Annotated in this window: 51 protein-coding genes, 3 tRNA genes and 1 pseudogene (1 of these 55 running past the window's edge); 33 read left to right on the top strand and 22 right to left on the bottom strand. The window is 71.3% G+C overall.

Annotated elements, in window-relative coordinates; genetic code table 11:
- The 3 genes from ACFHWU_RS14465 to ACFHWU_RS14475 form a co-directional block, all read right to left on the bottom strand.
- The coding region (locus tag ACFHWU_RS14465) for an ATP-binding protein (RefSeq protein ID WP_416590789.1) at positions 1–1,816 on the bottom strand (1,816 nt) is incomplete at its 3' end.
- Between the two features lie 2 nt (positions 1,817–1,818).
- Entirely contained in the window at positions 1,819–2,208 is a 390-nt protein-coding gene (locus tag ACFHWU_RS14470; protein WP_282226531.1) for a hypothetical protein, read from the bottom strand.
- A 214-nt stretch (positions 2,209–2,422) separates the two neighbouring features.
- Positions 2,423–2,662: a winged helix-turn-helix domain-containing protein gene (locus ACFHWU_RS14475; protein ID WP_416590790.1), complete on the bottom strand. Its 240-nt coding sequence runs from the start codon at positions 2,660–2,662 to the stop codon at positions 2,423–2,425.
- A gap of 430 nt (positions 2,663–3,092) precedes the next feature.
- Between ACFHWU_RS14475 and ACFHWU_RS14480 the strand changes: the two genes are divergently transcribed.
- From ACFHWU_RS14480 to ACFHWU_RS14510, 7 genes are all read left to right on the top strand, one after another.
- Positions 3,093–3,986, top strand: a complete 894-nt coding sequence (locus ACFHWU_RS14480) for an ABC transporter substrate-binding protein (RefSeq protein WP_416590791.1) — start codon at positions 3,093–3,095, stop codon at positions 3,984–3,986.
- Positions 3,983–4,792, top strand: a complete 810-nt coding sequence (locus ACFHWU_RS14485) for an ABC transporter permease (RefSeq protein ID WP_416590792.1) — start codon at positions 3,983–3,985, stop codon at positions 4,790–4,792. Before ACFHWU_RS14480 ends, ACFHWU_RS14485 begins: the two co-directional genes overlap by 4 nt.
- Positions 4,793–4,868: 76 nt before the next feature.
- On the top strand, positions 4,869–5,681 hold the full coding sequence (locus ACFHWU_RS14490) for a class I SAM-dependent methyltransferase (RefSeq protein WP_416590793.1): 813 nt from the start codon (positions 4,869–4,871) through the stop codon (positions 5,679–5,681).
- Positions 5,682–5,750: 69 nt separating this feature from the next.
- A complete protein-coding gene (locus tag ACFHWU_RS14495) occupies positions 5,751–5,930 on the top strand; it encodes a hypothetical protein (protein WP_416555659.1) in 180 nt (59 codons plus the stop codon).
- Between the two features lie 16 nt (positions 5,931–5,946).
- Positions 5,947–6,147, top strand: a complete 201-nt coding sequence (locus tag ACFHWU_RS14500) for a hypothetical protein (RefSeq protein ID WP_416555661.1) — start codon at positions 5,947–5,949, stop codon at positions 6,145–6,147.
- Positions 6,104–6,358 (top strand): hypothetical protein, encoded by a 255-nt coding sequence (locus ACFHWU_RS14505; RefSeq protein WP_416568384.1) that lies wholly within the window; start codon positions 6,104–6,106, stop codon positions 6,356–6,358. The genes ACFHWU_RS14500 and ACFHWU_RS14505 overlap by 44 nt, the downstream gene beginning before the upstream one ends.
- The gene (locus tag ACFHWU_RS14510; RefSeq protein ID WP_416555665.1) at positions 6,355–7,218 is read left to right on the top strand and encodes a hypothetical protein; all 864 of its coding nucleotides are present in this window, start codon (positions 6,355–6,357) and stop codon (positions 7,216–7,218) included. The genes ACFHWU_RS14505 and ACFHWU_RS14510 overlap by 4 nt, the downstream gene beginning before the upstream one ends.
- 285 nt (positions 7,219–7,503) lie before the next feature.
- On the opposite strand, the gene ACFHWU_RS14515 is transcribed toward ACFHWU_RS14510, so the two are convergent.
- From ACFHWU_RS14515 to ACFHWU_RS14525, 3 genes are all read right to left on the bottom strand, one after another.
- A tRNA-Val gene (locus ACFHWU_RS14515) sits at positions 7,504–7,578 on the bottom strand.
- A gap of 11 nt (positions 7,579–7,589) precedes the next feature.
- A tRNA-Cys gene (locus tag ACFHWU_RS14520) sits at positions 7,590–7,660 on the bottom strand.
- 35 nt (positions 7,661–7,695) lie between these two features.
- Positions 7,696–7,768: transfer RNA gene (locus tag ACFHWU_RS14525), tRNA-Gly, on the bottom strand.
- A gap of 254 nt (positions 7,769–8,022) precedes the next feature.
- Here ACFHWU_RS14525 and ACFHWU_RS14530 point away from each other — a divergent pair.
- From ACFHWU_RS14530 to ACFHWU_RS14555, 6 genes are all read left to right on the top strand, one after another.
- Positions 8,023–8,625: a TetR/AcrR family transcriptional regulator gene (locus ACFHWU_RS14530; protein ID WP_278168229.1), complete on the top strand. Its 603-nt coding sequence runs from the start codon at positions 8,023–8,025 to the stop codon at positions 8,623–8,625.
- Positions 8,626–8,827: 202 nt separating this feature from the next.
- Positions 8,828–9,871 carry a LacI family DNA-binding transcriptional regulator gene (locus tag ACFHWU_RS14535; protein WP_416568385.1) on the top strand — a complete coding sequence of 348 codons (1,044 nt, stop codon included), beginning with the start codon at positions 8,828–8,830 and terminating at the stop codon, positions 9,869–9,871.
- 50 nt (positions 9,872–9,921) lie between these two features.
- The gene (locus tag ACFHWU_RS14540) at positions 9,922–10,395 is read left to right on the top strand and encodes an L-rhamnose mutarotase (protein WP_416568386.1); all 474 of its coding nucleotides are present in this window, start codon (positions 9,922–9,924) and stop codon (positions 10,393–10,395) included.
- Positions 10,392–11,552 (top strand): L-rhamnose isomerase, encoded by a 1,161-nt coding sequence (gene rhaI / locus ACFHWU_RS14545; RefSeq protein WP_416568387.1) that lies wholly within the window; start codon positions 10,392–10,394, stop codon positions 11,550–11,552. The genes ACFHWU_RS14540 and rhaI overlap by 4 nt, the downstream gene beginning before the upstream one ends.
- Before the next feature lies 1 nt (position 11,553).
- Positions 11,554–13,653, top strand: a complete 2,100-nt coding sequence (locus tag ACFHWU_RS14550) for a bifunctional aldolase/short-chain dehydrogenase (protein WP_416590794.1) — start codon at positions 11,554–11,556, stop codon at positions 13,651–13,653.
- On the top strand, positions 13,650–15,131 hold the full coding sequence (locus tag ACFHWU_RS14555; RefSeq protein ID WP_416555675.1) for a rhamnulokinase: 1,482 nt from the start codon (positions 13,650–13,652) through the stop codon (positions 15,129–15,131). The genes ACFHWU_RS14550 and ACFHWU_RS14555 overlap by 4 nt, the downstream gene beginning before the upstream one ends.
- Here ACFHWU_RS14555 and ACFHWU_RS14560 read toward each other — a convergent pair.
- On the bottom strand, positions 15,054–16,088 hold the full coding sequence (locus ACFHWU_RS14560) for a hypothetical protein (RefSeq protein ID WP_416555677.1): 1,035 nt from the start codon (positions 16,086–16,088) through the stop codon (positions 15,054–15,056). The genes ACFHWU_RS14555 and ACFHWU_RS14560 overlap by 78 nt on opposite strands.
- A 95-nt stretch (positions 16,089–16,183) precedes the next feature.
- Between ACFHWU_RS14560 and ACFHWU_RS14565 the strand changes: the two genes are divergently transcribed.
- Together ACFHWU_RS14565 and ACFHWU_RS14570 are read left to right on the top strand one after the other, a co-directional pair.
- Positions 16,184–16,879, top strand: a complete 696-nt coding sequence (locus ACFHWU_RS14565) for a class I SAM-dependent methyltransferase (RefSeq protein ID WP_416590795.1) — start codon at positions 16,184–16,186, stop codon at positions 16,877–16,879.
- 4 nt (positions 16,880–16,883) lie between these two features.
- On the top strand, positions 16,884–18,062 hold the full coding sequence (locus ACFHWU_RS14570; protein WP_416590796.1) for a cytochrome P450: 1,179 nt from the start codon (positions 16,884–16,886) through the stop codon (positions 18,060–18,062).
- 50 nt (positions 18,063–18,112) lie between these two features.
- On the opposite strand, the gene bioD is transcribed toward ACFHWU_RS14570, so the two are convergent.
- Entirely contained in the window at positions 18,113–18,817 is a 705-nt protein-coding gene (bioD, locus tag ACFHWU_RS14575) for a dethiobiotin synthase (RefSeq protein WP_416555759.1), read from the bottom strand.
- A 17-nt stretch (positions 18,818–18,834) separates the two neighbouring features.
- Positions 18,835–19,974: an 8-amino-7-oxononanoate synthase gene (locus tag ACFHWU_RS14580; RefSeq protein ID WP_416555683.1), complete on the bottom strand. Its 1,140-nt coding sequence runs from the start codon at positions 19,972–19,974 to the stop codon at positions 18,835–18,837.
- A gap of 41 nt (positions 19,975–20,015) precedes the next feature.
- Here ACFHWU_RS14580 and bioB point away from each other — a divergent pair, with 41 nt between their 5' ends.
- Both bioB and ACFHWU_RS14590 read left to right on the top strand, forming a co-directional pair.
- The gene (gene bioB, locus ACFHWU_RS14585) at positions 20,016–21,011 is read left to right on the top strand and encodes a biotin synthase BioB (protein ID WP_416590797.1); all 996 of its coding nucleotides are present in this window, start codon (positions 20,016–20,018) and stop codon (positions 21,009–21,011) included.
- Positions 20,998–21,210, top strand: a complete 213-nt coding sequence (locus ACFHWU_RS14590; protein ID WP_416555760.1) for a hypothetical protein — start codon at positions 20,998–21,000, stop codon at positions 21,208–21,210. Before bioB ends, ACFHWU_RS14590 begins: the two co-directional genes overlap by 14 nt.
- 55 nt (positions 21,211–21,265) lie before the next feature.
- Here the strand turns inward: ACFHWU_RS14590 and ACFHWU_RS14595 are convergent, their stop codons facing one another.
- Positions 21,266–25,456 (bottom strand): NACHT and WD repeat domain-containing protein, encoded by a 4,191-nt coding sequence (locus ACFHWU_RS14595; protein WP_416590798.1) that lies wholly within the window; start codon positions 25,454–25,456, stop codon positions 21,266–21,268.
- 249 nt (positions 25,457–25,705) lie between these two features.
- Here ACFHWU_RS14595 and ACFHWU_RS14600 point away from each other — a divergent pair, with 249 nt between their 5' ends.
- Positions 25,706–26,893, top strand: coding sequence for a S8 family peptidase (locus tag ACFHWU_RS14600; RefSeq protein WP_416568391.1), 1,188 nt, complete (start codon positions 25,706–25,708; stop codon positions 26,891–26,893).
- A 239-nt stretch (positions 26,894–27,132) separates the two neighbouring features.
- Positions 27,133–27,192 (top strand): annotated as a pseudogene (locus tag ACFHWU_RS14605) (hypothetical protein); the annotation flags it as partial.
- Between the two features lie 420 nt (positions 27,193–27,612).
- On the opposite strand, the gene ACFHWU_RS14610 reads toward ACFHWU_RS14605, so the two are convergent.
- The 11 genes from ACFHWU_RS14610 to ACFHWU_RS14660 form a co-directional block, all read right to left on the bottom strand.
- Positions 27,613–28,248, bottom strand: coding sequence for a class I SAM-dependent methyltransferase family protein (locus ACFHWU_RS14610; RefSeq protein WP_416555691.1), 636 nt, complete (start codon positions 28,246–28,248; stop codon positions 27,613–27,615).
- Between the two features lie 19 nt (positions 28,249–28,267).
- A complete protein-coding gene (locus ACFHWU_RS14615) occupies positions 28,268–28,777 on the bottom strand; it encodes a low temperature requirement protein A (RefSeq protein WP_416590799.1) in 510 nt (169 codons plus the stop codon).
- 115 nt (positions 28,778–28,892) lie between these two features.
- Positions 28,893–31,253: a glycoside hydrolase family 9 protein gene (locus tag ACFHWU_RS14620; protein ID WP_416590820.1), complete on the bottom strand. Its 2,361-nt coding sequence runs from the start codon at positions 31,251–31,253 to the stop codon at positions 28,893–28,895.
- Between the two features lie 499 nt (positions 31,254–31,752).
- Positions 31,753–32,820 (bottom strand): GNAT family N-acetyltransferase, encoded by a 1,068-nt coding sequence (locus ACFHWU_RS14625; RefSeq protein ID WP_416555695.1) that lies wholly within the window; start codon positions 32,818–32,820, stop codon positions 31,753–31,755.
- A gap of 135 nt (positions 32,821–32,955) precedes the next feature.
- Complete coding sequence (locus ACFHWU_RS14630; RefSeq protein ID WP_416590800.1) at positions 32,956–33,801, bottom strand: amino acid-binding protein; 846 nt, start codon at positions 33,799–33,801, stop codon at positions 32,956–32,958.
- Between the two features lie 175 nt (positions 33,802–33,976).
- Positions 33,977–35,023 carry a LacI family DNA-binding transcriptional regulator gene (locus ACFHWU_RS14635; RefSeq protein WP_416555698.1) on the bottom strand — a complete coding sequence of 349 codons (1,047 nt, stop codon included), beginning with the start codon at positions 35,021–35,023 and terminating at the stop codon, positions 33,977–33,979.
- A gap of 86 nt (positions 35,024–35,109) precedes the next feature.
- On the bottom strand, positions 35,110–36,531 hold the full coding sequence (locus ACFHWU_RS14640; protein ID WP_416568393.1) for a GH1 family beta-glucosidase: 1,422 nt from the start codon (positions 36,529–36,531) through the stop codon (positions 35,110–35,112).
- Entirely contained in the window at positions 36,528–37,427 is a 900-nt protein-coding gene (locus tag ACFHWU_RS14645) for a carbohydrate ABC transporter permease (protein WP_278168206.1), read from the bottom strand. Before ACFHWU_RS14645 ends, ACFHWU_RS14640 begins: the two co-directional genes overlap by 4 nt.
- 6 nt (positions 37,428–37,433) lie before the next feature.
- Complete coding sequence (locus tag ACFHWU_RS14650; protein ID WP_416555700.1) at positions 37,434–38,420, bottom strand: carbohydrate ABC transporter permease; 987 nt, start codon at positions 38,418–38,420, stop codon at positions 37,434–37,436.
- A 140-nt stretch (positions 38,421–38,560) separates the two neighbouring features.
- On the bottom strand, positions 38,561–39,862 hold the full coding sequence (locus ACFHWU_RS14655) for an ABC transporter substrate-binding protein (RefSeq protein ID WP_416555701.1): 1,302 nt from the start codon (positions 39,860–39,862) through the stop codon (positions 38,561–38,563).
- A gap of 301 nt (positions 39,863–40,163) precedes the next feature.
- Positions 40,164–40,709: a plasmid pRiA4b ORF-3 family protein gene (locus ACFHWU_RS14660; protein WP_416555702.1), complete on the bottom strand. Its 546-nt coding sequence runs from the start codon at positions 40,707–40,709 to the stop codon at positions 40,164–40,166.
- Between the two features lie 85 nt (positions 40,710–40,794).
- On the opposite strand from ACFHWU_RS14660, the gene ACFHWU_RS14665 reads away from it, so the two are divergent.
- The 11 genes from ACFHWU_RS14665 (at position 40,795) to ACFHWU_RS14715 (ending at position 54,100) form a co-directional block, all read left to right on the top strand.
- Entirely contained in the window at positions 40,795–41,673 is an 879-nt protein-coding gene (locus ACFHWU_RS14665) for a pyrimidine reductase family protein (protein ID WP_416590821.1), read from the top strand.
- Positions 41,674–41,845: 172 nt separating this feature from the next.
- The gene (locus tag ACFHWU_RS14670; protein WP_416555703.1) at positions 41,846–43,591 is read left to right on the top strand and encodes an ATP-binding protein; all 1,746 of its coding nucleotides are present in this window, start codon (positions 41,846–41,848) and stop codon (positions 43,589–43,591) included.
- A 45-nt stretch (positions 43,592–43,636) separates the two neighbouring features.
- Positions 43,637–44,794 carry an exonuclease SbcCD subunit D gene (locus ACFHWU_RS14675; RefSeq protein WP_416555704.1) on the top strand — a complete coding sequence of 386 codons (1,158 nt, stop codon included), beginning with the start codon at positions 43,637–43,639 and terminating at the stop codon, positions 44,792–44,794.
- Positions 44,791–47,280 carry an AAA family ATPase gene (locus ACFHWU_RS14680; RefSeq protein ID WP_416590801.1) on the top strand — a complete coding sequence of 830 codons (2,490 nt, stop codon included), beginning with the start codon at positions 44,791–44,793 and terminating at the stop codon, positions 47,278–47,280. Before ACFHWU_RS14675 ends, ACFHWU_RS14680 begins: the two co-directional genes overlap by 4 nt.
- Complete coding sequence (locus ACFHWU_RS14685; RefSeq protein WP_416590802.1) at positions 47,277–48,299, top strand: hypothetical protein; 1,023 nt, start codon at positions 47,277–47,279, stop codon at positions 48,297–48,299. The genes ACFHWU_RS14680 and ACFHWU_RS14685 overlap by 4 nt, the downstream gene beginning before the upstream one ends.
- A 16-nt stretch (positions 48,300–48,315) precedes the next feature.
- Positions 48,316–49,173: a spermidine synthase gene (locus tag ACFHWU_RS14690; protein ID WP_416555707.1), complete on the top strand. Its 858-nt coding sequence runs from the start codon at positions 48,316–48,318 to the stop codon at positions 49,171–49,173.
- A 78-nt stretch (positions 49,174–49,251) separates the two neighbouring features.
- Positions 49,252–49,947, top strand: a complete 696-nt coding sequence (locus ACFHWU_RS14695) for a sigma-70 family RNA polymerase sigma factor (protein ID WP_282230040.1) — start codon at positions 49,252–49,254, stop codon at positions 49,945–49,947.
- Positions 49,944–50,813, top strand: a complete 870-nt coding sequence (locus ACFHWU_RS14700) for an anti-sigma factor family protein (RefSeq protein WP_416590803.1) — start codon at positions 49,944–49,946, stop codon at positions 50,811–50,813. The genes ACFHWU_RS14695 and ACFHWU_RS14700 overlap by 4 nt, the downstream gene beginning before the upstream one ends.
- A 346-nt stretch (positions 50,814–51,159) precedes the next feature.
- The gene (locus tag ACFHWU_RS14705) at positions 51,160–51,855 is read left to right on the top strand and encodes a hypothetical protein (protein ID WP_416555709.1); all 696 of its coding nucleotides are present in this window, start codon (positions 51,160–51,162) and stop codon (positions 51,853–51,855) included.
- Positions 51,856–52,229: 374 nt separating this feature from the next.
- On the top strand, positions 52,230–53,033 hold the full coding sequence (locus ACFHWU_RS14710; RefSeq protein WP_416555763.1) for a hypothetical protein: 804 nt from the start codon (positions 52,230–52,232) through the stop codon (positions 53,031–53,033).
- A 128-nt stretch (positions 53,034–53,161) separates the two neighbouring features.
- On the top strand, positions 53,162–54,100 hold the full coding sequence (locus ACFHWU_RS14715) for a DNA-3-methyladenine glycosylase family protein (protein ID WP_416590804.1): 939 nt from the start codon (positions 53,162–53,164) through the stop codon (positions 54,098–54,100).
- A 29-nt stretch (positions 54,101–54,129) separates the two neighbouring features.
- Here the strand turns inward: ACFHWU_RS14715 and ACFHWU_RS14720 are convergent, their stop codons facing one another.
- Complete coding sequence (locus tag ACFHWU_RS14720; RefSeq protein WP_416555711.1) at positions 54,130–54,660, bottom strand: DUF1990 family protein; 531 nt, start codon at positions 54,658–54,660, stop codon at positions 54,130–54,132.
- A 142-nt stretch (positions 54,661–54,802) separates the two neighbouring features.
- On the opposite strand from ACFHWU_RS14720, the gene ACFHWU_RS14725 reads away from it, so the two are divergent.
- The 3 genes from ACFHWU_RS14725 to ACFHWU_RS14735 form a co-directional block, all read left to right on the top strand.
- Complete coding sequence (locus ACFHWU_RS14725) at positions 54,803–55,795, top strand: class I SAM-dependent methyltransferase (RefSeq protein WP_416555712.1); 993 nt, start codon at positions 54,803–54,805, stop codon at positions 55,793–55,795.
- Positions 55,796–55,883: 88 nt separating this feature from the next.
- Positions 55,884–56,936 carry an ATP-dependent DNA ligase gene (locus tag ACFHWU_RS14730; protein ID WP_416590822.1) on the top strand — a complete coding sequence of 351 codons (1,053 nt, stop codon included), beginning with the start codon at positions 55,884–55,886 and terminating at the stop codon, positions 56,934–56,936.
- Positions 56,933–57,671, top strand: partial view of an alpha/beta hydrolase gene (locus ACFHWU_RS14735; protein ID WP_416555713.1) — the 5' end (the start) only. 818 nt of this gene lie beyond the right edge of the window; the window shows 739 of its 1,557 coding nt (coding positions 1–739); it begins with the start codon at positions 56,933–56,935; its stop codon lies beyond the right edge, outside the window. The genes ACFHWU_RS14730 and ACFHWU_RS14735 overlap by 4 nt, the downstream gene beginning before the upstream one ends.

Here is a 57,671-nt window from a genome sequence, read left to right on the forward strand (position 1 = left end):
GCACCGATCCGTCGCTGCCGCCGGTGACGATGAGGTGTCGGCCGTCCGGACCGGGCAGCACTGCCACCGCCTCCACCCCATAGGGATGGCCGAGGATACGATGAGTGGTACCTGACCAGATGGCGGTTTGCACATGCCAGGGCCACTCGGGGTAGTCGAGGATGAGGGCGTCAGCCAAACGGGTTGATCGGATCTTGCGAGCCCAGACGTGCAGCCACCATGCGCGTTTCGGATCGGACCAGCCGATCCACTCGCTGGTGGAGGCGCTTTCCAGTGCCGCAGCTGCGGTGATGGCGTGCCGTGTGACCAGGAAGTGCCGGTGCTGCAGGATCTGGCCCGGCGGGCAAGACAGCAGAAATCCAGGGTCGGACATCAACTCGTCGAGCATTCCAGCGGCGGCAGTGTGCGCGGGGAGCCGCAGGCGGGTGTAGTCGTCGATGCCGGACCAGTCGCGCCGTCCAGTGGCCGGGCTCTCGGGTGGGACCAGCCACGTAGTGATCATCCGGTGCGCGGTCTGCCAGGCGGTGTGCAACTCGTCGGTCAGCCCGGCGTCGATCGATTCCACTGTTTCGTTGCCGCTCGCGGCGGCGGCGAACAGGTCGCGCAGGCTTTGGTGGCGGACCCGGTATTGGCGGTGGCGGTCCGAACCGGTGGTCACGTCGAGGAACGCGCGGGCTGGTCCGTCCAGCCATGCCGCCAGGTCGCTGGCGGCGTCCGGCCGGTTGAGCACCATAGCGAGGTCGTTGCGGTCGATCGCGCGGCCGAGGGCGGCGAGCACCGCCAGAGCGGGCAGGTGTAGCGATCGCCAGTCGAGATGGGTAGCCCACCGCTGCTGGATCTGCAGCTCGTAGTAGCCCCGCAGACCGTCCGGCAGGCACGCCACATCGTTCGGCGGGCGCAACCCAGCGCGGACCTCGTCGAGCACGTACCGCAGATAGATCCACACTCCGCGGCAGCGATCGAGTAGCGTCGCGACGAACGTCTCCGTAGGGACCCGGCGCTCGGCCAGCACTGTAGTCAGCGCCGAATCCGGGGTCGGACCGGTGGTCGCGGCGTGCAGGTAGGCAGCCATGTCGGCCAGGTTGTCGGCACCCTCCACCTCGATTTGCGACCAGCCGACCCGCAGCGGATCCCGCAGTGCGACCAGAGGAAGGCCGTACCGGCTGGTCGCCACGATGTACGCCCCTGCTGGCAAGGCGTCCGGTGCTGGCAGCCCGAGTGGAACCCCGGTACCCATGCCCGCCGGATCCGCCTCGGCCTCATCCAATCCATCGACGACCAGCACCAGCGGTCGGCGCTCGGCTGGCGCGAACCGCTCATCACGGGCCGCCACCGCCGCCCGAATAACCTTGGCCAGCCAGTCTGGCCGCTGCGCAGCCGCCGGGAACACGTCTCCCGGGGTGAACCTGTCCGCCAGGTCCCATGCGCCGATCAACTGCGCGGCCAGGCTCTTGCGTGCCTCGATTGGGTTGCGCGCTCCGCCGTCGAGCCGAGTGAAGTGGTGAGCGCATTGCCGCGTCCACACCAGATGCGCCGCCAGCGCGCTCTTGCCGACCCCGGCTTCGCCTCGCACCACGACGTACCCACGGTCGGTGGCGGCGATCCGTTTGTCGATTTGGGTGATCAGGCCGGAGCGGCCTTGAAACCGGGCGAGATCCAGCTGCTCGTACAACGGCGCCGGATCAAAGATCGCGTCATTCAGCCGGTCGAACCGGCCCACCGTGACCTGAACGTACGTCGGTCCGGTATGCACCGTCCCGTTGATGTCCCGGCCAGCGGCGACCGCGCCTGGGGCCAGCTGCCATTTCGGTCCCACCGTTACTGAACCGGTCCCTGCTGTCGCGGCGACCGGGCCCTGCCGCCGGTGGTGTCGATGTCCGCCTGTCCGGTGATGTCCCGTCCCGCGACCACCGCGCCCGGAGCGACCCCGGACTGCGGCATCGGCTCATCACCAGCCGTAGTGGACGGATCGGTCCGGACCCGGCCGCCGAGGTCCCGACCAGCGACCACCGCACCAGCACCGATTCGGCGGTGTGATTCCGACGCTTCTCCGGCCAACCAACCCGCTACCAACGCCCCGACCAGTGTCAACACCCCTGCCGCGAGCCACCACTGCCAGCCGCCCTGCAACCTGTTGATCACCGCGCTGTTCGCGGCGGCGAGCACCACCGCGATGCCTGCGGCCCAGGCAACTCGCCGACCAGACATGCACTCACCTCGTGGTCACCAGAAGCGTCGGACCTGATACCGGGAGTCAGATCGTAGTCGGTGCGAGCAACCTCCGCTGGAGCACCCGACCTGGCCCAGCAGGCACCGAGCGGCCGGAAGGTCGAGTGTCACCGGTCAGCGAAGATGAGCGACGAGCTTTCGCGGCGCGATCCTTGCCGGTGCCGACTACACAACCGCAGGTACCAGTCCCTGGTCAGCCCGGCGCGTTGCTGACGTAGACGCCTCGCCCTTGGTGGCCTTGGAGGATGCCGCGTTCCTGGAGGCGCGCGAGGGCCTGGCGGACGGTCGGTGCCGAGCATTCGTACTGTTCGCCGAGCTCCGCTGTGGATGGGATCTTGTCCCCGGGTTTGAGGTCGCCGGTGGCGATGGCGGTCTCGATGTCGCGCATGATCCGCCGGAAGACCGGCTCTGCGGGCTGGGAGGGGGTCGGCACGGCAGGCTCCTCGCGTAGGTGAAGCCATCGCATCACGCCTGACCTGTGTTGGCAAGTAAGTCAAGTGTCCCGTGTTGACTTGGCTTGCTTAGCAATCTAGGTTTTCGGTCTGGTTGAGGTGTCTCCTCGCGTAGGGGCTGAGCGGGAAACCTCGGCCACGGCCTGCCCTCCTACGCCTGGGCGTCCCCCGTCGTCGAGGACGGGAGGGCAGGCCATCCTGCTCTGCCTGCTGCGGCTTCCTGGCGTCCGCGCCTTTCGTGCACGAGTACACCCCGACATGTATTACTAAGTAAGCGAGGTCTTGATGGTGCGTACGATCACCCGACGCCGGTTACTCGCGGGTGGGGCCGCTGTCGTGGCCGGGGCAGCTGCCTCGGCTTGCGGTCGCCAACCCGTTCCCGGCCCCGCCGCTGTGCAGACGGTCAGAGTGTTGACGGGTGCCGGGTTCCAGGGGCGGGAAGCGCCGCTGCTGGTGGCGCGGGCGCAGGGCTGGTTCCGTGACGAGGGTCTGGCCGTGGAGGTGCTGCCGGGCAAAGGGTCGGGCGAGAACCTGAAGCTGCTGGCGGCCGGGCAGGTCGACGTGGCGACGCTGGACGTGAGTGCCGCGATTATCGAGGCCAGCGCACCCGGTGGCATCCGGGACTTCCGGCTGACATCGGTGCTGCACCAGCGGAACCTGGCGTGCTTTGTGGCGTTGGTGTCGTCGGGCATCCGCACGCCGGCTGACCTGGCGGGCCGGCGGTTGTCGTACCTGCCGGGCGGCATCAACCACGTGCTGTTCCCGACGTACGCGCAGCTGGCCGGCTTCGACCCCTCGAGTGTGCAGTGGGTGAGCAACCCGGTGCCGACCCAGCACGCTGCGCTGCTCACCGAAGGAAAAGTCGACGCCATCAGCCAGTTCGTGCCGGCGGTCGAGTCGGTGCGGTCCGTCGCGAAGCAGAACCTGTCGGTGCTGCCGTTCGCCGACTGGATCGGCGACCTGCACGGCTCGGCGATGGCCGTCTCCACAGCGACCGCGACCAACCGCGCCGACGTAGTCCGCCGATTCAACCGGGCACTGCTACGCGGCCTGGACTACTGCATGAGCCACCCCGACCAGGCCGGCAAGGCGTACGCGTCGCAGCCGGAGACGCAGGGCCAGCAGGCCCAGCTCGCCACCGCCGAACTGACCGCGCTGCGCGGCTACGTCACCCCGGCAGAAGGACGCCTCGGTCACTTCGACGAGGCGAGGGTGGCCCGCAACATCGCGATCCTGCATGGTGCAGGTGCCATACCCGTTGGTCTGGTGCCGTCGGACATCATCGCCCCGGACCTCGTCCCATGAACCGGCCCATGCCGCCGACGCCGAGTCTCGCCTCGGCTGTCACCGCGCGGCTGTGGATGGTAGTCGCGGGAGCCTGCCCGCCGGTTCTCGGTGTGGCCGGGCTGGTCGCCGTCTGGTGGGCCGCCGTCGAGGTGTCCGGCGTAGCCGACTATGTCGTGCCGCCGCCCTTCGCGGTCGCCGCCGTGATCCGCGACCAGCCCGGCTACCTGTTCCACCACGCCGCCGTCACCCTCACCACAGCGATGGCCGGCTACACGCTCGCCGCCGTCACGGCGATCATGCTCGGCACCCTCCTGGCCATGTCCCGGCCACTGGCGCGGGCACTCACCCCGACCCTGCTGGTCCTCAGTGTGCTACCGAAACCCGCCCTGGTGCCGGTGCTGATCATCGCCCTCGGCTTCGGCGCAGGGCCGAAGATCGTCCTGGTCTGGCTGATGTGCTTCCTCCCGATCGCCCTCGCGACAGCCACCGGCCTGACGGCCACCCCGGCGGATCTGGTCGAGCTGGCCCGATCCCTGACCGCCTCCCGCTGGCAGACGTTCGTCAAGGTCCGGCTGCCGGCCGCGCTACCGCACCTGTGCTCCGGGCTGCGGATCGCGTTACCCCTCGCCCTGATCGGCGCCGTCGTATCGGAGTTGTTCGGCGGGCTCACCGGCCTCGGCGTCGTCATCCAGAACGCCGGCACCCGCGCCGACATGGCCTTCGCCGCCATCACGGTCCTCGCCGCCATGAGCACCGCGATGTACGGGCTCCTCACCGCCGCCTGCGCCAGGGCAGCGCCGTGGATCCGCCACACGACCGCCTAACCCCCCGGGCAGGCGCGCATCCGAACCGCCGGGTCCAGGCCATGCCCGGTGACCCTTATGTCTGAAGGAGACAGCTGTGACCACGTCCACCTACCTGTTCGGCGACGCCCCACCTGACACCCGCGACGACAACGCGGTCATGCTCGACGCCCTGGCCGGCATGCTCGACCCGTTCTCCCGGTGGCAGCTGCGCCGGGTCGGAGTCCGCGCCGACGCCCGATGCCTCGTCGTCGCCGTCGGAGCCATCTGCATCGCCGCGACCCTCGCCGAGATGGCCCCGCACGGCGACGTCACCGCCACCGACATCGACCTCACCCCGAGCCGCCGGCACCCCCGCGTCCGGCTGATCCGCCACAACATCGTCACCGACCCGTTGCCCGACGACGGCTACGACCTCATCCACGTCCGGCTCCTCCTGGCACATCTACCAGCAGACCAGCGCACCGCCGTGCTCACCCGACTCGTCGACGCACTCACCCCCGGCGGAATGCTCATCGTCGAGGAGTTCGAACCCACCTGGCGCAGCTCCGTGCTGTCCGCCCCTGACCCCGACGAAGCCGACCGGCTCTTCGCCGCCTACCACCGGGCGTTCGGGGCTGTGCTCACCGGCTCCGGCAACGACCTGACGTGGGGTCGCCGCGCGCACCATGCGATGCGCGCCCTCGGCCTGCACGTCGACACGACCGGCCACACCGGTACGTGGACCGGCGGGCAACCCGGCTGCCTCCTGCCCTACGCCACCGCCGGGGTGATCCGCGACCGGCTCACCGCCGCCGGCATGACCCCCGACGACATCGACGCCTTCCGTCGGCTGCTGCTCCACCCGGACCTAGTGGTCAAAGGCAACCTCGCTCTGTCCCACGTCGGCCGCGCTCCCGCCGGGAGCTGACGTGGCCGCCGAGTACAGCCTCGACACCACCGCCACCGCACCGCCCGCCGATGCGCTGAAGGCGAACCGGTGACTACCCCTGCCGCCGTCGCGGTCGGCATCATCCTGCTCGCCATTGCCATCCTCAACGCCGGTAACAGCGTGGCCTGGGCCTACGCCAAGTACCGGGCCCGCAGGCTCCTCACCGCCGGACTCCTCGTCCTCACCGCCGTCATCATCCTGCACCACCACACCGGCGAACCCGAATGAGCCCTACCCACGCTGCATGCACACAAGCCCCGAAGACGACGCGACCCTCGTCCACGACGGACAGATCGTCCTGCGCCAGCGCGACGGCCACATCGCCATCAACACCGACTGGCCCGGCTGGCACGAAATCCCGACCCTCCACTGGTACCGCGACGGATTCCTTGGACAGAGCCATGCCGACCAGCGCCACCTTCCGCGGCGAAACCCTCAATCGTGAGCAGTTCATCGACCTGCTCACCCGACGCCGCACCAATCCCGTCAGCGTCCGCCTCGGTGAGCATTACCTCGTCGGGGTCGTCAACGTTGCCTACGACCCCGGACACGACGAGATCGTGCTCGAGCTGGACCCCATCGCCCTGTCCGACATCCTCACCATCCTCGCCACCGACCGCGCCCACCTACCCGTACCGAGGACACCCAGCGCATGATCCCCTACCTCCGACTCACCACCGGCCACCGGCGACGCCTCGTCCTCCAGACGCCGATCAGCTCATACCGCCACCCCGACAGCGGGCAGCGAATCGTCGTCGTCGCCACGCACCACTACGCCGAGCCCGCCTACTACCGAGGGCTCCTGCACGACATCGACTGCTACCAACAAGACGGATACGTCGTCCATTACGAGAACGCCCAGTACGAGACACCCGGCGACGAACCCACCCAGGCAGAGCAGGCCGTCCTCGACGACCTCAACGCCCTACGCGACCTCGAAAGCGTCCGGATGGCCCCTCTCGGCTGGGTACGCCAACCCAGCTTGCTCCACCACCCCACCTGGCAGCGAAAAGATCTCACTGACCTTGACGTCATCCGTCAGGCCGGCACCGACGCCATGACCCGCTACCTCACCACCCGACGCGCCCTGTTCGACTGGCCCGACCAGCAGGTCTGGCAACTCAGCCGCGTCTACGCCTTCTTCGCCCTCAGTACCCGCTTGATCGCCTCCTCTGCGGCGAAGAACACCGTTCCCCGACCCCACCACGACCCCCGCATGCGGGCCGTGGCCCAGGTTCTCACCGACACCCGCACCGCCCTCGCCCTCGACGCCGCCGTGACGACCACCGAAGACACCGTCATGATCTGGGGCGCAGCCCACCTCCCCGGCATCCATACCGGGCTCACCGCCGCCGGGCACCACCTCGACGGCGACTCACAATGGCGCACCGTCGGCTACCTTCCCTCGATCGCCGCCTCCGCCCTGCGCTACCTCCTCCGACAACCACCCGCCGTGCACCCGCGCTACCACCACGCCACGCCTGCCGCGCCCCTCGGCCCCGCGTCCACCAAGTGAGTCATCCAGGCCCGAGCCCTGACTCAGGCCGCGTCCAGTCCGGGACCCGAGATCAGCCGTGTTCAAGACCAGTAGCCTGCTGTGGGCGGCGCGGGACCATGTCGATCTCCCGCAAGAGTCGACCGCGCCGCCCACTACCCGAGCAGGACAACGGGTCAACGGAAGCTGTCACTCCCGAAGAGCGGTCCCGCTCCCCCTGTGGACCGACTCCAGGTAAGGGCCGGGACAGCAGTAGGGCCCGTTACCGGATGTCCGGCAACGGGCCCTGTGACGTGCTCGTACAGCTGGTGGGCGATACTGGGTTTGAACCAGTGACCTCTTCCGTGTCAAGGAAGCGCGCTCCCACTGCGCCAATCGCCCTCGTTGTGACGAGGTGGAGACGGGATTTGAACCCGTGTACACGGCTTTGCAGGCCGTTGCCTCGCCTCTCGGCCACTCCACCGAGGTTGCCCCCGACGTGCTGTGGTGGCATCTCCGAGCGGACGACGGGACTCGAACCCGCGACCCTCACCTTGGCAAGGTGATGCGCTACCAACTGCGCTACGTCCGCTTGTCTCTGCCGGCCTCCCGCCCTCGGGCGTTCCTGCCAACGGATGAGAACTTTAGCCCAGCCGTCGCGAGAGTGCCAACTCGGGGGGTGCCCGGGCGCGCCCACGGCACGATACCCGACAAAGTTCTTATATCACCCCGCGAGCCACCTGGCTCCGTGAAATCGATTCGCCTTACCCGATCCCGACCACTTCCTGAGTCAGGAAATTGACTGGTAACTCATCGTATCGATGATAGTGCGTTACCGTGTTCGCCGTGACAAGACGTTCGGCCGAAGTACGCCTTGACTCGCTGCTGCGCACCGCCTGTGAGGTGATCGTGGAGCGTGGCCTGGCCAACACCCGCACCGCAGACGTGGCGGAAGCCGCCGGGGTGAGTCAGGCGCTGGTCTTCTACCATTTCTCCACCAAGGACCGGCTGCTCGCCGAGGCGTTCGCGTACGCCGCCGAGCAGGACCTGGCCCGACTCGACACGGTCGTCCGGTCGTCCGCCGAGCCGCTGGAGAAACTGAAGAAGATCATTCGGCTGTACGCCCCGACCGGCAAGTCCAAGGCGTGGACGCTATGGATCGACGGTTGGTCGGAGTCGCTGCGTACCCCCGCCTTGAACCGGGTGTGCCGCAACCTCGACCTGCGTTGGAAAGAGGCCCTGATCAAGGTAATCGCCACCGGGTGTGCCGACGGCACCTTCCAGTGTCCGGACCCGAAGGGCGCGGCTTGGCGGATCAACGCGCTGATCGACGGTCTGGCGGTGCAGGCCGCGATGCACGACCGGGTGGTTTCCCGCCGGCAGCTCACCGAGTGGATCCGGTTGGCCGTGGCGCGCGAGATCGGCCGCAAGCCGGAGGAGCTGGCCTGATCGTCGCCGCGTCGAAACGGTTCAAACCGCCGCTTGGCCCGCTGGGCGGGCGACTCGGCCTGCTCGGGACCGGTGGTTACGGCAACCGGCGTCCGGCCGACCTGCCACTGTCCGGCGACGACCGGTAGGCGGATAATCGCCCCGGGAGCGGCCCGGACCTACCACCGGTGACCGCGCGCCGCCCACGGAGAAGGAGGCCTGGGTGCCGGGAGCAGGGATCAGCATCCGGGACGTCGCCTCGCGGGCCGGCGTCTCCGTCGGCACGGTGTCGAACGTGCTCAACCGGCCGGACATCGTCGCGGTCGGCACCCGGTCCCGGGTGCTCGCCGCGATCAACGAACTCGGCTTCGTCCCCAACGACGCGGCCCGACAACTACGCCGGGGCCGGGGCCGCACGTTGGGCCTGGTGGTGCTGGACGTGGCCAACCCGTTCTTCACCGACGTGGCCCGGGGCGTCGAGGACGCCACCAGCGGTGCCGGCATGCCGGTGATCTTCTGCAACAGCGACGGCGACGCCGGCAAGGAGAGCGCCTACCTGGACCTTCTGGAGGAGCAGCGGGTGCAGGGGGTGCTGATCACCCCGGTCGACGACGCCAGCGACCGGCTGCTGCGGCTGCGCGATCGCGGCGTACTGGTGATTCTGCTGGACCGGCGGTCCCGCCGGCCGGACCTCTGCTCGGTCTCGGTCGACGACCGGCTCGGCGGCGAGCTGGCCCTGCGTCATCTGATCGACGCCGGGCACCGACGGATCGCGTACGTCGGCGGGCCCGGGCATCTGGAACAGGTCCGGGACCGGTACGCCGGGGCGCTCCGGGCGCTGACCGAGGCCGGACTCGACGAACGGCAGCTGCGCCGGTTCGATACGCCGAGCCTGACGGTGGCCGCCGGGCGGGACGCCGCCGCACGAATGCTCGGTGTGCCCCGCACCTCCCGGGTGACCGCCGTGTTCTGCGCCAACGACCTGCTGGCCCTCGGGGTCCTGCAGGGGCTGACTCGTCAGCAGGTACGGGTACCCGAGGACATCGCGCTGGTCGGCTACGACGACATCGAGTTCGCCGCGGCGGCGGCGGTGCCGCTGTCCTCGGTACGCCAGCCCCGGCAGCGGCTCGGGCAGACCGCGGCGGCTCTGCTGCTGGAGGAGGCGGCCAGCCCGGACTCGCACCGCCACCGCCAGGTGGTCTTCGAGCCGGAGCTGGTGGTCCGCGAGTCCAGTCAGGATACTCGCGGCACCCGATTGGGCGGCTGATCCACGACCTTGACAGCCCGGTTTGGTCGCTCGTATGTTTGGGTCGGCTGTTGAAACGGTTCATCCGGGAGGTGCCGGTGCGGCGGTACTGCTTCGTGCTGCGGGTCCGACCGGATCGACTGGCTGAGTACCGGGCCCGGCACGCGGCCGTCTGGCCGGAGATGCTGCATGCACTGCGCGCCGCCGGCTGGCATGACTACGCACTCTTCCTGCACCCCGACGGCCTGCTGGTCGGCCATGTCCGGGCTGACGATCTGGCCGCCGCGCAGGCGGCGATGGCCCGCACCGAGGTCAACGCCCGGTGGCAGGCCGAGATGGCACCGTTCTTCACCGAACTGGGCGGCCGGCGCCCCGACGAGGGTTTCGTCCTGCTCGAGGAGATCTTCGACCTCGACGAGCAACTCGCCGCGCTCGACGGCCCGCGCCCTGGCGATGCCCGATCGCCGCGGCTGGGCCGGCCGCTGCCAGCCCAGCCGCCACGACCGGCAGAAGACCCGACTTCGTACCAGAAACGAGTGATATGATCCGCCGGATCAAGGACGCGCTCCGGGAACAGCGAATTGAGGTGCCGTCCTGGGCGTACGGCAACTCGGGCACCCGGTTCAAGGTGTTCGGCCAGCCCGGGGTGCCCCGTACCCCCGAGGAGAAGATCGCCGACGCGGCCCAGGTGCACGCGGTCACCGGCATCGCCCCCACGGTCTCACTGCACATCCCGTGGGACCGGGTCGACGACTACGCCCAGCTCGCCCGGCACGCCGCCGACCTGGGGGTACGGATCGGCACCATCAACGCCAACGTCTTCTCCGACGACGACTACCGCCTCGGCAGCGTCACCAATCCCGACCCCCGGATCCGGCGCAAGGCCGTCGCTCACCTGCTCGACTGTGTCGACGTGATGGACGCCACCGGGTCGACCGACCTGAAGCTGTGGTTCGCCGACGGCACCAACTACCCGGGCCAGGACAGTATTCGTGTCCGGCAGGACCGGCTCGCCGAGGCGCTCGACGTCACCTACGCCCGGCTCGGCGAGCATCAGCGGCTGCTGCTGGAGTACAAGCTGTTCGAGCCGGCCTTCTACACCACCGACGTGCCGGACTGGGGCACCGCGTACGCGCACTGCCTGCGACTCGGCGAGCGGGCCCAGGTGGTGATCGACACCGGCCACCACGCCCCGGGCACCAACATCGAGTTCATCGTGGCATTCCTGCTGCGGGCCGGGCGGCTCGGCGCCTTCGACTTCAACTCCCGGTTCTACGCCGACGACGATCTAATGGTCGGCGCCGCCGACCCGTTCCAGCTCTTCCGGATCATGTTCGAGATCGTCTCGGCGGACGCGCTGCGGCCGGCCAGCGGCATCAACTTCATGCTCGACCAGTGCCACAACATCGAGCCGAAGATCCCCGGCCAGATCCGGTCCGTCCTCAACGTCCAGGAGGCCACCGCCAAGGCGCTGCTGGTCGACACGGCGGCACTGGCCGTCGCGCAGTCCACCGGGGACGTGCTGGGCGCCAACGCCGTGCTGATGGACGCCTATCACACCGACGTACGGCCGTTGCTCCGCGAGCTACGCGCCGAGCAGGGGCTGGACCCGGATCCGATGGCCGCCTACGCCCGCAGCGGGTACGCCGAACGGATCGTCGCCGAACGGGCCGACGGCCAGCCGGCCGGTTGGGGGGCCTGACATGGCCGGACAGCCACAGATCGACCGACAGCCACAGACCGCCGGGCATCCCGAGGTCGCCGCGCTGCTGGCCCGCGGCCACCGGCTGGGCGCTGACCGGCGGACCACGAACTACGGTGGCGGCAACATCTCCGTCAAGGCCACCGCCGACGACCCGGTTACCGGCGACCCGGTCGAGCTGATGTGGGTCAAGGGTTCCGGCGGCGACATCGGCACGTTGACCGACGCCGGGCTGGCGGTGCTGCGGGTCGACCGCCTGCACGAGCTGGCCGGACGCTACCTGGGCCGGCGACACGGCAAGCCGGTCGGGCCGCGACGTGAGGACGAGATGGTGCCGGCGCTCGACTACTGCCTGCACGGTCGGGGCGGCGCGGCCCCGTCGATCGACACCGCGATGCACGGCCTGATCGACGCCGCCCACGTCGACCACCTGCACCCGGAGGCCGGGCTGGCCTTCGCCACGGCGGCCGACGGGCCCGAGCTGACCCGGCGCTGCTTCGGCGACCGGGTGCTGTGGGTGCCGTGGCGGCGGCCCGGCTTCCAGTTGGGCGTCGACATCGCCGCACTTGCCCGGGACAATCCGCAGGCGATCGGCGTGATCCTCGGCGGGCACGGGATCACCGCGTGGGGGGCGACCAGCGACGAGTGCGAAGCCCGGTCAATGGAGATCATCTCCAGCATCGACCGGTTCCTGGCCGAACACGGCCGGCCGGAGCCGTTCGGGCCGGTCCGGGACGGGTACGCGGCGCTCGCCGCCGACCAACGGGCCGCCCGCGCCGCCGCGCTCGCCCCGCTGATCCGTGGCCTGGTCAGCACCGACGGCCGGCAGGTCGGCCAGTTCAGCGACGACTCGGTGGTGCTGGACTTCCTGTCCCGTAGGGCGCTCCCCCGGCTGGCCGAGCTCGGTACCTCCTGCCCGGACCACTTCCTCCGGACCCGGGTCCGGCCTCTGCTGCTGGACCTGCCGGCGGACACCCCGCTGGCCGAGGTCCGCGACCGGCTCGGTGAGCTGCACCAGCGGTACCGGGACGCCTACCGGGCCTACTACCAACGGCACGCCGGACCGGACTCGCCGCCGATGCGCGGTGCCGATCCGACGATCGTGCTGGTGCCGGGGGTCGGCATGTTCAGCTACGGGCGGGACGCCGCGACGGCCCGGATCGCCGGCGAGTACTACCGCAACGCGATCGAGGCGATGCGCGGTGCCGAGGCGGTATCGATGTACACGCCAATCGACGAGGCGGAAAAGTTCCGCATCGAATACTGGGCGTTGGAAGAGGCGAAGCTGCGCCGGCTGCCGGCGTCCCGGCCGTTGGCTGGACGGGTCGCGCTGGTCACCGGCGGCGGGTCGGGCATCGGCGCGGCCACCGCCCGCCGGTTGGCCGGCGAGGGCGCCAGCGTGGTCGTCGCCGACCGCGACGGCGCGGCCGCCGCCGAGGTGGCCGGCAGGATCGGCGGGCCGGACCGGGCGGTCGCGGTCACCGTGGATGTCACCGACGCCAATGCGGTCGAGGCGGCACTGGCCCGTGCCGCGCTGGTCTTCGGTGGGGTCGACCTGGTCGTCAACAACGCCGGGTTGTCGCTGTCCCGGCCGCTGCTGGAAACCACCGACGACGACTGGGACCGGCAGCACCGGGTGATGGCACGCGGGTCGTTCCTGGTGTCCCGGGCCGCCGCCCGGATCATGGTCGACCAGGGTATCGGCGGCGATATCATCTACGTGGTCAGCAAGAACTCGGTGTTCGCCGGGCCGGAGAACGTCGCGTACGGCGCGGCAAAGGCGGATCAGGCGCACCAGGTGCGGCTGCTCGCCGCCGAACTGGGCGCACACGGCATCCGGGTGAACGGCGTCAACCCGGATGGCGTGGTCCGTGGCTCGGGGATCTTCGCCGCCGGCTGGGGTGCCCAGCGGGCCGCCATGTACGGCGTACCCGAGGCGGAGCTGGGCGCGTTCTACGCCCGCCGCACGCTGTTGAAGCGTGAGGTGCTGCCGGAGCACGTGGCGAACGCCGTCTTCGTGCTGGCCACCGACGACCTCTCCCACACCACCGGCACCCACCTGCCGGTCGACGCCGGCGTACCCGCTGCCTTCCTCCGGTGACCACCGACCGGGCGGCGGTGGCCGCCGTCGATCTCGGCGCGGCCAGCGGCCGGGTGATGCTCGGCGAGGTCGACCCGGACGGTGTCACGCTGACCGAGGTGCACCGGTTCGACAACGACGCGGTGCAGGTGGCCGGCACCCTGTACTGGGACGTACTGCGGCTGTACTCGCAGACCGTGACCGGGTTGCGGGCAGCGGTGGCCGGCCGGGCCGATCTGATGAGCATCGGCGTCGATTCGTGGGCGGTCGACTACGGGCTGTTGGACAGCGGGGGTGATCTGCTCGCCAACCCGGTGCACTACCGCGACCGGCGCACCGACGGGGTCGCCGACCGGGTGGTCGCCCGGCTCGGTGCCGACCGGCTTTACCGGACCACCGGCGTGCAGCAACTACCGTTCAACACACTGTTCCAGCTGGTCGCGGCCGCCGACACGCCGACGCTGGCGGCCGCCGACCGGCTGCTGATGATCCCCGACCTGCTCGCCTACTGGCTGACCGGGCAGGCCGGCACCGAGGTCACCAACGCCTCCACCACCCAGCTGCTCGACGTGCACACCCGCCGCTGGGCGACAGACGTGATCGCCGACGCCGGCATCCCGCAGCGGCTCTTCGGCCCGCTGCGCCGGCCGGGTGAGCCGGCCGGCGAACTGCGTCGTCAGGTACGGTCCGCGATCGGCGCCGACCGGCCGGTGCCGGTGACCACGGTCGGCTCGCACGACACCGCGTCGGCGGTGGTCGCCGTACCGGCGGTGGACGGATCGTTCGCGTTCATCTCGTGCGGCACCTGGTCGCTGGTCGGGCTCGAACTGGCCGCACCGGTGCTGTCGACGGCCAGCCGGGCGGCGAATTTCAGCAACGAGGCCGGCATCGACGGCACCGTACGGTATCTGCGTAACGTGATGGGTCTCTGGCTGCTGCAGGAATGCCTACGGCACTGGCGGGAGCGGGGCCGGCCGGTGGAGCTGGCGGCGGTACTCACGCAGGCCGCCCGCCAGCCGCCGCTCGCCGCGGTGGTCAACCCGGACGACCCGGTGTTCCTGCCACCCGGTGACATGCCGGCCCGGCTGGCCCGGGCGTGCGCGGACACCGGTCAGCCGGTGCCGGACTCGCCCGCCGCCGTGGTCCGCTGCGTCGTCGACAGCCTCGCCCTCGCCCACCGGTCGGCGGTACGTCAGGCGGCCGAACTCGCCGACCACGAGGTGACCGTGGTGCATCTGGTCGGCGGCGGGGCCCGCAACGAACTGCTCTGCCAGCTCACCGCGGACGCCTGCCGGCTACCGGTGGTCGCCGGCCCGGTCGAGGCGACCGCGCTCGGCAACGTCGTGGTGCAGGCCCGAGCCGCCGGCACCGTCCGGGGCGGGCTCGCCGAGCTGCGGGCGTTGATCCGACGCGGTCGCCGGTTACGAACGTATCTGCCCACGGCGGCCGGCGCCGAAGCCTGGTCGGCGGCGGCCGCCCGGGTCGGTCTGCCGGCCTAAGCCGAAGCGACCTCTCCGGCCGGCCCGACTCGACGGGCTCCAGCCGCCGAACGGGGGTGCCTTGGCACCCACACCGGCACCGGCGACGGCCGGCACCGCGTCGTCGGGGTCGGCGAGGCCGCGCATCAGCCGGGCCCGGACCCGCAGCAGCAAACCGAAGCCGACGAAGACCATCGCGCCACCGGCGATGAACCAGGCGACCGGGATACCGGAGGCATCGCCGGCCGGGATCGCGTCCACCGGCTGCGGTCCGCCACCGCCGACACCGGCCGGTGCGTCGCCGCCCGGCACTTCGGCCCCGGGTTGGCTGTCCACCGGCTCCTCGGCCGGTTCGGACGGCTCGGGATCCGAGCCACCCGGCTCGCCGACCACCGGCAGGGTCGCCGCGGTGTCGGCCAGCAGCTGTGTGTTCTCGTCGTACGCCTCGACGGTGAAGGTCACCTTGCCCTCGGCGTCGTCGGCGAAGCTGAACTGGTACTGCGCGGTGACCGTGCGGTCGGCGCAGAGGATGCCGGGATCGAGCTGCACGTCGGTCAGCCGCGCGTCGTCACCGTCGGTCTGCACGTCGACCGCGAACGCCGTGCCCTGCTCGACCCGGGCAGCCCGGATCTCGTCGAGGCCGACACCGTCCGAGCGCAGCACCAACGACCAGCGGACCTTCTCGCACTCGCCGCCGAGGTTCCGGCTGACCACCACGGTCATCTCGACTGTCCCGGCACCCGCGACCGCCTCGTCCGGCAGCTCGGTGACCTGCGCCCGGTAGCCGGCCTGGGCGAACGCCGGTGTCGCCGCGGTCAGCATCAGTCCGGCCACTGCGGCCAGCCCGACCCCGACCCGGACCGCGATTCGCCCCACCCAGCTCACCACCTTCTCCGGGTTGCCACCCGGCATCCGTACCGTGTCCACTGGCCACAGTACGGCCGTACCGCTGGACCGGACAGGGTCCGTTCTTCTCACCCAGTGCGAACTGAAACGGGTTAATTCACCACCTGTGGTGAACCGGTAACCGCTGGCCGCGACCAGCGCTCGCCGGACCGGCCGGCACAATCCGGATGGTGACCACTGATCTGTCAAGCGCCGAGCTGTCGACCTTCGTCCGTGCCCACGCCCGGCTCGCCCCGGTTACCTACGTGCCGGAACTGCGGCTCTATCAGGCGGCCGAGCCGATCGGCCTGTGGGAGCTGGCCGAGGGTGAGTTCCGCAGCGAACAACCACCGCCATTCTGGGCGTTCCCCTGGGCCGGCGGTCAGGCGTTGGCCCGGTTCCTGCTGGACCATCCGCAGACCGTCGCCGGCCTGCGGGTGCTCGACCTGGCCAGCGGCTCCGGGCTGGTCGCTATCGCGGCGGCCAGGGCCGGAGCGGCGACGGTACGCGCGGTCGACGTGGACCCGGTTGCCGGTGCCGCCGCCGGGCTCAACGCCGCCGCGAACCAGGTACGGCTGGACGTCACCGTCGCCGACCTGCTCGACGGCGATCACGGCGACGCGCAGGTGGTGCTGGCCGGTGACGTGTTCTACAGCGAGGCGATGGCCGCGCGGATGCTGCGCTTCCTGCTGGGTGCCGCCGCCGACGGGGCCCGGGTGCTGGTCGGTGACCCGGACCGGGCGTACCTGCCCCGGGAGCGGTTCACCGAGCTGGCCGACTACCAGGTGCCGGTGCCGCCGGCGCTGGAGAGCGTCCGGGTACGGCGTGCCCGGGTCTGGCAGCTGCGCCCGCCGGTACGCCGGCCGGGGCGGGCGCTAGCGTGACCGGGTGCTGTTCCGCAACTGGGAGAGGCTTGACGACCGGTGGCCGCCGGTGGTCCGCGTCGCCGACCACACCGGTGCCCCGCATCTGCTGGTGACCCGACACGCCCTGGTCCGTCAGGTGCTCGCCGATCCGGCGACCTTCCGGCCGGACAACGCCCTGGACGCGGTCACCCCGGTGCCGGTGGCCGCGCTGCGGGTGCTGGCCTCGTACGGCTTCCGGCTGCCGCCGACGCTGGCGAACAACGGCACCGCGAGCCATCCGGCGATCCGGGCGGTGGTCGCCGAGGCGCTGCACCCGACCCGGGTCGCCGGTCAGCGGGACTGGCTGGCCGGGCTGGTCAGCGAGCGGGTGGCCGGGCTGGCCGCGAAGCTGGCCGCCGGCGGCCGGGTCGACCTGTACGCCGGGCTGGCCGCCGACCTGCCGCTGCTGGTGCTGGCCCGGCTGGTCGAGTTGCCGCCGGCCGCGACCGACACGGTGAAGCGGTTCGTTCGCGCAGCGCTGGAGCTGTTCTGGGCCCCGGTGGACGCTGACCGACAGCACGAGCTGGCCCACACGGTGGGCCGGTTCCACACCGTGCTGCGCGACTTCGCGGTGACCGGCGGCGGGCTGGCGAAGTCGCTGCGCGAGGCCGGTCAGCCGACCGATTCGGTGGTCGGCGCGCTGTTCTTCCTGCTGGTCGCCGGACAGGAGACCACCTCGCAGTTCCTGACGCTGCTGCTGCACCGGCTGGCCGGCGAGCCGGCAGTACTCGCCGGGCTCACCGACGGATCGATCAACGTCGACGATGTGGTCGAGGAGGGACTGCGACTGGTGCCGCCGATCGTCACCTGGCGGCGGCGGACGGCGCTCGACACGACGGTGGCGGGCGTGCCGGCGCCCGCTGGGTCGAGCGTCGTGCTCTGGCTGGCGGCGGCCGGCCGGGATTCGGCCGTGGTGGCGCGGACCGACCAGTTCGTCCCCGGTCAGCCGGGTTCCCGCCGGCACCTGGCCTTCGGCGCGGGGGCGCACCGCTGCGTGGGGGCACAGCTGGCCAGGATGGAGACGGCGGTGGTGGTCGAGCAGGCGGTGCCGCTGCTCACCGGTGCCGAGGTGGTCCGGGCGCCGTGGTCACCGGACAACCTGTCATTCCGGATGCCGGACGCGCTGGTGATCCGACGGCCGGGCTCCGCCGTGGCCGACTGACCAGCGCCGGCCCGGCTGCCGCAGGTTGGCCCTGCACAGAGGTCGGGCGGTCAGCTGGTCTCGTCCGCCCACGCCCGCCAGTCGTCCAGTACGCCGTACAGCGCCGGGGTCAGCCAGCCGGGCGCGGAGCGGCGGAACACCCCGGGTTCGAGGGTGCCGGCGCCATCGGGCACCGCGCCGACCATGGTCGGGACCAGTTCACTCAGGTTCGCCCAGTGCACCAGTTCGGGCTCGGCCGGCCAGGCGCCGAGCACCACGCCGGCGGGGACCGCCCGGCGGTCCAGCGCCTCCAGGGTCAACGTGGTGTGGTTGAGGGTGCCCAGCCCGGCCCGGGACACCACCACCGCCGGCGCGCCGAGCGACACCGCCAGGTCGGCGATGGTCCACGGCTCGCCGGACGGTCGCAGGCCCATCGGCACCAGCAGCCCGCCGGCCCCTTCGACGAGCACCAGGTCGTGCTTGTCGGCCTCCTCGCGTACCGCGTCGACGGCCGCGTACAGCTCCAGCGGCTCGGCCGCGGCGACCCGGGCGGCGGCCAACGGGGCCAGCGGCTCCGGGTAGCTGGCGATGGTGCGCACGGTGGCCGGGTCGGCCAGCCGGGTCACCACGTCGGCGTCCGACGGCTCGCCGGTCACCGTGCCGGTCTGACCTGGTTTGACCATCGCCACCCGCAGGCCGGCGGCCTGGGCGGCGGCGGCGACCGCCGCGGTCACCACGGTCTTGCCGACGCCGGTGTCGGTGCCGGTGACGACCACCGCACCGTGCCAGCCGGTCACGGCGCACACTCCACGATCACGTCGAGCGCCCGGTCGAAGTCGGCCCGGGGGATCCCGACGTTGACCGTGATCCGCAGCCGGGCCCGCTGGTCCGGGGTGGACGGTGGCCGGAAGCAGCCGACCGCAACCCCTCGGTCGCGGCAGTCCCGCGCCCAGGCGAGCGCGGTCTCCGGCCCGGGCGCGCCGAGCGACACCACCCCGCCGGCCGGAGGCCCGCCGAGGTCCAGACCGGCACCGGTGAACCGGCCCACGGCGGCGGCGACCCGGTCGGTCAGTTCGACCCGCAGCCGCGCCCCGTCGCGGGCCAGCGTCAGTGCTGCGTGTACCCCGGCGGCGACCGCCGGGGCGAGCGCGGTGTCGAAAATGAACGTACGCCCGGTGTCGACCACGTGCCGAATCAGCGGCTGCGGCCCGGCCAGCACTCCCCCGGCACCGCCGAGCGCCTTGGACAGGGTCGCGGTGACCACCACGTCGGGTTGGCCGGCGAGCCCGGCGGCGGCAACGCCGCCGGCACCGGCCGGCCCGATGACACCGAGCGCGTGTGCGTCGTCGACCAGCAGCAGCGCACCGTGCCGGCGGACGACCGCGTGCAGCGCGGCCAGCGGCGCCGGGTCGCCGTCGACGGAGAAGACCGACTCGGTGACGACCACCGCGGGCCGCCCGGGGTGGGCGGTCAGCACCGCGTCCACGGCAGCCGGGTCGGCGTGCGCGACGACCTCGGTCTGCGCGCCGGCGAGCCGGCCGCCGTCGATCAGCGAGGCGTGATTGTGCGCGTCGCAGACCAGCAGGGTACGGGGCCGGACCAGCGCCCGGACCGCACCGAGGTTGGCCAGGTAGCCGGAGGAGAAGACCAGCGCGCGGTCGGTGCCGAGCCAGTCGGCCAGATCGGTCTCGAGCGCGGCGTGCGCGGCGGTGGAGCCACGGACCAGCCGCGAGCCGGTCGCGCCGAGGCCGTACCGGTGCAGGGCGTCTGCCGCCGCGGCGACCACCTCGGCGCGGGTGGCCAGCCCGAGGTAGTCGTTGCCGGCCAGGTCGGTCAGCGGGTCGTCGGCGGTACGGTTGCGCAGCTCGCGGGCCAGCCCGGCCTTGACCCGCAGCTCGGCCCGCCGCCGCAGGCCGTCCAACCAGTCCGCCACGGGTCCCCCTCGTCGTTCGCGCCGCCTTGTAGGGTACGCACATGTCCGACATCCTCGACCTAGCCCGCGCCCAAGTCCTGGAGCGTGGCGTCGGCCTCGACGAGGCCGGGGTCCTCGCTGTGCTCCGGCTGCCCGACGACCGGGTCCCGGCCGCGCTGCAACTCGCCCACGAGGTGCGGACGCGCTGGTGCGGGCCGGAGGTCGAGGTGGAGGGAATCGTTTCGCTCAAGACCGGCGGCTGTCCAGAGGACTGCCACTTCTGCTCCCAGTCCGGCCTGTTCGCCTCACCGGTACGGGCGGTGTGGCTGGACATCCCGTCACTGGTCGAGGCGGCGAAGCAGACGGCGGCGACCGGGGCCACCGAGTTCTGCATCGTGGCGGCGGTGCGGGGGCCGGACGCACGGCTGATGCGGCAGATGCGCGAGGGTGTCGCCGCGATCCGGGCCGAGGTGGACATCCAGGTCGCGGCGTCGCTCGGGATGCTGACCCAGGAGCAGGTCGACGAACTGGTCGACATGGGGGTGCACCGGTACAACCACAACCTGGAGACCTGCCGCTCCTACTTTCCGAATGTGGTGACCACGCACAGCTTCGAGGAGCGGTGGGAGACGCTGCGGATGGTGCGAGACTCCGGCATGGAGGTGTGCTGCGGCGGCATCCTCGGGCTGGGCGAGACGATCGAGCAGCGGGCCGAGTTCGCCGCGCAGCTGGCCGCGCTGGACCCGCACGAGGTGCCGCTGAACTTCCTCAACCCACGGCCCGGCACTCCGCTGGGTGACCGACCGGTGGTCGAGGCCCGCGACGCGTTACGCGCCATCGCCGGCTTCCGGCTGGCGATGCCACGAACAATTCTGCGGTACGCCGGCGGCCGGGAAATCACGCTCGGTGATCTAGGCACCCGGGACGGGCTGCTCGGCGGCATCAACGCGGTGATCGTCGGCAACTACCTGACTACTCTGGGCCGCCCGGCGACAGAGGATCTGGCGCTGCTGGACGACCTTAAGATGCCGGTCAAGGCGCTGTCTGCGACGATCTGAGCGGCCGGGCGTGCAGGCGATCTGGTGCGACCGGTGTGGTACCGGGACCAGCACCGGCAACCACGATGACTGCGCCGCGGCGCGGGCCTGGGAGCCACCCCGCTTCTGTACCAGGTGCCGGCGACGGATGAAGGTACAGGTGCTACCGGCCGGTTGGTCGGCGCGGTGCGTCGAACACGGCGAGGTCCGGCCGAGCTGACCCGCCCTGCTGTGCCACCCGGCCGGCCTGACCGGCGGCGGCCTGGCCGCACCCGTCAGCGGCACCGACGCGGCGGCTCGCCGCCGACCGCGCGGGCAGCTGGGGTCGCCACGTCGCAGAGCCGGGCCACGACCCGGCCCGGGTCGAGGTCCCACACCTGGGCCGAGGTGTCGGTCGAACCGCTGACCAGCAGCCCGTCGCGGGTGAACGCGATCGCGTTGACGTTGTCGACGTGTCCGACGAGCACCGCCGTCAACTCGCCGCTGTCGGTTTGCCACGCCCGGACCAGGTCGTCGCTTACGGCGGTGGTGACCAGCTGCTCGCCGTCCGGGCTGAAGGCCACCGCAGACAGCCTGGTGGTGGGTGTGTCCACTGTGCCGACCAAGTCCAGTCCGGCGACGGTGCGCAGCTCGACCTGACCGTTGCTGCGGGCCACCGCGACCAGGTGTCCGTCCGGGCTGACCGCGAGGTCGGTCAGTTGAAGGTCCGCGATGACTGCCCGGTCCCTGCCGGACAGGTCGGCGGTGTGCCAGGATCTCAGCTCGGCCCGCACCACCGTCTCGTCGCCGCTCACCACACCGTGGTTGGCGGTCGCCAACAGCGTGGTCCCGTCGGCGCCGAAGCCCAGGGCGTTCACCGCACCACCGGTCGGCAGGAAAGTCGGTTCGACGTCCCGGTCGAGCCGCCAGACCAGCACCCCGCTGTCCTCGCCGGCCGGGTCGAGCACGGCGACGGCGAGCAGCTGGCCGTCCGGGGAGTACGCCGGGTGCCTGGTTGTCCAGCCGTCCCGCCCGGCGGCGGTGTCGTGCCCGACCAGTTCACCGGCGACGGTGTAGCGCAGCACGCCACTGCCGGTGGTGCTGACCGCGAACGTGCCGTCACCGGCGACCGCGACCCCGGTGACGGTGTCCGACGCGCGGACGCTGGCCCGCACAGCACGGGTGCCCAGATCCCAGATCCGTACCACGTCGTCGCCGGCGGCGGTGACGACCCGGTCCGCTGCCGGGTCGACCGCGACGAACTGGACCGATTCCGGATGCCGCAGCAGCACCCCGCTGCGCCGGAACAGCACCGTCGGGGCGTCCGGCCCGGTGACGGCGATGGTCCGGCCGTCGGCGGCCACCGCCACGTCGGCGACGACCCGGCCGGCGTAGCCGGTGAAGCCCGAGGAGACCACCCCGGTGGTCAACGCCCAACTGTCGATCCGGCTGGTACGCCACCCGCCGGTGGTAAGCAGCGAGCCGTCCGGGGTGACGGCGAGCGGCACCGCGGCGCGAAACGGCCCCGTCTGCAGGGCGGTACGTTCGCCGGACGACACCGACCAGCTGCTCAACGTCCCGTCGGGTCCGCTGGTCACCAGCACGTCGTCCGGGCCGAAGGCCACCTGTTGGGCGGCGGGCAGGCTGCGGATCAGGGCCCGGTCGGGCAACTGCCAGACCTGGACGTCACCGTCGGTGGGGTTCGCGACGGCCAGCAGCGTACCGTCGGCGTTGATGGTCAGGTCGTAGCCGAGCATCCCGGTCGGCAGCGACCACTGCAGTTCGCCGGTGTTCGCCGACCAGCCGCCGACCTGCAACTCGGGTGACAGGTCGGTGCCGAGTCGTCCGGCAACGACCGTGGCACCGGTGGGCAGCCAGCCGAGCGCGCCGACCGCCGGCAGGGTGTACCGCAACTGACCGGTCGACACCTCCCAGATCCGGACACCGTCCCTACTGAACGAACCGGAGGCGAGGAACCGGCCGTCCGGTGAGAAGGCCAGTGACATCACGCCGGCGTCGGCGGCGTGCCGGAGATCGACATCGCGCTGGCGCAGGGTGGCGACGTCCCAGAGCCGGACCAGACCGTCCTGATGTCCCACCGCCACCACCGTGCCGTCCGGGTTGACCGCGGTGGACAGCCCGCCGGGCTCGCTGCCCAGCGGCCCGATCGTCCCCGCCGCCTGCGCAGACAGCAGCGCACCGTACGCCTCGACGGTGGGTGCCTGGTCCCAGGCGTCCAGCGCCCTGCCGACGGCGAGCAGGTCGTTGTCGGCGGCCGCGGCGATCTGCGACTCGGCGGCTAGTTGTCGGGAGATCGCCTGCCGGCGTTGGTCCTCGGCGGCGGCCTGCCGGTTCACCGCGACCAGCCCGCCGGCCACGGCGAGCAGCAACGCCGCCGCGAGGCCCACGGCCAGCCGGCGCAGCCGCCGTACGCCGCGCAGCCGGGCCAGTTCGGCGGCCTCGGCGGCAGCCACGCTCGCGGACAGGAAGTCGACCTCCGTCGCGGACAGGTCGTTGCGGTCCACCTGGTCACGCACCAGCGCCAGCCGGGTGCCGCGCAACAGCAGGTCGGGGTCGCGGCCGGCGGTCTGCCAGTCTTCGGCTGCGACGGCCAGTCGCTGCCGCCGGATCAGTTCGTCCCTCGCCTCCGCGAGCCAGCTGTCCAGGCGCGGCCAGTTGGTCAGCAGCGCCTCGTGACTGATTTCGACGGTGTCGGCGGCGACGGTGACCAGCCGGGCCCGGACCAGCCGGGACAGCAGGTCGGCGTCGAACAGCCGGCTGGCGTCGCGACGGCGGGCCACCGCCCCGGTGTCGGTGACGGTGACCAGGCGCAGCATCGCGGTCCGCAGCGCGGCGCGGCCGGCGGGATCCAGGTCGAGGTGGATCCGCTCGGCCGACTCGGCGACGGCGCGGCGGATTCCGCCGGTGCCCCGGTAGCCGGCCACGGTCAGCCGTCGCCCGTCGCGCCGCTGCCAGGTCGCCCGCAGGGCGTGACCGAGCAGGGGCAGCGCCCCTGGGTCGTAGCCGGCCCGTGCTGTCGCGTTCAGGTCGGCGAGCAACAGCTCGACCAGCCCGGTTTCGATCTCCAGGCCGGCCCGCGCCGCCGGCTCGGTCACCGCGCGGCGCAGTTGGTCGGCGTCCATCCGACCGAGGACCAGATGCCCGGCGGCCAACGCGTGGGCCAGCGGCGGCAGTTCAGCGCAGTCGGCGTAGAAGTCGGCGCGGACCGCGATCACCACGACGGCCGGCGCGGCGGCGGCCAGCGCGGTCACGAAGGCCAGCCGGTGGGCCGGGTCGGCGCACTCGGTGAACAGCTCCTCGAACTGGTCCACCACGATCACCAGCCGGCCGTCAGCGGGCGCGGCCCGGGCGGCGAGCGCACCGAACAGCTCCGGGGCCGCGTGCACCCGCGCTGCCGGCAGGTCCGCGGCGTCCGCTCCGGCGGCGACGAGCGTACGGTCGACCAGCTCGTCCAACGGCCGGGCGCCCGGGGTCATCAGCAGCCACGGCCACCGGTCCGCCGGGCCGAGCGAACCGGCGGCGATCGCCGGCAGCACCCCGGCGCGCAGTACCGACGACTTGCCGGCCCCGGAGACCCCGGTGACGATCAGCGGCGGACCACCCACCGCCTGCTCGGCGAGGCGGCTGAGTACCTGCTCGGTCTGCTCCTGCCGGCCGTGGAACCAGGGCGCGTCCTCCGGTTCGAAGGCGGCCAGGCCGGGAAACGGGCACACCGGGTCGTCGGTCGCGGCCGAGCCGGGCTCTGGCCGGTCCGAGTCGGCCTGCGGTTCGGCGGGTGCCTGCACCCGGCTGCTCAGCTGGGTGATGGTGAGCAGTTGCCGGCGTACCCGGTCCATCTCGACGCGCTGCTCATGGCTGCGTTTCGCCAGTTCGCGGCGGACCTCCCCGAGCACGCGGTGGACGTCGGTCAGCATCCACCGCAGCGCGCCGACGTCGTGGCCGAGGGCCTGGAACGTGGCGGCGAGGTCGTCGCGCAGCTGCGCGTCGGTCTCGGCCGCGGCGGCCAGCGCCACCTCGACCGCGTCGATGCCCCGCAGCAGCTCACCGAGTTCGGCGCGGATCGCCTGGGACTGTTCCCCTTCGTCGGCGAGTCGGGCCAGCAGTTCCTCGGCCAGCGCGTCACGCCACTGTGCCTCGGTGGCCCGCCGGCCGCGCATCCGTTCGGCGGTGTCGACCAGCACGTCGGTCAGGTAGCCGCCACCGATCTGGCCGAGCTGCCCGACGACGGCGGCGAGCAGCCCGCCGGAGCCGATCCCGGCGGCGATCGGCGCCAGCGCCGAGGCGGCGAGGAAGGCGAGGATGCCGTACGGGGTGGCGTCGCTCAGTCGTGCCCCGGAACGCCGTGCGGCGGCGCGGACCCAGTCGCGGACCCCTCGCCGGGCCCGCGCGGTGGTGTCGCCGTCCCGTCCGACATCGGCGGAGCCCGCGTCGGCGTCGGCCGCAGCGGCACCGTCCTGATCGGCCATGCCCGTCCTCCTCGCCCGATGCGTCGCTACACAGTGAACAGCAGCCGGACCGGCGGGCGGCGAAGACGCGCCGCAGCGCGGCAGCCGCCGACCCCGGCCCGCCGCGCCACGCACCCGAACGGCACCATAACGTCAACTAGATATCCATGATGATGAGTATCTGGAAAACTACTTCCAGCAAGGGAGTGGAGTGAAGCTCGCCCTGCCGTCGTTGACGGGGCGGGTCAGACCTGTCGAAGGGGAAGTCCTGTGACCATTTCCGCAACCCGGAAGACTCTCACCGCCGGGCTGACCACGCTGCTGGCGCTGGTCAGCTGGCCGGCAGCGGCCCAGGCCGCCGGACCACTCGGCGAGATCCGCCGGGCCGGTGGCGCCACCGCCATCCCGGACAGCTACATCGTGGTGCTGGACGACGACGCGGCGACCGCGTCAACGGCCTGGCGGCTCGCCGACCGGTACGGCGCCACCGTGCAGCACGTGTTCGACACCGCCATCGAGGGCTTCACGGCCCGGATGAGCGCCACCGCCGCCCGTCGGCTGGCCGCCCACCCGGCCGTCGCCCACGTCGAGCAGGATCACACCGTCGCGCCGTTGACCGCCGGCGTCCAGCTGAATCCGCCGTCCTGGGGGCTGGACCGGATCGACCAGCGCAACCTGCCGCTGGACAACCGCTACGCCTACCGCACCACCGCACCCAACGTGCACGCCTACGTCATCGACACCGGAATTCACCGGACCCACAGCGACTTCTCCGGCCGGGTCAGCACCGGCTTCGACGTGATCGACGGTGGTCCGGCCGACGACTGCAACGGCCACGGCACCCACGTCGCGGGAACGATCGGCGGCAGGGCGTACGGCGTCGCGAAGGCAGTCCAGCTGGTGCCGGTACGGGTACTCAGCTGCAGCGGCTCGGGGTCGATCTCCGGGGTCATCGCCGGAATCGACTGGGTGACCGCCAACGCGATCAAACCAGCCGTCGCCAACATGTCGATCGGCGGCGGCGCCAGCACCACGCTGGACGCCGCAGTCGTCAACTCGATCCGATCCGGCGTCACGTACGCGGTGGCGGCCGGTGGCTCCAACACCAGCGCGTGCAACACCTCCCCGGCCCGGGTGCCAGAGGCACTGACCGTCGCCGGCACGACGATCACCGACGCCAGAATGAGCTCGGCCAGCTACGGCTCCTGCCTGGACCTGTTCGCCCCCGGTGCGAGCATCACTTCGGTATGGCACACCGACAACTCCGCGATCCGGGTGCTCAGCGGCAGCTCGATGGCGACCGCGCACGTCACCGGCTGCGCGGCACTGGTCGCCGCCAGGAACCCCTCGTGGAGTGCCGCGCAGGTCGGCGACTACCTGATCCGCAACGCCACCACCGGTGTCGTCACCGGCCCCGGGGCCGGCAGCCCGAACCGGCTCGTCTACTGCGCCGGCTGACCGCCGGATCGACCCGCGAGGAGGAACAGACGATGGCAACGACCGTCAGCGCGCACCCGCCCACCCGTACCGGCAACGCCACTGGCCGCCGCGGCACCCCCGCCGGCTGCTGGCCACCGGCCTGACGCTGGTCCTGACCACCGCCGCGCTGGTCGCCGGCACCACGGCACCGGCGCAGGCGGCGACCACCCCGGGCATCGAACGTCTCGCACTGACAGGGCTCGATCGACTGGACCAGCGTGCGCAACAGCGGCATCGAGTTCGCCTACATCAAGGCCACCGAGGGCACCAGCTACAAAGATCCCCGGTTCGACACCAACTACGTCGCCGCGTACAACGCCGGGCTGATCCGAGGGGTCCCTATGGGTTGTGTCAAGCAGCGAGGCGGGATTCGTCCGCCGGTTGGGGCTGGTATGGCCGTTGATAAAGACGCCGAACCCGTCGTGCACAGCTCGCCTCCTCACCGCGATGACCTGGCTCAGCCGCTGGTCCCAGCGCCGGACTGCCGGCATCCACGTCACGGAGAGACCTACCCCACGACGGGGTGCCGGGTCCCTATCAGCGGTCCGCCGACGCCACCCGGCCCGGCGACAACACCCCCCGGATCATGCGCACGACAGGGGCATTCAGTCATACCGAGCCGGGCGACCGAGCCGTCCCCGGGTGGGGACGATCAAAAGACCTTTGATCTCCGAAAGCGTCAAGTCGTCGGTTCGCCGTCAGGTGATGAACTGGAAGATCTTGCCGGTCTCCAGCGGCTGCGGGGTGCCGGTGAAGCGATGAACGCCGACGGAGAACAGCACGTCGTCGGGAGCAGTGAACGCCCGTTCGCAGAACCCTGCGTCGGCCAGCCACCTTCGGACCGCCGGTGTCAGGTCGGGGGCACGTCGTGTCCTGGTCCAGATCACCGTGGCATCGGCAGCGCAGAGCTGCGGCAGCGCGTGAACGGTGGCGTGGGCGTCGGCGTCGCTGACGTTGCCCAGGACGCCCGCCATGATGACCAGGTCGGCGGGCACCGCCTGCCGGTATGAGGCGAGGTCACCGGCGTCGGCCTGCGCGACGGCCACCGTGTCGAGGCTCTCGGCGATTGCTCGGGTCCGGGCCGCGGCGACGTTGCGCGGATCGTACTCGATGAGCGTGGCGCTGACTCTTCTGGCGTCCTGGCGCGACGCCAGCACGGTGAGAATGTCGTGACCTTGGCCGGCGCACATGCTGACCACGGACACCGCTTCGCCAGGTCGTTCATCGAGCCATGCAGCGATGTGCTGCTGGACCAGCTTCAGCCGGCGTGCCAGGGGTGAGCCGGGGTCGGTGTAAGGGCTGTGCCAGGCATACCAATCGTTGGCGGTGTCCATAAGGGTTAGCGTGTCAGCGTCAACCCGTAGCGGCGAGCGCCGGCATGCCGATCGTGGGGAAGGGCTTCTCAAGGTCGTAGGGCTGGCCTGTGGCCAGGCAGTGGTGCAGGCAGCCGAGGGGCCGGTTGAAAGGTGGCGTAGCCAGCCCGACGCTCCAGAGCGCCACCCGGGCGGTCTCGTCGACCAGGACACCGGCCAGCCAGGGTACCGCCGAGACGGCGAACCAGCCCCAGATCCGCACCGCGCGCTGCCGGGCCATCTGGTCGTGCAGTGCGAAGAAGAACAGGCCGCGGCCCAGGTGGATGGTCAGGTACGCGCCGACGAAGATGGTCGCACAGTTCTCGAACGCTGCCGGTAGCGCCGCCGTCATCAGCAGCAGGGCGAGTGCGACCACGAAGGCTAGGTCGAAATACAGCTCCAGGAAGGTGGCGCGCCGCGGTGCCTGCTCGCCACGGAGCAGGCCGCGCGGGTCGCCGGCCGCCGTCACGATCGCACCGGGGAACGGGCCGACCGGTCGGTTCCGGGACACGAACTGGACGGCATATCGGTCTTATCGTACGGCCTCTATCGGCTGTCACCGGCCCGATCGCGGTGACCGGCCCGGCCACGGCCGAGGCCGGTCACCGCAGGTCAATCAGCCGAAATTATCCGGCCGTGCAGGCCAGGCCGTTCACCGTGAACGAGGTCGGCCGGGGGTTGCTGCCGGAGTGGGTGCCGTTGAAGCCGATGCTGGTGCTCGCGCCGGGTGCCAGCCTGCCGTTCCAAGCCGCGTTGCCGGCACTGACCTGGTTGCCGCTCTGCGACCAGCTGGCCGACCAGCCCTGCGTCACCTGCTGGCTGCCCGGGAACGCGAACCGCAGTGTCCACCCGTCGATCGTCGACGCACCGGTGTTGGTGATCATCACCGATCCGGTGAATCCGGTGGACCAGTCGTTGGTGGTGTAGTCGACCCGGCAGCCAAGCACCGGCGGGCCGCCGGTCGGAGTGGGCGACGGTGACCCGGTCGGGGTGGGAGTCGGGGTCGGGGTCGGCGGGACCGACGGGGTCGGGGTCGGGGTCGGGGTCGGCGGGACCGACGGGGTCGGGGTCGGGGTCGGCGAGACCGACGGGGTCGGGGTCGGTGACGGTGCGTCCGGCACCTGTCCCCAGATCAGCGTGCCGGACTCGTACAGCGGGACCGCCCGGTTCGGCCCGGTGGCCGCCTGGTAGGACGGGTCGTTCGCGGGATCCCAGGTGCCGCCCTCGGCCACCCCGATCTTCAACTGCACCTCCATCCGGTGCGCCGACTGACCGGCCGGCGCGATGGTGTGGCCGGAGCAGTCGACCTCGACATACCACAGGTCACCCGAGTGCTGCCGGGCCTCGGTGGGTTTCGGACACCCTTGGCTGTACGGGCTGCTCACCTCCAGCGCACCCGCACCATCGCGGACGAAGTAGTACCGGAACGTCGCGCCGGTCAACGCCCGGGCGGGGAAGGCCGACTTGTTGTAGATCATCACCTTGACCCCGGTCGACCGGGTCTCGTTCTGCATAACGGTCGTCTCGATGGAGATCTCGTCGATGTCCGGCGTCTCCGGCTTCGGGAAGTCCGACAGCGGAGTGCCGCCGTACTCCTGGTGCAGCCGGACCAGCGCGGAGGTGAAGCCGGCATTATAGTCGGTGGCCACCTCGTTCATCACGTAGTCGTCGCGGCGGTCGGTGTAGGCGTCGTCCGGCGCGGACGGGCCGCCGACCAACGCCCCGTACAGCACGTGCCGGGTCTCCTCGGGCACCTGCATGCTGTCCCACCAGGAGCCGTGCGCGGTGCGGTGGTGCGGGTTTCGCGGCGGATTCGCCCCGAATCCGATGACGTAGCTGGAGTTGCGTGGGTTGTCGCCGAGCGCGTAATCGATCTGCCGGACGGCGAAGTCGTGGTAGCGGGTTCGGCGGGTCGGGTCGGTGATGTTGTCGCTGTAGACCAGCGCGGCGAAGGCGGTGTTCGCGGCGTAACGCAGCGCGCCCCAGGTGTCGAGGACCGCCATCCCGCCCGGTGAGGTACGCACCTTCTCTCCGTTGACGCCGACGGTCCAGTAGTCCAGCCACCGGTTGGCGTCGTCGACGTACTTCTGCTTCCCGGTCAGGTTGGCCAGCAGCACGTACGCGCCGAACTGCTTGTTGTCCCAGGCGAGGGTCCACTTGTAGGCCCGGGTGTCGGTCTGCGGTTCGGTGCCCAGGTTGTCGTACTCGGCTTCAGCCTTGGCCAGGTAGGACCCCTCGCCGGTGGCCCGGTGCAGCCAGATGGCGCCCCAGACCAGTTCGTCCTGGTATCCACTCCATGACCGGTAGAAGCTGGTCGCGTCGGTGATGCACTCGTGGTACGCCTTACGCACGGTGTCGGCGAAGGTGTAGAGCTGCCGGGCGTGACCGACCAGGGTGTCTGCGTACGCCGGATCGGTCGGCCGGAAGACCATCGACGACGCGGCCATCGCGGCCGCCGTCTCGGCCGCCAGGTCCGAGCCGCCACAGGTCGCGTCGATGCGGTACGCCGGACGCGCCATCGGCATCACCTCGGCCGGACCCCACCATTTGTGGTCGTCGTCGCCCTTGCCGACCTGGCCGTAGAGCACGTTGGGCGACGGATGCGCCTTGATCAAGTAGTCGTTGACGTACCGCAGATTGTTCAACAGGTGCGACAGCTGCCCGGAGCTGGCGTAGCCGGCCCGGTAGTCGACCGCGCCCCAGGCGAGCATGGTGGTGGTGAAGGCCATCGGAAACCCGAACTTGACGTGGTCCCCGGCGTCGTACCAGCCGCCGGTGAGGTCGAGGCCGACGTCCGCCCCGTCGTCGAGTGCTGAGTCCGCCCGCCAGGAGACCCGGTTCCACTGCGGCAGCGGGCCGGACTGCTGCGCCTCGTAGAACAGCAGCGACTTCTGCAGCGCCTCTCCGTAGTTGAACGGTGGGGCCGCTGCGGCACCGGGTCGGGGAACCGCGGCTGTCGCGGCTGCGGCGCTGAGCAGGATGGCCATGCCGCTGGCCGCCAGCCTGCGTCGCCAACGTGTCCGGCCGGCCGGCCGATTGTCTGCGCGCACTACACTCACTCCTGTCCGTGGAGCCGCGCGCGGTAGCGCGTCGTGGAGGACGCCGAGGGGCGGATGTGGGCGCATCCGCCCCTCACCTCGTGTCGGTCGCGCTGTCGCGGCGGTCAGCGGCCGGCCCGCCGGTGGGGTGCGGGCCAGCCGGTAGATGGCGGTCAATGGTTCTCGGCTGATGGTTCACAAGGGTCACGATGCCAGCCAGCACCGGCGCCATGGGAGCGCTCCCATCGACAGGGAGCGATCATTACGCGTACCGATGATTAAACCGCCCCGGCCCGGCTTTGGGAAGCCCGCAACCGCGACCAACCGGCGCACACAAAGGTGCGGGGTCTCCTCCTGCCGTCCTACAGGAGGAGACCCCGCCGTGCCACCCGGACCTCGCGTCCAACGCACCGGACCCGCACCAGGACCGGGACGTCGGGGCAACCGCCTAGGTCGTGGTGGCGGGAGTCGGTGCCGAAATGTCGACCGGCCGATCGACCAACGGCACCGTGACGCTCATCATCTCCCCGTCGCGCTCGGCCGGACCCGGCCGGTGCAGCCGGGCCAGGGTACGCAGCATGCCGAGATCATCCGCGGCGATGTGTGCAACCAACGCCGCCTGCCCGATCCGACCGGCGTGACCGGCCAGCCTGCGCAGCAGCGCTGTACCGACCCCACGCCGGCGCCACCCGTCCTCGACCAGCAGTCCGACCTCGCCGAGGGCGCCCTCGACGATCAACTGCCCGGCACCGACGATCCGGTCCGCCGCCGCGTTGGGGTCGACCGCGACGAGCAGCACCCCTCGGGGCTGTTCCAGCATCCGCCGCAGCCGGGCGGTGATGACCTCGGACGGTCGGCCGAGAAGACCGGGCGTGCGACTCTCCGGCGAGCACCGGACCACCATCGCGTGCAGCGCGTTGAGATCGTCGGAGACCGCCGGCCGCAGCAGCAACTCGGCACCGTCCGGCATCATCAGCGTCACCTGATCGCCGGTCCGTCGGTTGACCGCCGCCGCCAGCTCGACCAGAGCCTGCGCTCGGGCGAATTCAGCAGGGGTGAAGCTCGGCTCCCGCCGGACGACGTCGTAGCAGCCGCCGGCCGGATCCGGCAGCCGCATCGTGTCCGTCGACCGGGCAGCCACCTGCGAAGCTGGTGCCGGCCGCCAGGTCACCGAGCCGGCACCGAGCAGGGTACGCAGCACGTCACCGAGCGCCTCCGGATCGCGGACCAGCCGGTTGGCCAGGGCGAGCGCCCGGGCGGGCTGGTCGGCCAGCCCCCGAGCCTCGGCCCGGATGGCCCAGGCGTCGCGGCCCCGGCCACGCTCCACCGTCGCGACGAGATCCTTTTCGGTCATCGAGTCGGGCGCGTCAACGAGAAAATCGTCGACCGCCCCGGCCTCGGTGGTGTGCACCTGGACGGCGAGGATGTTGACCGCGCGCAAGGCCAGGCTGGCGGTCAGCACGGCCAGGTAGCCCGGCCGGTCGTCGACCGTCGCTCTGATCCGCCACAGCGCCATGGCTGCTCCTCTCCCCAGGTGCTCGGTGCCCGCTTGGTCAGCGCCGCACTGCGCCCGCTTCCTACCTTGCCGCCGCGCTGTTTCCCTCAGGTTGCCCGGCGGTGACTTCTCGCGGTGCCGTCTGCGACCTGCGTCTCACCGTCTGGCGGTGACCGGGTCAACGGTCACCAGATCCAACCGGTCGCCCAGGATCACCGTCGCCGCCCGGACCAGCTGCGCTGTCCGGTCCACCTCGGTGACGTGGAACGCGGCTGCCGGCAGACCGTCCCCGTCGACCCGGGACACGATCAGCACCAGGCCGGCCCGGCCGAACGGCACCGATGCGTACCGCACCCCGTCCGGGCCGTCCATCGGCCGGGCGCGCAGTGGCGTGACCTCAGGCAGTCGCAGCGGCACCGGCGCGCGCCAACTCGCGTAGGCGACGGCCGGTTCGCCGCCCGTAGGAGACTCGTCCACCGGCACGGTCAGGCCGGTCATGAAGTCGTCGTCGGGCAGTTGACCACCGTCGAACCGCGACTCCGCGCCGGGCGTCGGAGCCGGCCCGGCGGACTGCGCCGTGGCGGCACCGGCTGGCGGCCGGGACGCGCTGCGGATCGCCCAGTCGGCCGGCACCACGGCTGCGGCCGCCCAGTCGGCTGCCAGCAGCCCCGGTACGGCGTCGACCAGCGTGGCCAGGCCGTCAACCGGGTTGGCGGCGACCTGGGCGAGCAGTTCGGCGTCCTGACCTCCGGTCACCGGAGTGCCGATCGCCCGCCAGACGCCGTCGACCTGGACTCCGGGAATCGCGGCCAGGCCAGCGAGCAGCCGGTCCACCCGGGCCGCACCCGGCCACACCACGGTGAAGTCGTCCACCGCCCGACCACCCAGCCGCTCCAGGACGGTCACCTGGACGATGTCGGCGCCCGCGACACCGAGTGTGCGGGCCACCTGGCCGAGTGCACCGGGCCGGTCCGGCAGGGTCACGCGAACCCTCAGCAACATGTCAGTCCTCCCGTAGCCAGGCCGGCCCCTCCCCCGGTCGACAACCAGCCTGCCCGATGACCATTTCATCCCTGTTGCGATGACATGACTCGGCAGGAAAACCCCTGGAGTACAGGGTTGGACACGCTGCACCATCACCCGTTCGAATGAACTTCACCGGCCGGCCGAGTCGCGGTCAGGCCGAGTCGCGGGCGACCATGTGGGTCTCCAGCAGGACGTACGGGACCTGCAGCTCATCGTGCCGGATCCGGGACAGCAGCAGTCGGGCCATCTGCCGGCCCATCTCCTCCACCGGCTGGAAGACGGTGGTCAACGGCGGATCGGACTGCCGGGCGATCGGGGCGTCCTCGAACCCGACCACGGCCACATCGTCGGGCACCCGGCGGCCTGCCTCGCGCAACGCCCGCAGGGCGCCGCAGGCCATCAGGTCGGACGCGACGAACACCGCGTCCAGATCGGGATGGCGCTCCAGCAGCTGGCGCATCGCCGCGGTGCCGCTGCCCTCGCTGAAGTCGCCGTAGGCCACCAGGGACTCGCCACCGTCCGGGCCGCTGTGCCGGATCGCCTCGTGGTAGCCGGTCAACCGGGCGACGCCGACCCCCATGTCCTGCGGGCCGGCGATGGTGGCGACCCGCCGCCGGCCACCGGCCAGCAGGTACTCGACAGCCAACCGGGCGCCACCGGCGTTGTCGACGTCAACGAAGTAGGCCGGACGCGCGTCCGGGTGCAGCATCCGAGCCGGCCGGCCGCCCAGCACGCTCGGCAGACCGCGCTGTTCGAGCAGCGTCGGCAGTGGATCCGCGTCGTGCAGTGACAGCAGCAGTACACCGTCGACATGCTGGTTGGTCAGATGGTGCTCGACCCGCTCCCGTTCGGCGGATGACTGGGCCATCGCCAGCCAGAGCTGCATCGGGGTGTCGAGCAGCCCGGAGCTGATACCCCGGACGATCCCGGCGAAGAAGGGTTCACCGAAGACCCGCTCCTCGGATTCGGAGACCACCAGCGCGACGGAGTCGGTCCGTTGGGTGACCAGGGCCCGGGCCGCCCGGTTCGGCACGTACCCCAGCTCGGCGATTGCCTGCTGCACCGCCGCCCGCGCTTCGGGGCTGACCTGCGGCGAACCGTTGACGACACGGGACACCGTGCCCCGACCGACCCCGGCACGCGCGGCGACCGCGTCGAGGGTGGGCCGCCCGAGTGACCGGGTGCGCTGGGTTGTCATCGTCTGTTCCTCCGACCCTGGGCCGTCGGCGCCGGTTCCGGCGGGGAACCGGCGCCTCGCGGCCCGTTATTGCTGGCTGACCACGCCTATTGTGCGGCCAGACCGTTACGTCGGATCACATCGGCGTACCACCTGGCGCTCGACTTGGGGATCCGAAGCTGGGTGTCGTAGTCGACATGGATCATGCCGAAGCGCTTCGAATAGCCCCAAGCCCATTCAAAATTATCCATCAAAGACCACGCGAAGTAGCCCCGCACCGGCACTCCGTGGGAGATTGCCTCGTGACAGGCACGCAGGTGAGCGTCGAAATAGGCCAACCTGTCCGGATCATCGACTTTGTCGTTGACGACGTCGTCAACGTAGGCCGAGCCGTTCTCTGTGATGTAGATCGGCACCTCAGGGTACTCGCCGTTGACCCGGCGCAGCACCTCCACCAGGCCGGGGGCGTCGACCTCCCACCCCATGTCGGTCACTGGGAGTCCGCGCGTGACAAATCGGATCCGCTCGCTCCCCGGCCAGCAGGACGGTTCGTCGGCCGTGTCGGGCGCCGGCGCGCCGCTGACCACGTGCCGGCTGTAGTAGTTGATGCCGAGCACGTTCAGCGGGGTGGCGATGACGTCCAGGTCACCCTCGCGGACATGGGCCAGATCGGTCACCGGTTCCAAGTCCGCCACCACGTCCTGCGGATACCGCCCGAGCAGGATCGGGTCGAGGAAGATCCGGTTGGCCAGACCGTCGATGCGCCGGGCCGCGTCGACGTCAACCGCCGAGTCCGTCTCCGGCGACACGGCGTACAGGTTGAGCGTGACGCCGAAGTCGTGGTCCGGCCGGGCCGCGCGCATCGCCTGCACCGCCAGACCGTGGCCGAGCATCAGGTGGTGGGCGGCCCGAACCGAGTCGGCACCGTCGGTGATCCCAGGGGCGTGCACGCCCGAGCCGTACCCCAGAAAGGACGAGCACCAAGGCTCGTTCAGCGTGGTCCAATACCGCACCCGGTCACCCAGCGCCCCATGCACCAACTCCGCGTAGTCGGCGAACCGGGCCGCGGTGTCCCGGGCCGGCCACCCGCCGGCATCCTCCAGCGGCTGCGGCAGATCCCAGTGGTATAGGGTCAGCCACGGCTCGATGCCCTGGGCTAGCAGCTCGTCGACCAGCCGACGGTAGAAGTCCAGCCCGGCCTGGTTGGCCGCGCCGGACCCGTCGGGCTGCACCCGTGGCCAGGACACCGAGAACCGGTACGACTTGAGGCCGAGCTCGGCCATCAGCCCGACGTCCTCGCGGTAACGGTGGTAGTGGTCGCAGGCCACATCACCGCTGTCCCCGCCGAGCACCTTCCCCGGCGTGTGACTGAAGGTGTCCCAGATGGACGGCTTACGGCCGTCGACGTTCGCTGCGCCCTCGATCTGGTAGGCCGCGGTGGCGGCACCCCAGAGGAACCCGGGTGGAAAGAGTAGCTGCCCGGAGCCTTCGCGGAACTCGGCGGTCTGCGGACTTGCTGCTTTGGTCACGACTTGACGGCGCCTTCCATGATGCCGCCGATGATTTGGCGGCCGAAGAGGATGAAAACAACGAACAGCGGGAGTGTCGCGATCAGCGTCCCCGCAAAAATCTGGGAATTGTCGGCGAAGTACGCCGAGTTCAGGCTACGCAGGGAGATCTGCACCGTCGGGTTGGTCGGGTCGGCGAGGACCACGAACGGCCAGAAGAACTGGTTCCACTGCTCCATGAAGGTCAGCAGACCGAGCACCGCCGCCGCCGGGCGCAGCGCCGGCACGACCACGTGCCAGAAGATCCGCCAGGTGGAGCAGCCGTCCACCCGGGCCGCCTCAATCAACTCGTTGGGCACCGCCTGTTCGGCGTACTGCCGCATCATGAAGATCCCGAAGCCGCCGATCAGGAACGGCACGATCACCGACGGCATGCGGTTCAGCCAGCCGAGTTCGGACATCAGAATGTAGAGCGGGAGCACGCCGAGCTGGATCGGAATCATCATCGAGGCGAGCACGATGAGCAGCAGCGCGTTCTTGCCCCGGAAACGCAGTTTGGCGAAGGCGAAGCCGGCGAGCGAGCCGAAGAAGACCGTCGCCACGGTGATGGTGCCGGATACCAGGACCGAGTTCATCAGCCCTTTGAGAATGTTGGCGTCCTGGTTGGCCAGCACCCGGCCGATGTTCTCACCGAGGTTGCCGCCGGGCAGGAACGGCGGCGGCCAGGCGTTGGCGGCGTCGTTGGTCCGCGACGCGATGACGATCATCCAGTAGAACGGGAAGAACGACAGGAGCACGCCCAGGATCAGGCCGAACCAGGTCAACGGGCTCGCCTTGAACAGCCGCTCCGAGGTCGACGACGGGCCCTTGCCTCGCTTGGGCTTGTTGGCCACGGGTTGCAGGGTTGCGGTGGTCATCGCGCCTCACTTGTCCGAGCTGATCCGGCGGGCCAGCAGATAGTTGACCAGCGACATGAACGCGATGAGCAGGAAGAGCAGCAGCGACACGGCGCCTGCGTAGCCCCACTGGAACCGCTGGTTCATGACGTCGAGCAGGTACATGGTGATCGTCTGGAACTGACCCTGGGAACCGCCGGAGATGCCGCCGGGTCCGCTGGTGAACAGCAGCGGCTCGGTGAACAGCTGCAGTCCGCCGATCGTCGAGATGATCAGGGTAAAGATGATGGTGGGTCGCAGCTGCGGCACGGTGATCGACCAGAACTGGCGGGTCCGCGACGCGCCGTCGAGGGCGGCGGCCTCGTACATGTCCTTCGAGATCGCCTGCATCGCGGCCAGGTAGATCAGCGCGTTGTAGCCGATCCACCGCCAGTCGACCATGGTGGAGATGGCGAACCAGGACCCGAGCTTGCTCGCCCGGAAGTCGATCGGCTCGACGCCGAACAGCGACAGCAGCCAGTTGACCAGGCCGAAGTCCCGCGCGTAGATCATCGAGAAGATCAAGGCGACGACCGCGGTCGAGGTGATGATCGGCATGGCGATGGCCAGCCGGAAAAACGTCTGTCCCTTGATCCGCCGGTTCAGCGCGTTGGCCAGCATCAGCGCGATCAGCAACTGCGGAACGGTGGACATCAGGAACATGCCGAACGTGTTGTAGACGGCGTTCCAGAACTGCGGATCGTCGGTGATCAGCCGGACGAAGTTGTCCAGGCCGACGAAGCTGATTTCGGCGTTGAGCGGAGACCGGTCGGTCAGCGCGATCCAGACGGTGTAGACGATCGGATAGACGCCGAAGATCGCGAAGATCACGAAGAACGGCAGGACGTAGAGGTAGGGGGAGAGTTTGAGGTCCAGTCGGGTCAGCGAGCGGCGCCGGGCCGCCCCACCGCCGGCCGGACCCGCCCGGTGGCCGCGTGGCTGCGCCGACGCGGGGGTGTCTAGCTCCAGGCTCATCGGGAAAGTCCTTCAGTTGTACGGCGGCCGGCCGACGTCGGCCAGGGAGGTCAACGCGCCGCTGGCACCGCGACGCGGCGGGAGAGATGGCGCCGGCAGGTCCTGCCGGCGCCATCTCTCACCCGGGTTGTGACACCGCGCTACCGGCCGGCGGCCGTGCCGTTCGTGATGGCGTCCTGCCACCCCTCTTCCGGCGACTGGCCCTGCTCGACCGCCCGCAGCGCGTTCTCCACTGCGGTACGGACCGCCTGGTTCTTCGGGCCGAGGTAGACCGGCTTGAGCTCACTGGCACCGGCGGCGAAGATCTCGCCGGTCGGGGCGTCGGAGAAGTACTCGTTGACCGCCTCGGCGACCTTCGGGTCGGCCAGCGCCTGCGGCGACGACGGCAGGTTGCCGACCGCCTCGAAGGCGGCGATGTGGCCATCCGGGCTGGTCAGGTACTTGACCAACTCGGCGGCGGCGGCCTGGTACTTGCTGGAGGTCGGCACCGCCAGGAACGAACCGCCCCAGTTGCCGCCGTTGCCCGGCGCCGTGGCGATGTCCCACTTGCCGGCGGCCTCCGGGCCGGCCTGACCCTCGATGACACCGGTCATCCAGGCCGGGCAGGCGATGGTGGCGAAGGTGGCGTTCTTGAAGCCGGCGTTCCACTCGTTGGAGAACGACTGCAGGTTGTTCGACAGCCCAGCCTCGATCATGTCGGTGGTGAGGTCGAACGCGGCCTTCACGTCCGGGTTGCTCTCCATGACGAACTGGTTCTCAGTGTCGTAGTAGGTGTACCCGGTGCCCTCGCCGGCGATCTGGCTCAGCACCAGGTTGTAGAAACTGGTCGCCGAGTCGACGAACGCCTTGTCCGGCGTGGCCTCCTTGAACTCCTGCCCGACCGTGATGAAGTCGTCCCAGCTTGACCAGAGCGCGCCGACCTCATCCCGGTCGGTCGGCAGACCCGCCGCCTCGAACAGGTCCGAGCGGTAGCACAGGGCCATCCCGCCGACGTCGGTGCCGAGCCCGAGCACCTTGCCGTCGGGCAGCACGCCGGCTTCCCACTTCCACGGCAGGAAGTTGCCCTCGAGTTCGTTGGCGCCGTGCTCACCGAGGTCGACGAACTTGTCGGCCTGGGCGAAGAACTGCGAAATCGTGCCCTCTTCGATCGCCACCACGTCCCCGGCACCGGAGCCGGCGGTGATCTGCTGGGTGAGTCGGGTGTTGTAGTCGCCGAGGCCGAGGCCGATGCCTCGCTGCTGAACGGTGACGTTCGGGTTGTCGGCCTCGTACTGCTCGATCAACTCGTCGTATCCGAAGCCTGCGTCGCCGAAGATGTCGACGACCAGGGTGATCGGGCCGTCCGGATCTGAATCGGCGTCGTCGGAGCCGCAGGCCGTGGCCGTCAACATGACAGCGGAGGCGAGTGCGACCGCGGCGTACCGCCGGAGCGTGACGCTCATCCTGACCCCTCTCAAGGTCGCTTTCTGTGGTGGGGGGTGACCGTGTGGTGTCCGCCGCGACAACGGGAACTTGCGTTGACGAAAGGGGTTCGTCGCCGGGGAGCGGGCACTGCACGACCACGCTCCGCGGTTGGTCAAGCAAGTGACGTGGATCTCACTCACCCCGGCCGGGAGCGCTCCCATGAGATTGCCGGGAGGTTTCGGAGGTGTCAAGGGGCCGATGGGAGCGTTCCCATTTCGTTACTGCCAATTCCCGGGTGCTCTCGGGTCAGCTTCGGGTCGGTCAGGCCGGCCGGAGCGGTCAGGTCAGCCGGCGCAGCAGGGTGGTGACCCGCGCCGGGTCGAACCCGAACCGGTCGAACGTCGCACCCACCCAATCGGCCATCTCGGCGTGACGCGGGTGGGCCGGGTCGGCCACCGCGGCCCGGAACTCGGTGTACCCGAAGGCGCCACCGACGTCCTCCGGGGGGCAAGCCTGGTCCCCGTCGGCACAGAGCGGATAGCGCATGTCCGGTTCGGGCGCGGTGACGTCCTCGACGACGACGTCGTGCTCCCACCAGTCGCCGAAGTCGTACGTGTAGCGGAACCGGGCCCCCTTGGTGACCACGGCGTCCAACCGGGTGTCCAGTTCGTCACGCAACAGCAGCTCCCCGGCCGGATCCGGCTCGCCGTACTGCGCTCCGTTGATCTCGAACGAGTGCAGGTGGCAGTCGCGCCAGCCCATCGCGTGCTGAATCACCCGGTGCACCCGGTCGAGCGTGTACCCGCCCGGAACCTGGACGCGGCGCCACACCGGCGGCGCGATGTCGGACAGGGTGACCAGCAGGTGGAAGATCTGACGGGGCATGGCCGCCCTTTCTCTGACCTAGGCTCGAACCCATGATCTGCACTGCGTGCCGGAGAGGCCAGCACGATGGGTGTCGGGGTGGTAACTGGTGCGACTGTCAGCACCGTACCCCCGCTCCGACTCCACCGGTCACCGGTCCGGCCGGCGAATGACCGACCAGCCACCGGCCCCGGACGCGCCGACCCCGGACAGGCCTGCCCCGGACTCGCCGGTCCGCCGATTCGGGCCACCGCCGGCCGGGTCCGCGCTGGACGACCCGGCCCTGATCGAGGCGTATGCCGTCGCTCCTCACGACCAGCTCAGGGTGAACTTCGTGACCAGCGTGGACGGGGCGGTCGCGGTGGCCGGCCGGTCCGCCGGGTTGTCCGGACGCGCGGACAAACGGGTCTTCGGCGTCCTGCGGATGCTCTGCGACGCGCTGCTGGTCGGTGCCGGCACCCTGCGTCAGGAGCAGTACCGGGCGTTGCGGCTGGACGACCGGCGCCGCCGCTGGCGCCGGCAGCACGGCCTACCCACCCATCCCACCCTGGTCGTCGTCTCCGCCTCGCTCGATCTCGACCCGGACCAACCGGCCCTGGCCGACGCACCGACGCGGCCGATCGTGCTCACCACGACCGACGCGCCGACCGAACGGCGACGTCGACTGGCCCGGGTCGCGGAGATCGTCCCGGCCGGCGAGCGCACCCTCGATCTGACCGCCGGGCTGAGCCAGCTACGCGCCCGTGGTCACCGTCGGCTGCTCTGCGAGGGTGGTCCGATGCTGCTCGGTTCGCTGACCGCCGCCGACCTGGTCGACGAACTCTGCCTGACGGTCTCCCCACTGCTCGCCGGTGCCGGTGCCGGCCGGATCAGTGCGGGTCCGGCAAGCCCGGTACGGCAGCTACGGCTGGGCCAGGTGCTGGCCGCCGACGACGGCACGCTGCTGCTCCGCTACACCCGGCCCGACCCGACCACCACAGGATAGTCACCGTGAGTCAGGCATGATCACCTGAGGGCAACGGATCGGGTCGACCGAAACCCACCGTCGGCAAATTCAGCCGGCCGCGCCGAGTCGGATGCCGCGCTGGTCGTACCCGTGGGGCAGGATGCAACCCGTGGGCATGACGCAACCGGACTTCAGCGACCAGTCCATCACTATGAGTGACACGACACCGGAGGGTGCGCCGGTGGGCCGGGTGCTGGGTACCGCCGACGCCACCCCACTGCAGTTCTGGACCGCGGTCGGCACCGGCAGCTATCTGCAACTGGACGACGTCGTGGTGACCCGCCGCGAGCTGCCGGGCGCCGAGCCGGTGACCATCGCCGGGGTGGTCACCCAGGTCCGGGCCCGCCACGAAGGGGCGCAGTTCGACTCCGACGTGTTCGCCATCGCCGACGGCACCCTGCCCGCCCAGGTGCAGGAGGCCGCCGAGATCACCGCCACCCGGGTCGATCCGGAGATCTACGTACCGCCGGAGCCGGGCGCCCCGGTGTGGCGAGCCGAAGGCGACGCCCGCGCCCGCGCCCTGCACTTCGACCGGATGGAGCGCCGGATCCCGATGGGCACCGGCCGCGACGGGGTGCCGGTCTACCTCAACGCCGACTTCCTCGACGGCCAGCGCGGCGCACACGTGTCCATCTCCGGCATCTCCGGCGTCGCGACCAAGACCAGCTTCGCGACGTTTCTGCTCTACTCGGTGTTCCGCTCCGGCACTCTCGGCGGCGACGCGGTCAACGCCAAGGCGCTGATCTTCAACGTCAAGGGCGAGGACCTGCTCTTCCTCGACCACCCCAACGTCCGGCTCGACGAGGCGACGACCGCCGCGTACGCCAAGCTCGGCCTGCCCGCCGGCGCCTTCCCGGACGTACGGGTATACGCCCCGCCGCGCGCCGGCGACGCCTCCGGCACCCCCGACGTGACCAGCCGGCTCACCGGCGTGGACAGCTTCTACTGGACGGTCGCCGAGTTCTGCGACCAGCGACTGCTGCCGTACGTGTTCGCCGACGCCGACGACGAACGCCAGCAGTACACGATGGTGGTGCACGCGGTCACCGCGTACCTGCACCGGCACGCGCAGCCGGCCGACGGCGGCATCAGCATCGACGGCCGACGGATCGGCTCGTACGGGGATCTGGTCGACCACATCGTCGACCAGCTCGGCGACGAGGAGACCCGGGCGGCGTGGGCCGGCTCGGCGGTCGGCATGGGCACGGTGAACGCCTTCGCCCGTCGGCTGATCAGCAGCAAACGCGACCTGGCCCGGCTGATTCGCGGCGATCTGACCGCCCGCCGCCCACACCAGATCAACACCGCCGAGAGCGCCCAGGTCACCGTCGTCGACCTGCACAACCTGCCGGACCGGGCACAGCGGTTCGTGGTCGGCGTGACCCTCAAGGGCGAGTTCGAGCGCAAAGAGCGGGCCGGCACCGCCAAGCCGTTGCTGTTCGTCGTGCTCGACGAGCTCAACAAGTACGCCCCCCGGGACGGGTCGTCACCGATCAAGGAGGTGCTGCTCGACATCGCCGAGCGGGGCCGCTCGCTCGGGGTGATCCTGATCGGCGCCCAGCAGACCGCCAGTGAGGTGGAGCGGCGGATCGTCACCAACTCGGCGGTCCGGGTGGTCGGCCGGCTCGACCCGGCCGAGGCGTCCCGGCCGGAGTACGGCTTCCTACCGGCGGTGCAGCGGCAGCGGGTGCTGCTGGCCAAGCCGGGCACGATGTTCGTCAACCAGCCGGACATCCCGGTCCCGCTGTGTCTGGAGTTCCCGTTCCCGGCCTGGGCCACCCGCTCGTCGGAGGCCGGCGACGCGCCGTCGGGCACACTGCGCTCGATCGTGCAGGCCGCTGACCCGTTCGCGGTGGTCGGCGGCCGGTCCACCGTCGACGACGACATCCCGTTCTAACCCGTTCCGCCCGTTTTGACCCTGAGGTCGAGGAGGTCCCCCCGGATGCGGATCCTGCACACCTCCGACTGGCACGTCGGCAAGGTCCTCAAGGGACAGGCCCGGTTGCCCGAGCAGATCCAGGTGCTCGCCCGGGTGGTCGAGATCGCCCGTACCGAACGCCCGGACCTGGTGATCGTCGCCGGTGACCTGTATGACACCTCCGCTCCCGGACCGGACGCCACCCGGGTGGTCACCCGGGCGTTGACCGCGTTGCGCGGCACCGGCGCCGACGTGGTGGCGATCGGCGGCAACCACGACAACGGGGCCGCGCTGGACGCGCTGCGGCCGTGGGCCGACGCCGCCGGGATCACCCTGCGCGGCGCCGTCCGGGACACCCCGGACGAGCACGTGATCACCGGCACCACCGGCGACGGCGAACGGTGGCGGCTGGTCGCGCTGCCGTTCCTGTCCCAGCGGTACGCCGTCCGGGCCACCGAGATGTACCAACTGACCGCGGCCGAGGCCAACCAGACGTACGCCGACCACATCGGACGGGTGCTGGCCCGGCTCGCCGGAGGGTTCGGTGAGCCCGGTGTGGTCGATCTGATCACCGCCCACCTGACCGTGGTCGGTGGGCGGTCCGGCGGCGGCGAGCGGGAGGTGCACACCGTCCTCGGGTACGCCGTACCGGCCACCGTCTTCCCGACCGGGACGCACTACGTGGCGCTCGGCCACCTGCACCGCGCCCAGCAGCTCGAGGCGCCCTGCCCGGTGCGCTACAGCGGCAGTCCGCTGCCCATCGACTTCGGCGAGGAGGACAACGTCGGGTCGGTCAGCATCGTCGACGTCACCGCTGGCACCGCCGCCCGGGTACGCGAGGTACCGGTGGACGCCGCGACCCCGCTGCGCACCGTCCGCGGCACCCTCGACGAACTGGCCGCCGGCGAGTACGGCGACGCCTGGCTGCGGGTGTTTATTCGGGAGACGCCCCGGGCCGGGCTGCGCGAAGAGGTGCAGGCGCTACTGCCCCGGGCGTTGGACGTGCGCATCGACCCGGAGTTCACCCGGTCCGCGTCCGCCACCGGTGCGACGCGCACCCCGCAGCGGGCCGGCCGGGCACCCGGGCAGCTGTTCGCCGACTACCTGGACGCGCGCGGGCACGGCGACGACGACGTACGGACCCTGTTCGACACGCTGTACGAGGAGGTGACCTCGTCGTGAGGCCGCTGCGGCTGGATCTGGCCGGATTCACCGTGTTCCGGGAGGAGACCACGGTCGACTTCACCGACGCCGACTTCTTCGCCCTCGTCGGGCCGACCGGGTCGGGCAAGTCCAGCATCCTCGACGCGATCTGCTTCGCCCTGTACGGCGTGGTACCGCGCTGGGGCAGCAGCCGGGGCATCGCCGCCGCGCTGGCACCGTCGGCCACCGAGGCCCGGGTGCGGCTGGTGTTCGAGAGCGCCGGCAGCCGCTACGTCGCCACCCGGGTGATCCGCCGCGACTCGCGGGGCGCGGTCAAGACCGGCAACGCCGGCCTGCAGTTGATGCCACCCGGGTTCGACGTGACCCGGCTGGACACCGGGATGAGCCCGGACGACCTCGGCGAGGTGCTGGCCGGTACGCCCGCCGAGATGGAGCAGGCCGTGCTGGACGCGGTCGGGCTGCCGTACGAGCAGTTCACCACCTGCGTGCTGCTGCCGCAGGGCCGGTTCGCCGACTTCCTGCACGCCAAGCCGGCCACCCGCCAGCAGATCCTGGTCAACCTGCTCGGGCTGCACGTCTACGAACGGGTCCGGGAGCGGGCCACCGCCCGGGCGGGGGCCGCCGAAGCGGCAGTCGCGGCGGTCGACCAGTTGCTCGGCGGTCTCGCCGACGCCGACGAATCGGCGGTGGCGGCTGCGGCGCGTCAGGTCGACGCGATGCGGGCGTTGGCGACCGCGGTCGACGCGGCGCTGCCCCGGTTGGCGCAGGCCCAGCAGGCGGTGGCGAGCGCGGCCGACCAGGTGACGGCCCTGGACGACGAGGTCGGGCTGCTGGCCGGCGTCGCCGCACCGGAGGCCGCCGCCCGGCTGGCCGATCAGGCGGCGGCCGCCCGGGTCGCCGCCGCCGACGCGGACCGGGCCGTCGCCGACGCCGAGGAACGCGAGGAGAAGGTCCGCGCCGAACTGGCCGCCATCGGCGACCCGGCCGACCGGCGGCTGCTGCTGCAGACACACGCCGAACGGGACCGGGTCGCCGCCGAATCGGCCGAGCTGGCTCCGGCGCTCGCCGCCGCGCAGGCCGAACAGATCGCCAGCCAGGCGGCGCTACGGTCGGCCCGGTCAACCGCCGAGGCGGCGGACCGCGAGTTGGACCGCGCCCGGCAGACGTACCAGGAGGCGCAGTCCGCCGACCTGGCCGCCGCGTTGCGCCACGAGCTCGTCGCCGGGGCGGACTGTCCGGTCTGCGCGCAGCCGGTGAGCACGGTGCCGCCGGTGCCGGCTGGGTCCCGGGTCACCGAGGCGAAGTCCGCCGGTCAGGCCGCCCGGGCCGCCGCCGACCAGGCCCGCCAGGCGGTCGCCGAGGCCGAGCAGTCGCTGCGCGGGGTGGAGCGGGCCGTCGACCGGGCCAGGGTACGGGCAGAGCAGCTGACCGCCCGGCTGGCGCAACTCGACGCCCGGTTGTCCGACTCGCCCGGCGCCGACGCGTTGCGCACCGATCTGGCCACGGTCAACCGGTTCCAGCGCGCCCTCGACGACGCCGGTGGCCAGGTCCGCCGGGCCCGGGAGGCGGCCCGTCAGGCGCAGCGCGCCGCCGTGACCGGCGAACAGCGGCTACAGGCCGGCTGGCGGGAGTTCGACGCCGGCCGGGACGCCGTCGCCCGGCTGGCGCCGCCGGCCGCCGACCGCACCGATCTGGCCGCAGCGTGGACGCTTCTGACCGACTGGGCGCACCAATTGCTCGCCGAACGCCGCACGGCGCGGGCGGAGGCGGAGGCTCGGCTGGCTTCGTCCCGGTCAGCGGCCAGCGGCGTCGCCGCCGACATCGACGCGCTGTTCGTCGCCGCCGAGCTGGCACCGCCGGCCGGTGCCGATCCGGCCGGCTACCGGCAGTCGGCCGCGCTGGCGGTCCAGCGGGCGCAGACCGACCACGAACGAATCACCGAACGGTTCGCCCAGGCAGGTGAGCTGCGCGGCCGGCGGGCCGACCAGGAGCGGCAGGCCCAGCTGGCCCGGACGTTGGCCGGGCACCTGCGGGCCAACAACTTCGAGCGGTGGCTGCTGGTCGAGGCGCTGGACCTGCTGGTCGACGGCGCGTCGCGGATTCTGCGGGAGCTCTCCTGCGGTCAGTACGAGCTGGTGCACGACGCCGGTGAGTTCTTTGTCGTCGACCACCACGACGCCGGACTGCGCCGCGGGGTGCGCACCCTGTCCGGTGGGGAGACCTTCCAGGCGTCGCTGGCACTCGCCCTGTCGTTGTCGGAGCAACTGGCCGGGATGTCGGCCAGCGCCGCCAGTCTGGAATCGATCGTGCTCGACGAGGGCTTCGGCTCACTGGACGCGGCCACCCTGGACACCGTCGCCGCGACCCTGGAAGGGCTCGCCGCCCGGGGTGACCGGATGGTCGGCCTGGTGACCCACGTTCCGGCGCTGGCCGAGCGGGTACCGGTCCGGTTCGAGGTCAGCAAGGACGCCTGTACGGCCCGGGTCCGGCGGAGCGGGCTGTGACCGCGACCGTGACGGGCCGGCCGGCCACCGGGGTCCGCTGGTTCGTCGAGGGCTGGCAACCCGGCTACGGCACGTCGTTCGAGGCCGCCGACTCGGGTGGCCCCGGCGCCGCCGACGACGGTCAGGACGCCACCGATCTCGCCGTGGAGCTCGATCCGGCGGCGTGGCGGCCGTTACGCCAGCCGGCCGATGTGCGCGCACCGGATGTGGTGCTGCTGGTCGACGGGGTGCGTCGGATCGACGCCTCGTTGTGGAGCGAGGAGCCCGACGGAGTCTCGTACCCGGCGCTGGCCGCCTCGTACGCCGCCGGTGTGGTGCGCTGTGACCTGCGGCGCGGGGCAGCCCGGTTGGCGGCCGGAGCCCGAACCGAGCGAGGCCTGTTCACGCCGAGCACCGCCGCCACCGACCTGGTCGTCGGGCGGGTGCGCTATCCGGCGCGGCGGGTCGACGACGCCGATCCGGCCGTACTGCCGCAGGCGGTGCAGCCGGCGCTGGCCGCGCTGGAGATCGCCGTCTCCGAGCAGGCCCGCGCCGACGGCGCGGACGACCCGGCGAACCTGCTGGTGGTGGACGGTCCACTGCGCGGGCGCCGGCTGCCGAACACGGTCGGCTACGTCAAGTCCCAGCGCCAGCCGTACCTGCCGGCGAGTCTGATCCCGGTGGTGACCGCGCTGCAACCGGCGGAACGCAGCCCGGTCTTCCTGCGCGGCACCCGGTGGCGCAGCTACTCGTGGTATCTGCGGCTGCCCGGGCCGCGGGGCGCGCCGTGGGCGGGCATCGTCCGGGTGGAGTGCCGGCCAGACCTGACGCCGCAGGCGGCGATCGCGCTCGCCGATCTCTCGCTGGCGACGCTGCCCCGGTTCGCCTCGGCTCCGTACAAGGATCCAAGGGCACCGCAGAACCTGGTGCCGATCGCCGGGCTGGAGCGACGGCTGCGGGCGATGCTCGGCGACGCCCGGCTGCTGCACCGGGCGCTCAGCCTCTCGGCGGCCGGGCGGGAGAGTCCGGCGTGGCGGTGACCGGCATACTGTGCCGATGGGCCGTACCCGCAGGACAACGCCGCCCGCGGTCCAGGTAGACACCGGCACCGCGCGGCTCGTTCCGGACCCGGACCGGCGGCGGGCGTACACCCTGCTGTTGGACGGCACCCAGCAGTCCCACGTCGATCTCGACGATCCGACACACCTGGAGTTCGAGTACGTCCGCCGGATCGCCGCGGCGATCGACCTGGCCGCCCCGGCCGGTGCCCCACTGCGCGTGCTGCACCTGGGCGGCGGTGGGCTGACCCTGCCGCGCTACCTGGCCGCCACCCGTCCCGGGTCGAGCCAGCGGGTAGTGGAGATCGACGCCGCGTTGACCGAGCTGGTCCGCCGCGAACTGCCCTGGCCGGCCGACCGCAATCTGCGGGTCCGGGTCGGTGACGCACGGTCCGCCGTCGAGCAGGCTCGCACGGACAGCTACGACCTGGTGATCGCGGACGTGTTCGCCGGTGCCCGCACTCCGGCACGGCTGACCTCGGTCGAGTTCGTCACCGAGGTCGCCCGGGTACTCGCACCCGGCGGGCAACTGCTGTCCAACGTGGCTGACGGCCCGCCGCTGGGCTGGGCCCGCCGGCATCTGGCGTCGGTACGGCAGGTGCTGCCCGGCATCTGCCTGGTCGCCGACGCGGCCGTGCTGCGCCAGCGCCGGTACGGCAACCTGGTGGTGGTCGCCGGACGCGCCGTGCCGGCTGTCGGGGAGCTGGCCCGGCTGGCCGCCGGTGACTGGTTTCCCAGCCGGGTGCTGCACGGTGCGGCGCTGGACCGGTTGATCGCGACGGCGTCGCCGATCGCCGACGCGACCGCGCAGCCGTCGCCGCCGCCACCGGATGGAATTTTTCCGAGCGGGCGTTGATCCGTCCGCCGGCCGGCTCCGTACCTCGGGGTGGGCCCCCAGCCGCGGGCCATGTCGACGTCGGATGGAGGTCCTGCGATGTACGCGGTCGCCAGCGGCTGGCAGGCGGAGAGGATCCGGCCGGGCGTGACCGGCAACGGTTCGGCCACGGCCCGCAGCACACAACGTTGGCAGAGCATCGACGGGAGGGCGGCCGAGCGCGATGATGAGCCGGTGACGCCACGGACCGCAGGGAGCCGGCAGCAGGCCGGGACAGCGGAGTCCAGCCACGGGGACGATCTCGTCCGCACACTGTACGCAGAGCACGCCCGGCCGCTACTGGGATTCGTGTTACGGCTCACCGGGGGGGACCGGCAACGGGCCGAGGACATCGTCCAGGAGACACTGCTGCGGGCGTGGCGCAACGCCCACCGGCTCGGCGCGCAGGGCCAGGCGTCGCTGCGACCGTGGCTGGTGACCGTCGCCCGACGCATCGCGATCGACGACCACCGCAGCGAGAAGGCTCGCCCGACCGAGGAGTACGACCGGGATCTGGAGAGCTTCGCCGAGTCCGACGGCACCGATCAGGTGCTGCGGCAGATGACCGTCGCCGACGCGTTGCGCACGCTCAGCCAGCCGCACCGGGAGATCCTGGTCGAGACGTACTTCCGCGGCCGCACGGTCCCGGAGGCGGCCGCGGAGCTGGGGCTGCCACTGGGTACCGCCAAGTCGCGGGTCTACTACGCGCTACGAGCGCTGCGGACGGCGCTGCAACAGCGGGGGGTTACAGAATGACACGGTCCGCCCACTGGGACGTCGGAGCCTACGCGCTCGGCGCACTCGATGCCGACGACGTCGAGCGGTTCGAGGAGCATCTCGCCGGCTGCTGGGCCTGCGCGGCAGAGCTGGAGTCACTCATTCCGATCGTCGGGTTGATGTCCGCCGTAGACATCGACCAGTTGGAGGACAGCCCCGTCCTCCCTCAGCCCGGCCCCACCGGTGTGAACCGGGCTGGTGGGGCGGACGACGGCGACGGCGGCGCACCGGTGCCGATCCGGCCGGCCCTGCGGTCCGACGCCGACCAGCGTCGCGACCACGGTCAGGTCCGTCCGCCCGGCCACGCCGGTAGGTCCCGACGGCTGTTCGCGGGCCGCCCGCTACAGATCGCCGCCGGGTTCGTGCTGCTGGCGACGCTCACCGGTTTCTCGTTCTACGCCGGGTCGGCCTGGTCAGATGGTTCGGCGACGCCGCAGGCCGGGCCGCAGACGTCGGTCTCGGCCAGCCCGTCACCGGTCGATCCGCAGTCCGGGGTCGGTGGTCCGGAGGTCACCGGCGAGAAGTTCAACGCGGTCGACCCCACCACCGGGGTGGAGGCCGACGTGGTGCTGGAGGAAGCCGCGTGGGGCACCCAGGTTTCGTTCGCGCTACGCCGGGTGCCGGGTCCGATGCAGTGCCGGATCGTGGTGCTGCGGGCTTCCGGCACCGCCGAGGTGCTCTCCACCTGGACGGTGCCCGAGGCCGGGTACGGCACCGCGGAGCAACCCGCGCCGTTGCTGCTGAGCACGTCGACGGCGGCGCCCCGGGACGACATCGAACGGATTCAGTTCCAGGCGGTCGACCAGTCCGGGGTCGCCACCGCGATCGTTACCGTACCGGTCTGAACAGTACCGGCCTGGACGGAGGGTCGAAGTCCATTCCTGACGTACGCCACGAACGAGCGTCGCGATATCTGCGCCAGCAGATCCGACGTACGCGCAGCCCGTGGGTGTCCGAATTAACGGATACCCGCGGGCTGTTCTGTCTCTGGCAGTCGTCACGTGTTTGCCGCTGACCCGTGACCGGTGCATTCTGCTCCTGATGGGCATGACGGCGGCCGGCCGCACGCAGGACACGACGACCCGGTTCAACGCCGGGCTGTGAAATTGTGCACTCGGCATTACCGATCCAAACCGGGATGCGCTGCGTACTCCTTTATGAAGCCCGATGTGGACGAATGAGGGAGGGCACGTGGCACTGGGAAAGCGGACCGTCATAGTCGCAGGCGCGCTGGCGGCACTCGTGTTGCCGGGTTGCGCCCCGGCAGGTTACAACCCGGACGACTTTGGCGGCGCTCAGGCCCAGCCAGTCGTCAACGCGGCGAACGCGGCGTCGGCCGCGCCCGAGCCGGTGGAAACCGAGGACATCGCGGTCGAGGTCGCCGACGAGGACCTTACCAAGGAGCTGGTCGGCAAGGCCGTCGACAAGATGGGTGACGTCGTCACCGACGAGGACGGCTGGCTGCTCTACCGCTTCGAGGAGGACTCCAACGACCCGGCGACCTCGAACTGCGAGGGCGACTGCGCCAAGATCTGGCCGCCGGCGCTGACCGACGGCGACCCCATTCTGTCCGGGGTGGACGAGGAGCTGGTCGGCACGGTGAACCGGCCGGACGGCACCCGGCAACTGACCATCGACGGTTGGCCGATCTACTACTACGCCGGAGACGAAAAGCCCGGCGACTGGAAGGGCCAGGGTGTCGGCGGCACCTGGTACGTCGTGCAGCCGGACGGCACGAAGAACCTGGAGTGCCTGCCGGAGGGCACCCCGAAGCCGATTGCGGTGCCGGACGGTGACGGCCGAGACAACATCAAGGGCCTCGACGACAGCAAGGACTCGGACAGCTTCGACAGTGACTCTGAGGACTCGGGCGACTACGACTACTGACTCTTTCAGGGCGCCCGTGAATCGCGGCGGCCGGTCGTTGCCAGGGAGGGCGCGGCCGGCCGTCGCCTCGTTTGCGGTGGATCCGCCACCGGCGCCTCGAGCCGGTTCTTAAAGCCCGCGTTAAGTGCCTCCTAAGTGTTCCGTAGTTGCTCTAAGGATTGTTGACTGTTGTGGAGTGACATCCATACGGTCGACGGCAGTGGCGAACCACAGCCATCACCAACTGCGTTGCACCCGGACGACCAATTGGCGTTCGACGAAAGAGGTGGCACCACGTGAACAGCCCACAGCGCCGCAGGCGTACCAGTGACCAGCCGACACGCCGGGGCAGATCGGCGGGTAGCACCCGCAACCGCGTCATCGCGGTGACAACGATGTTGGCGGTCTTCGGCGGCGTGGTGGCGGTGACCCAGATCTCGTCTGCCGGAACCCGCGGCGACCGGGACCGGGACCGTGGTCGCGACCGGGCCGCCGCGGTCTGTGTAAGCCCGAGCGAGTCGGTCGATCCGGCGGATACCGGGACCACCGTGGACGGCAACGGCGTACGGCACCACTGGGGTGACGGCCAGCGCGGCCCGGACCAGTGCCAGGACTCCCCCGCCCCCGACGATCCGACCGACACGCCGGCCGGGTTGGAAATCCTCGGCGACGACTGCGCCGACAGTTCGTTGGACCCGCACGAGGGTTTCCAGGACGGTGAGCGGTGTGTAAGTACGGCGTTCGGCGAGGTCGGCGACGCGGACACCAACCCGCAGCTGATGATCATCTCGTCGCCGGGGCGGGTACGCGCGAACCAACCGTTCACCCTGCGGATCAGCACCCGCAACCTGGTACGCGACCGGTTCCTGCCGGCCGGGCAGGGCGGCTACTACCTGGAAAGCTCGTTCCTGACCGAGGACGGCCTGACCCGGGGGCACTTCCACACCGCGTGCCGGATGCTGACCAGCAACCGCACCGCTCCCGAACCTGGCCCGGTGCCGGCGTTCTTCGTAGCCACCGAGGACGGTCGGGGTGGCGCCGGCGCCGACGAGGTCACCGTCGAAGTGCCCGGCCTGCCCGGCCCCGGCATCGCCCAGTGCGCGTCGTGGGCCGGCGACGGCTCGCACCGGGTGCCGATGATGCAGCGGGCCAACCAGATCCCCGCCTTCGACGTGGTCCGGGTTGTCGTCACCCGATGAGGTCGGCCGTCGCCGACGGTGATCGGCGGTGACCGAAGGTAACCCGGGTCCAGCGAACCGACGCCGGGACGAGCAGCAGACTCGTCCCGGCGTCGATGCTGTCCGCCGCTGCTGGCACAGTGACCGGCATGGTCGTGGAAAGACGGACGTCCGGGGCCGCACCGGCGCGGGTCCGGGTGCTGCGGCCGCCGGCCGGCTACCAGCTAGCCGGCTCGGTACGGACGCTGGCGATGGGCCGACACGATCCGTGCGCCCGGTGGCTGGCGGACACCTTCTGGTGGACCGCCCGTACCCCGGCCGGGCCGGCGACCCTGGCGCTGTGCCGACACGGCGGCGACCTCGTCGCCGCCGGCTACGGACCCGGCGCCAGCCAGATCTGCGACATCGCCGATGCGGTCGCCGGGCTCCGCGACGACGTGTCCAGTTTCCTGCCCATGGCCCGCCGGCATCCGGTCGTCACGGCGGTGGTCCGCCGCTACGCCGGCGTCCGGCTCCCAGCCACCGGGCAGGTGTTCCCCCGGTTGCTGCGGGCCGTGCTGGAGCAGAAGGTCACCGGTGCGGAGGCGTACCGCGGGTACGCTGCGACGGTCCGCCGGTACGGCGCACCAGCTCCCGGCCCGGTCGCTGACCTCTGGGTCGCGCCGGAGCCGGCAGCCCTCGCCGCCGCGCCGTACTGGTCGCTGCATCCGCTGGGCATCGAGCAACGACGGGCGCAGGCCCTGTGCGGCGCGGCGGCGGTCGCCGACCGGTTGTCGGACAGCGGCGACCCGCAGACGGCCACCCGGCGGTTGACCGCGCTGCCCGGGATCGGCCCGTGGACCGCTGCCGAGGTGGTCCGGGTGGCGTTCGGCGCGGCCGACGCGGTGAGCGTCGGCGACTACCACCTGCCGAACACGGTGGCCTGGGCGCTGGCCGGCGAGGCCCGCGGGACCGACACCCGGATGCTCGAACTACTGGAGCCGTTCCGGGGGCACCGCGGTCGGGTCTGTCTGCTGCTGGAGCTGGCCGGGGTGCGGGCGCCCCGGTTCGGGCCCCGGGCCCCGGTCCGTTCCTTCGCCGCCTACTGACCCGTCGCCGGCCGGCGTGCCGTCGGCGGTCAGCGGGTGAGCCGGCGCAGCGCGGTGCCCAGCCGGTGGGCGTAGGCCCGCTGTGCCAGCGCACCCAGTGGGCCGGCCAGCCGCATGATCGGCGCCACCGGCCGGCTGAACGCCACCACCGACAGCCACACCCGGTCGCCGTCGCGGTGCACCAGGAACGCCTCCTCGCCACTGGCCGGATGGCCGGGCAGGGTGCCGTACGCGAATCCGGCGAGGTCCGGCTCGTCGACCGCCCACACCACCGCGCACGGCGCGGCGATCCGCAGCGGCCCGACGCCGAGACCGACCGTCACCAGCACACCGGTCTCGGCGCGGGGAGCCGACGCCGTCACCCGGGCACCGGCGGCCCGGTGCATCCGCCAGGTGAGCACCGCCTCGGCCGCCGCCGGGAAGCTGCCCGGCCGCAGCCGGCGACAAGACCGCAGATGGCGGTAGCCCGCCGGCAGCGGCGGTACGGAGTGCCGGACCGATCCGGTCTGGTCGCGCAGCACGGCGGTGGCGCCGGCCTGCGGATAGGTGAAGCTGGGCACGCGATCCGCCTTTCCCGTACGGTCGCCGGGACGGCGCCGACGAGCGGAGCAGGACACCGACCAGGACGGCCGGTGCGGTCACCTGGATTGTCCTCCGATCGACCGTCTGTCGCTGCGGTAATCAGCGGTATGGTCTGCCACCATGACAGCGTTCACACCGGTCCTGCCCGAGCGGACCGCCAGCTACCTGCGGACCGGTCTGCACCAGGTCAAGGGCTGGCTGAACGTCTCGACCGCGGTGTACCTCAGCGGCGTGGAGGCCGCTCAGCGCGGGGCCGGGGTGAGCGGCGACGTGGCCGAGATCGGCATTCACCACGGCAAATCGTTCCTGTGCCTCGCCCTGGATGCGCCAGCGGATCAGCGGGCGGTCGCCATCGACGTCTTCGACGACCAGGCTGCCAACCTCGACCAGTCCGGACGCGGTGACCGGGACATCTTCGAGCAGAACCTCGCGACCTACGGCGCCGGCGACAACGTCGACATCGTGCAGTCGTCGAGTCTCGACCTGGAGCAGGCCGGCTTCGTCGCCGCCGGGCGCCGCTTCCGGATTTTCTCCATCGACGGTGGCCACACCGACCAGATCACGGTGAGCGACCTGCGAATCGCCGAACGGACCGTGGTCGACCACGGGCTGGTGGTACTCGACGACGTACTCAACCGGCACTGGCTCGGCGTGATCACCGGCCTGTTCAGCTACCTCGGCGACGGCGGCAGCCTGGTGCCCGCCGTGTTGGTGCCCAACAAGCTGATCCTGGCCACCTCGGCCGACCAGGCGAAACACTGCCGGGCGATGTTCGCCGAGCAGTTCCCGGACGGGCTGGAGAAGGCCGGCGTACCGCTGGCCGGCCATCAGATCGACGTCTACGGCGACCGCCCCTGGCTGGTACGCGGCGAGGACGGCCGCAGCGAACCGGTCACCGGTCACGAGTTGATGGCGACGATCACCGCAGCCCGGCTCGCCGAGCTCGAACAGCAACTGCGCTCCGCCCGGGCGGAGCTCGACACGACCCGTCAGCAGCTGCGGACGGCGGCCCAGCCGTTGTACCGGCGCGCGGCACGCCGCCTCCCGTGGCTGGTCCGCCCGGTCCGGCCGATGTTGCGCCGGGTCCGTGCCGTGGTCCGGTGGTCCCGCTAGTCGTCCTCGGCCGGCGGTCCGGCGGATCGTCGGACCGGGATGGTTCACTGGGTGGGTGACTTTCCCGATCGCCCTACCGATCGAGCCGATGCTGGCGAAACCGGTCGCGACGCTGCCGGTCGCCGCCGGGATGAGCTACGAGCCCAAGTGGGACGGCTACCGCTGTGTCATCTTCCGTGACGGTGATCAGGTCGAGCTGGCCAGTCGCGGCGGAAAGACGCTGACCAGGTATTTTCCCGAGGTCATCGAGCAGGCCCGGCAGCAGTTGCCGCCCCGGAGCGTGGTGGACGGCGAGTTGGTGGTGATCCGGCCGGAGACCGGGCGGTCCCGGCTCGACTTCGACCTGCTCGGCCAACGGATCCATCCGGCGGCCTCCCGGGTGCGGCTGCTCGCCGAGCAGACCCCGGCTTCCTTCGTCGCCTTCGACCTGCTGGCGCTGGGCGACGAGGTGCTGCTCGACGAGCCGTTCACCACCCGCCGGGCCCGGCTGACCGACGCGCTGGCGGCGGTCACCGCACCGGTGCATCTGACCCCGGTGACCACCGACCCGGACACCGCCCGCCGCTGGTTCGAGATCTTCGAAGGCGCCGGCCTCGACGGCGTCATCGCCAAGCCGGCCGAGCTGCGCTACGAGCCCGGGAAAAGGACGATGTTCAAGGTCAAGCACGGGCGGACCGCCGACGTGGTCGTCGCCGGCTTCCGCTGGCACAAGTCCGGCCAGGTGGTCGGGTCACTGCTGCTCGGGCTCTTCGACGACGCCGGGGTACTGCACCACGTCGGCGTGTCTGCGTCGTTCACCGCCGCCCGGCGCGCGGAGCTCGTCGACGAGCTGGCGCCGTTGCGCACCACTGCCGCGGACCACCCGTGGGGGTCGGGTGACGACGGCTCCGGCCAACGGATTCCGGGCGCCCCGAGCCGGTGGAGCGGCGGCAAGAACCTCGAGTGGCAGCCGCTGCGGCCCGAGCTGGTCGCCGAGGTCGCCTACGACGCGATGGAGGGCGACCGGTTCCGGCACACCGCACGGTTCCAACGCTGGCGTACCGACCGGGAGCCGGCCTCCTGCCGGTACGACCAGCTGGACCGACCGGTCCGGTTCGACGTGGACCAGGTGCTGGCCGGCGACCCGACCAGCCAGCAGTGAGCCGGCGCCGCTGGCTGCCCACGAGCCGGCGCCGCTGGCAGCCTGTCGTCGCGGCCGTCGTGGTTGGTTCGCTGGTCGGCCTGACCGGGTGCACGGCGGCGCGGCCCGACCCCGGGGCGACCGGCGGGCCCGACCCACCGCCGCACTGGCAGCCCTGCCCGGAGTCGACCACGCAGCGGTACGGCCCACCACCCGACGGGCTGCGCTACGACTGCGCCACGATCGACGTACCGGTCGACTGGGCCGCCGGTCCCACCGCCGGCACCCTTTCGGTCGCGCTGATCCGGGCCCGGTCGGCCCGGCAGCAGGACCGCATCGGCACACTGGTGGTCAACCCAGGCGGGCCCGGTGTCTCCGGGGTGGACGCCGCCGCCCGGTTGGCGCTCGGCGAACGGCTCGGCGGCCTACCGGAGACGGTGCTGCGCCGGTTCGACCTGGTCGGCTTCGACCCGCGCGGAGCCGGCCGCTCCGACCCCGTCGACTGCGTCGACGACAGCGACTGGGACGCCACCTTCGGGGCGGACCCGGATCCCCGTGACCCGGCCGCCTTCGCCGAGGCCGCCGCGCTCGGTCAACGGATCGCGGCCGGCTGCGCGGCGCGCTACGGCGAGCGGCTCACCGCGTACTCCACCCATCAGACCGCCCGGGATCTGGACGCGGTGCGGGCGGCGGTCGGCGACGAGCAGCTGACCTTCCTCGGCTACTCGTACGGGAGCCTGCTGGGAGCCACCTACG

Origin of the sequence: Micromonospora sp. LOL_015 (assembly GCF_048060275.1) — a bacterium.
GTDB lineage: Bacteria > Actinomycetota > Actinomycetes > Mycobacteriales > Micromonosporaceae > Micromonospora_E.

What these genes read in the sequence shown, in the direction of transcription:
- ACFHWU_RS14630 (WP_416590800.1), bottom strand. Translation starts at nt 33,801, where the DNA reads ATGTTGCTGAGGGTTCGCGTGACCCTGCCGGACCGGCCCGGTGCACTC.
- ACFHWU_RS14505 (WP_416568384.1), top strand. Translation starts at nt 6,104, where the DNA reads ATGCCGACCAGCGCCACCTTCCGCGGCGAAACCCTCAATCGTGAGCAG.
- ACFHWU_RS14610 (WP_416555691.1), bottom strand. Translation starts at nt 28,248, where the DNA reads ATGGACACCGCCAACGATTGGTATGCCTGGCACAGCCCTTACACCGAC.
- ACFHWU_RS14730 (WP_416590822.1), top strand. Translation starts at nt 55,884, where the DNA reads ATGCTGGCGAAACCGGTCGCGACGCTGCCGGTCGCCGCCGGGATGAGC.
- ACFHWU_RS14700 (WP_416590803.1), top strand. Translation starts at nt 49,944, where the DNA reads ATGACACGGTCCGCCCACTGGGACGTCGGAGCCTACGCGCTCGGCGCA.
- ACFHWU_RS14485 (WP_416590792.1), top strand. Translation starts at nt 3,983, where the DNA reads ATGAACCGGCCCATGCCGCCGACGCCGAGTCTCGCCTCGGCTGTCACC.
- ACFHWU_RS14690 (WP_416555707.1), top strand. Translation starts at nt 48,316, where the DNA reads ATGGGCCGTACCCGCAGGACAACGCCGCCCGCGGTCCAGGTAGACACC.
- ACFHWU_RS14670 (WP_416555703.1), top strand. Translation starts at nt 41,846, where the DNA reads ATGAGTGACACGACACCGGAGGGTGCGCCGGTGGGCCGGGTGCTGGGT.
- bioB (WP_416590797.1), top strand. Translation starts at nt 20,016, where the DNA reads ATGTCCGACATCCTCGACCTAGCCCGCGCCCAAGTCCTGGAGCGTGGC.
- ACFHWU_RS14635 (WP_416555698.1), bottom strand. Translation starts at nt 35,023, where the DNA reads ATGACAACCCAGCGCACCCGGTCACTCGGGCGGCCCACCCTCGACGCG.
- ACFHWU_RS14715 (WP_416590804.1), top strand. Translation starts at nt 53,162, where the DNA reads ATGGTCGTGGAAAGACGGACGTCCGGGGCCGCACCGGCGCGGGTCCGG.
- ACFHWU_RS14510 (WP_416555665.1), top strand. Translation starts at nt 6,355, where the DNA reads ATGATCCCCTACCTCCGACTCACCACCGGCCACCGGCGACGCCTCGTC.
- ACFHWU_RS14595 (WP_416590798.1), bottom strand. Translation starts at nt 25,456, where the DNA reads ATGGCCGATCAGGACGGTGCCGCTGCGGCCGACGCCGACGCGGGCTCC.
- ACFHWU_RS14710 (WP_416555763.1), top strand. Translation starts at nt 52,230, where the DNA reads ATGTTGGCGGTCTTCGGCGGCGTGGTGGCGGTGACCCAGATCTCGTCT.
- ACFHWU_RS14650 (WP_416555700.1), bottom strand. Translation starts at nt 38,420, where the DNA reads ATGAGCCTGGAGCTAGACACCCCCGCGTCGGCGCAGCCACGCGGCCAC.
- ACFHWU_RS14695 (WP_282230040.1), top strand. Translation starts at nt 49,252, where the DNA reads ATGTACGCGGTCGCCAGCGGCTGGCAGGCGGAGAGGATCCGGCCGGGC.
- ACFHWU_RS14675 (WP_416555704.1), top strand. Translation starts at nt 43,637, where the DNA reads ATGCGGATCCTGCACACCTCCGACTGGCACGTCGGCAAGGTCCTCAAG.
- ACFHWU_RS14620 (WP_416590820.1), bottom strand. Translation starts at nt 31,253, where the DNA reads ATGGCCATCCTGCTCAGCGCCGCAGCCGCGACAGCCGCGGTTCCCCGA.
- ACFHWU_RS14625 (WP_416555695.1), bottom strand. Translation starts at nt 32,820, where the DNA reads ATGGCGCTGTGGCGGATCAGAGCGACGGTCGACGACCGGCCGGGCTAC.
- ACFHWU_RS14660 (WP_416555702.1), bottom strand. Translation starts at nt 40,709, where the DNA reads ATGCCCCGTCAGATCTTCCACCTGCTGGTCACCCTGTCCGACATCGCG.
- ACFHWU_RS14565 (WP_416590795.1), top strand. Translation starts at nt 16,184, where the DNA reads ATGGTGACCACTGATCTGTCAAGCGCCGAGCTGTCGACCTTCGTCCGT.
- ACFHWU_RS14645 (WP_278168206.1), bottom strand. Translation starts at nt 37,427, where the DNA reads ATGACCACCGCAACCCTGCAACCCGTGGCCAACAAGCCCAAGCGAGGC.
- ACFHWU_RS14500 (WP_416555661.1), top strand. Translation starts at nt 5,947, where the DNA reads ATGCACACAAGCCCCGAAGACGACGCGACCCTCGTCCACGACGGACAG.
- ACFHWU_RS14655 (WP_416555701.1), bottom strand. Translation starts at nt 39,862, where the DNA reads ATGAGCGTCACGCTCCGGCGGTACGCCGCGGTCGCACTCGCCTCCGCT.
- rhaI (WP_416568387.1), top strand. Translation starts at nt 10,392, where the DNA reads ATGATCCGCCGGATCAAGGACGCGCTCCGGGAACAGCGAATTGAGGTG.
- ACFHWU_RS14725 (WP_416555712.1), top strand. Translation starts at nt 54,803, where the DNA reads ATGACAGCGTTCACACCGGTCCTGCCCGAGCGGACCGCCAGCTACCTG.
- ACFHWU_RS14550 (WP_416590794.1), top strand. Translation starts at nt 11,554, where the DNA reads ATGGCCGGACAGCCACAGATCGACCGACAGCCACAGACCGCCGGGCAT.
- ACFHWU_RS14470 (WP_282226531.1), bottom strand. Translation starts at nt 2,208, where the DNA reads ATGTCTGGTCGGCGAGTTGCCTGGGCCGCAGGCATCGCGGTGGTGCTC.